Source organism: Pedobacter sp. D749 (genome assembly GCF_019317285.1).
Classification (GTDB): domain Bacteria; phylum Bacteroidota; class Bacteroidia; order Sphingobacteriales; family Sphingobacteriaceae; genus Pedobacter.
In genome coordinates, this window is the sequence record NZ_CP079218.1 from 4,094,663 (window position 1) to 4,152,333 (window position 57,671).

Sequence of the window (57,671 nt, forward strand, 5' to 3'; positions counted from 1 at the left end):
ATACAAATGAAAGGCAGATCCATCAATATACTTTCTGGCTTCCGCGTCATCTAAAATACTGATTGGGTAATCTGGCCGATCGGCATTATGGTCGTAAATAATAATTTTTGTTTTGATATTGGCATTTGCAAAAGCAGGCCCGAGAAACTTTTTTACAAAAAGCGCCTGATCTGGTGCAACCATAAGCATGCTGGGATTATTACCCGGGTGCAAAGGCTCATTTTGAACGGTAATCGCATCAATAGGGATTCCTTCTTTTTGCATTTCCTGTACGTAACTCACAAAATACTTAGCGTAAGCATCATAATATTCGGGTTTTAACATCCCGCCCCGGGCATCGTAAGTGGTTTTCATCCATAAGGGAGGAGACCATGGCGAACCCATAATTTTTAGTTTTGGGTTAATCGCAAGGATTTCCTTCATTACCGGAATTACATCCACTTTATCCGGGCCCAGATCAAATTTGGCTTGCGTTAAATCGGTTTGTCCTTCGGGAAGGTCATTGTAAGAAAATACTTTTTCATTTAAATCAGAAGCACCGATGCTCAGTCTGATGTAACTTACCCCAATATTGTTTCCATCAGTAGCAAACAACTCTTTCAATAAAGCCGCCCTGGCTGGTGCCGACATTTTAATAATATGCTGTGCACTTCCGCCGGTTAGCGCATAACCGAAGCCATCAATTGTTTGATAAGTTTCTTTATCGTTTACGGTAATGCCTGGTAAATTATTTTTAGCTGAAGTAAAACTTAATTTGCTTGCCTGTTTGGCAAATAAAACCGATCGATCTGCTTTGGTAAGCCAAACTTCGGCTTGGTTTTGGGCAATAACAGAAAGCGAAGAACAGGTAAAAATACAAATGATAAAAAAGCGAAGAAATCTGGTAAGAAGCATAGGGAAAAGATCAGCAGATCAAAAAAAACAGGAAGAAAGAACTCGCTTTCTCCCTGTTAACAATTAAACATTAAGGTTATTTAGATGACCACTTATTTTGTGCCGCCCCATTCTTTGCTCTGGAGAATTTTGGTATTATTCAATTCAGCCTGTGGGATAGGTAAGGTCTCGTTTTTATTTGCCTGAAATCCTTTAAAGGCCAGTTTAGTTGGAGCAAGCCCCCATCTAACCAAATCAAACCATCTTTGTCCTTCAGCTACCAGTTCCAGACGTCTTTCTTTCATGATATTATCCATGGTTACCGCAACAGGGTTTAAACCAACGCGGGCTCTTACTGCATTAAGGAAAATATAGGCCCTGGTACCTACGCCAACTGCAGCACCACTTTTCAACAATGCTTCAGCTTCCATTAAGTAGGTATCAGCTAAACGGATTTCGTACATATTCTGACCAAAGTTTAATTCCAACTGGCCAACAGCAGCTTTGGTAGAAACTCTGCCGGCATATTTCTCTACAAAATATCCGGTATTATCATTTGCATGTTTATAGGTTACAATACCTGCTTTTTCCAAACTATCTAAATTGGCAACAGTAGGTTTGTTACGCGGATCGTAGTGAATTAAATCAAACAGTTCTTTGGTTATTGGCATTACACTCCAACCCGAAACATAATCTGGTGCTTGTGCAGCAATTACAGGAACATAGTTACGCGGCCCTACCAGAATGCCCATTACATTACCTTCGCGACTGCCAACGTTATCCCAACCCATATTAGAGGTAGTATTGTAGCTGAGTTCTAAAACAGATTCTGAATTGAACTTATTTTTAACATTCCATAAATCAGCAAATTTTGGAAGCAGCTTATAGCCATAGGTACTTGCACCAGGAGCTGTACCATTTACCAGTGCAAACTCTGCAGCTGCCGGGGCCCATTTTTCTTCCCATAAGTAAACCTTACCTAAAACGGCATGAACTGCACCCTGGCTCAAACGTCCTGCTTCAGCAGTAGGAATAGTTACAGGGAGCGCAGTTAATGCCTCTCCTAAATCTTTTTCTATCTGCTTATATACATCTGCAGGGGCAACCTGCGTAACATCGAACATGCCCGAAGGCTCTATAGGTGCTAAGATTAACGGTATATTTTTAAAGATCCTTACCAAATCAAAATAAAATATAGCACGCAACGCTTTAGCCTCAGCAATATACCTTGCCTTGGTTGAAGCATCCATTGTAATGCCTTCTATTTTTTTCAGCAGAACATTTGCACGGTAAACACCGGTAAAGCCCTTGCTCCATAAATAACTTGGGGCTCCTGATAAGGAGTTTACCGTATAATTATTCATCGCTTGCATATCTCCTAAATCTGATGGAGAATCGGCACCTGCATAATGATCATCTGATGCGGAGCTAAATAAATTAAGTTTGGTGAGGTAGCCACTAGACTGATTACCCAATTGATCATAAACAGCCACTAAACCTGTAAATGCCTGCTGCTGACTTTGATAATAACTTGTCTCCAGTATACGTTCTCGTGGATTTACATCGAGCTGTTTTTGACAAGAAACGATAAGCTGAGAAGCGGTTAAAAGGGCTGCAATAGCTAAAATATTCTTTTTCATTTTAATTTTTTTTTAGAATCCAACATTTAAACCTACCATAAACGAACGTGCCTGCGGATATATTCCACGATCTACACCCAATACAGTTCCACCGATTTCAGGATCGTAACCTGTATATTTAGTAATGGTCCACAGGTTTTCACTCATCAGATATACCCGAACTTTTTGTGCGCCAATTTTTTTAATCACATTAGCTGGAAGGTTATAACCTACCTGAAGGGTTTTTAAACGGAAGTAATCTCCTTTTTCCAGATAGTTTTTGGAGAACTTGGTATAGTTTCCGTTAAGATCCTTGTCTGCAACACGGGGAACATCAGTTGATGTGTTGGTTGGTGTCCACCTGTCAAGAATTGATTGTTGCCAGTTTCCATAAGTTACATCCAAGCGTCGTAATCCCTGGAAGATCATATTTCCACCTACACCGTTTCCGAAAGCCACAAAATCAAAGTTTTTGTAAGCCAGATTAATGGTAATACCGTATGTATATTTTGGAAGCGGACTACCTAAATAAGTACGATCACTACCACTTATAGTTTCATTACCATCTAAGTTGGCAAATTTTAGATCTCCGGGTTTTGCCGAAGGTTGCAATACTGTACCTCCTGGCCCTTTGTATGCATTAACTTCTGCCTGCGACTGAAAAATCCCAGCCACTTCATACCCATAAAACTCATTGAATGAACGTCCAAGTCCGGTACGGGTGAAGTTCCCCATGCCCTGAAAACTCTGTGCATTATCTTCTATAAATTCTCTTCCTGGTAATAGCCTGGTTACCTTATTTTTCAAGGTTGAGATATTAGCATTAATACCTAAATTAAGCTCCCCTATTTTTTTCCTGTAACCCAATTCGAATTCTATACCAGTGTTCTGCATATCGCCAACATTTTCTGCGGCACCACCAGCTGCACCTAAATAAAGTGGAATAGAAGGTGTTTGTAATACACCAATAGTTTTCTTTTTGAAGTAAGAAGCACTAAGTGTAAAATCGTTAAATAAGGTCGCATCTAAACCAATATCTGTTTGGTGAGTTTCCTCCCATTTCAAATCAGGATTTGATAAGGCAGCCGGACTCCATCCAATGGTACTTACATCTGTAGTGCCAAAAGTATAATTACGTCCGCTGTTTACTAACGATACGTAACTGAAATCGCCAATGGCATCATTTCCGGTAATTCCATAACTTCCGCGTAATTTCAAGAAATTAACGACTTTGTTTTCTTTCCAGAAAGCCTCTTTTGTAGGCACCCAGCCTATTGAAGCTGAAGGGAAGTAACCAAACCGGTTGTTGGTACCAAAACGTGAAGAACCATCACGACGGATAATACCCGTGAATAGATATTTTTCATCATAATCATACGTTACACGGGTAAAGAGAGAATTCACAACATGCAAAGTAGCATCACTACCATCGCCCTGAATATCGGCTGTTGCCGGTTTATAGTTTAAATTGGCCTGATAAAAATTCTGAGCAATGATATTGTTAAACCTTACGTTTAAACCGCGGTTATTGTTGTCCATATAATAACCCTGACCAAAGATTGCGTATGCATGGTGTTTACCAAAGCTTTTAGAGTAGCTAATGGTATTTTCCCAGTTATAATTTAAGGTCATATTCATCTCGCGATAGAAATTCGCCTTACTGTTAGTATTTGACGGACTCAACCAAAATAATGGGGTATAAGATTCAGAACCATAAAAGGCAAGTTTAGCGCCCAGCGATGACCTGAATTTTAAATTTTCGATAGGCTCAATTTCTAAGAAAGCATTACCAACAATGTTATGATCCCAACCATAGTTACCTAATCTGGTTTGAACATAAGCCAGCGGATTACTCATTTCCTGACCAACCGGGCCCGAAATACCATAAGGAAATCCGGTTGCCGGATCTTTTATAATATTGGCAATGGTATAAGGAGATTTACCTATAGCAGTTGGGTCGGTTTGAATAACCGGGGTCATCGGGTCTAAATGAATTGCCGAACTTAAAGGACCACCGAACTCGCTATTGGTATTACCTAAAGAACTATTAACCGAATGGCTATAGCCTAAATTCTCACCGAAGCTTATCCACTTTGCAGGCTTAAATGTGGAATTAAGACGGATGTTTGCACGATTAAAATTAGAAATTGGTGTGGCTACAATACCTTCCTGATCGATATAACCAAAAGAAGTATAAAAGGTAGATTTATTGGTTCCGCCTGAAACGCTAAACTCATGCGTTTGTCTGCGGGCATCGTCGTTAAAAACAACCGATTGCCAATCAGTACCTTCTCCATAAGATGATGGATTTGCATATGGCAGTGTAAAAGTTCCATCAGTTGCTGCATTAAAGCTATTTGAATAGGCTTCATTCCTGATCGTAGCATATTCATTGGCATTGAGCAGTTTTAGCTTTTTAGCCGGAGCTTGTGTACCATAAAACCCATTGTAGTTTATAGCTAACCTTCCTTCTTTACCTTTCTTGGTAGAAACAATAATTACACCATTTGCCGCTCTGGCGCCATAAATTGCCTGTGAGGCTGCATCTTTTAAAACCTCAATAGATTCGATATCTGATTGATTTAAATAACCAATGCCACCATTATCTACAATTACACCATCAACAACCCAAAGCGGATCGTTATTACCTGAAGAAGCAAAAGAGGTAAATCCCCTTACCCGCACTGTTGATGCAGAACCCGGCTGTCCGTTGCCACTGGCAATCGTTAAACCAGATGTTCTTCCCTGTAAAGCCTGCTCCACTCTGTTAATCGGCATCGATTCCAGATCTTTTGCCTTTACGCTGGAGATGGATCCGGTTACAAGGGCTTTTTTCTGGGTACCGTAGCCCACTACTACTACCTCGGTTAAATCATTCGAACTGGCTGCCAGCGACACATTGATACGGCCGCCTGCCGGAACAGTTACCGTTTGTGTTGTCATACCAAGTAAACTGATTGTTAATTTGCCGCCAACAGGTGCCTGAATACTAAAAACACCATTGGCATCGGTAGATGCTGCTCTGGTTGTTCCATCAAGCTTAACGGTTACGCCAGGCAATGGACTACCATTTTGTTCTGTTACTTTTCCTGTAACGGGAATGTCTTGTGCCAATAAGGCCAGCGGCAATGCCATGATACAGTAAATGAAGAATACGAATGTAAATCTTCCTCTCATAGAAATTAATTTTAAGGTTAATATTTGGTTATTTAATGACCGGGGCTTTTGGTAGCCCGTTTCATAAATCAAATCTAAAGAGGTGTTATGCATTAGCACAATTTAGCACTACTACACCAACCATACAGCAGCACTCAATTAACCAAAAAAAGGAATTTTTAGGCCTACATAAGCCCTACACTTAAATCAAAAACAACTGATTATCAGAAACTTAAACATTTCAATCCAAAACATCACAATTTGTAACGAAAACATTGTTTTTAAGGTGTTTTTTGACGGGCAATATCAATAAGGAATTCGTATAAATTCGTCTCCGGCTTAAGCTGAAGCTTCTTTCTTAAGCGATATCGGCCCACTTCAATGGCTTTAATGGTTACATTCATCAGCTGAGCCATTTCCTTTGAAGAAAGGTTCATCGATAAGTAAGCACAAAACTTTAAATCGTTCTGGCTTAAATCAGGGTAAAGGTCTTTGAGTTTATTAAAGAATTCGGTGTTTACATGGTTAAAGTGAACGCTCATATGATCCAGTTCCTGGTCCTTTTTTTCTACATCCTTAATCAGCCTGATGAGGTGCCTGAAACTTGGCGAGCTCTCATTTAAATCGTGGTTTTTAATTACCGTCGATATCACATCCTTAATCTTAGCCAATACCTTACCACGTTGTACCAAATGCATGGTCATGGTAGAAAGCTCTTTGTTTTTATAATTTACATCCGCTTCGAGCTTTTCGTTCTGCAGCCGCACAATTTCCTTCTCATTTCTGTCCAGTTCCAGCTGATGCAGGTAACTCATCCGCTCCTGCTCTTTAATGTGTTTCTTTTTCTGCCACCTGATAATCAGCCCTAAAGCCACCACAATTAAGATGAGGTAAAAAATCCGCATCCAAATGGTATTGTACCAGGCTGGCAGCACTATAAAAGTATAACTTACCACCTCAGATTCGTTACTGATGCCAGTACTCGCCTTTACATTAAACGTATATTTTCCGGCTGGTAAATTGGTATAATCTTTTTCGCTTTTCGTTCCCCATGCAGACCATTCGCTATCAAAACCCATAAGCTGATAACTGAATTTGATGTTCTTATCGTGTTCAAAAAGTGTTGAAGCGTATTCGAAATGGATCGAATTTAAGCTGTACACGTATTCGGGAATCTCGTGCAGGTCTTGCCTGGCTGTAATAGCACCCTTATTTACAAAATACCCTCCAAAAACCACACTATCTTTATTTCCCATTAGCTTAACGGTGCCCAGCACCACGTTTGGCCGGGTGATATTCTGAATGTATTTTTGGTAATTAATGTGGTAAGCCCCCTTGTTGGCACCAATAAATATATTTTTGCTATCAGGCGTGTATATCGATTCGAAACCGCCAACCACTTTACCATTTAGCTCGGGCAGGTATAAAATACTGAAGGCATCTTTTCCATTAGGCCTGTGGAAATCGATTACCCCTACTTTTTTATTGGTTACAAACCAGATGTTACCATCGTTATCCTCTTTAAGATATTGAATAGGGATACCATTTAGTGCCGAACCGAACAATTTAAAACGGGTAAACTTTTTGCTCGCGGCATTATATTCAAAAACTCCGCTTGTAGTGGCAATTACTACCCTGTTTTTAATGTGGAACACGTAATTATAGAGCTTAGTTGGTAAACCATCCCGATCAGAGAACAGTGTAGTGCGCAAGATGCTTTTATGATCGGGGTTGAGTTCTATTTTATACACGCCGTGATAGGGGTGCGAAGCCCAGATTAGATCGGGGTTATTGTTATCGGTTACTATAAAACGCAGGGTTTCGTTAATGCCGGCAATTTTACCGCCGTTAACAAAGCGGCCTCCGGCGTAGGTTATTTCCTGCAATCCGGCGTAAGTACCTGCAATTACCTCTTTACTGGGATAAACATTATCCATGGGTTGGTACATCCAGGTGCCGATCAGGCTATATAGTGGGGTGGCTGTATTATCTTTCACCAGGAGGGTTCCATCCTCGTGAGCCATTAACAGCTGGTTGTTAATTTCATCCAGTCCCCATACCTGCCCTTTGGTGTTCTTTACCTCCTCAAAATTGACCTGAGAATAGCTTAGATCGGGCATGGCTGCATTAATTTTTGCCCGGTACAAACCATTAGAGGTACCGATATAGATAGATTGATCGTATTTGCGGAAAGCGTAACTCGTTATTTGCTTATTGCGATCGGGAAAAATGCTTTTAACCGCACTGTTTATGGCCACATAAGCAATTCCATCATCAAGTGCCAGCCACATGTTCTTATCTTTATCAAGCAATATGCCTCTTACGTTATTGTTCTGCAGGCCTTCTTTATAATTGTATTTCTGTACCAGGTCGCCATGCTTGTTCATAATATACACCCCACCCGAAGTGGTGGCCACGCCATATAAATCCGGACTGATTTGCGTGGTAAAATAAATCCTTTCGTTTAAAAAAACCTGATCTAAACTGGTCCTCAAAGGTTTTAGTCGATGGTTAATAATCAAAAAGAATCCTTTTTTTAACATCGAAACCAATAGCGTATCGCCACCATATGGAAGCACCGAGGTAATGCCCGAACGGTTTAAAACACTATCCACGCAAAATGGCTTCCACATAGCGTGGTCGTAAATCATCAGGCCCGAATCAGATGACTGCGAAAAAACCTTATTCTTTACGCCCCCCATAAACAGCCAGTTCGTATTGGTTTTATAACTTTTAATTACCCCGTCTTTATAATGCAGAATAGCATGTATCGACCTAAAAAACACTTCATCCTGAACAACTGAAACACCCCAGATATCGGCTAGTTTCCGCATATTTTCGGGCAGTAGATTTAACAGCGAGGTATATTTTAAAATACCTTGCGCATTAGGGTAGAAATAACCAAACTCATCTTGCCCGCCAACGTAAATACGGTTTTTAGAATCGATCCCTACCGAACGTACCGAGGTAAAGTTGGGTAACTTAAACAGGTTCCAATAGCGGCCGTTAAAAGTAAGCAGCCCCTCATTGTTACCGAAATATAGGATGCCATTTTTATCCTGCTCTACATCCCAATTTTGAATCCCCCCACTATACTGCTCGTTATTGTAGTTTACCACCTGTGGGATTCCCAAAAGCACCTGGGCCTGGGCACAATAAGCAGTCAAAAAGAATAATATAGCGGGTAGAAGTTTCTTCATTTAGTTAGGGAACGGTTAAAACGCAATAATAAATATATAATTTTAATTCCGGTTAGCCGCGCTTACAATTTCAGTGGCTTGCGCGTGTCCAATGTCATTAAGTTAAGCACTGCGGTCGTCAGTCTGAGCCGTTCAATCGGGGCCAGCTAACAAAAGACAGTACAATAAAACCAAGGAATGCCTTAATACCTAGGTGTGCTAAGGTGCCTAAGGTGGTGAGAAAAAAAGGTTATTTTTTTAAAGTCATGTGCAAAAAAAAGTTATTTAACCATATAGGAAATTCAAGGGCACATAAAGCTTATATGTTCTTATATGTCTTACATGGTAAAATTGACAGAAATCTGTTGGCAGCGGTTCAGAAGGTGAAAATTTGACCTTATTTCTTTGTAGCGCAAAGCCTGTAATGCTTAGGGTTATTTCAGTCCCGCTCTTACTTCAAGTCCTCGCTGCGTGGACTGCCCCCAAAAAGTTGGACACTTTAAGAGGAGCATTTTATGAGCAGAAAAATTAAGTATAGCTTGGAATTTAAACTGGCTATCATCGGTCAGGTCTTAAGTAGAGAGAAACCTTTGGATTCAATCTCAAGGGAAAATGGTATCGAACGGCGTATGGTCTATCAGTGGGTACAGTTCTATCAACGTTTTGGCGAGGCCGGACTAATCCCCCAGTCGACAGACTATTCACTGGAAAACAAACTTGAGGTTATCCGTTACTTTATTTCCAATAAGGTATCTTTGAGGGCGGCATGCCTTCATTTTAACATCAGATGTAACAGTGTCCTATCCAATTGGTTAAGGATATACGAATCTGCTGGAGCCGAGGGACTGTCTGAAACAACAAGAGGAAAACATCGACTCATGAAGCCAAAGATTCCGAAAAAAGCACCTTCCCTGTTGACAGATCATGAACAGGTCCTGGAAGAAAACAATCGTTTACGTGCGGAGGTCGCGTTTTTAAAAAAGTTACGGGCCTTAATCCAGAAAGAAGAATCAAAGAAAAACAAAAAGCGCTGATCATTCACGGATTAAGGAATATGTTTGACCTGCCAGTGCTTTTAGAGGTGGCCGGTATGGCACGGAGCTCATTTTATTACCATATGAAATGTAATGGTACGGCCGACAGGTACGGAGTGGTTAGGGGCCGCCTCAATGAACTCTACAAGCAGCATAAAGGTAGATATGGCTATAGGCGGATGCTGCTCCAGCTGAAAAAGGAAGGGCACATCATCAACCATAAGACGGTATTGAGGCTGACTGGAGAGATGGGCCTGAAAAGTGCCGTCAGACTTAAGAAATACAGATCATATAAAGAAGAAGAGAACAAAACAGTCCCAAATATACTCAACAGGGAGTTTAACGTTGACAGGCCGTTTGAAAAATGGGCGACCGATGTCACAGAATTCAATGTAACCGGTAAGAAACTGTATCTCTCTACCATAATTGATCTGTTCAATGGAGAGATTATAAGTTATTCGCAATCCCTAAGGCCGGACTTCGGGCAGGTTACTGATATGCTGGACCAGGCATTGAAAAAAAAGCCAGGTAATGCCAAACCCATGCTGCATTCCGACCAGGGATGGCAATATAAGATGAAGAGTTACCAGGGAATCCTGCTCAAGAATGGAATTATACAGAGTATGTCGAGAAAGGGCAACTGCCTGGATAATGCTGTAATGGAAAACTTTTTTGGTACGCTAAAGTCTGAGATGTTCTACCGCAAAAAATACCTGTCGGTGGAGGAGCTGAAGGGTGATGTTGATGAGTATATTAGTTATTATAACAATAAAAGGATAAGATTGAACTTAAATGGAATGAGCCCGGTTGAATACCGGACACAAGTCTTAAATAATTAATAAGTTTGTCCAACTTTTTGGGGGCAGTCCAGCGCTGTGGGCTTTCCGTGCAATCGGGGCTAGTTTGCTAAGGACTGTGCAATGAAATTAAAAGCATCAAAGGTTTCTAACCATATAAGAAATTTAAGGACATGTAAGCTCATATGTTCTTACATGTCTTATATGGTAAAACAATTAGAGAAAATATCTTGATCAGAATCTTAGTTGGTAAAAAATGACTATTTCATTAAATACGGCTCTGGAATTGCAATAGTCTACTGGAGATTTTTTTTTGTCATATTATTTTTATTGAGAAGCATTACTTTAGATATTTTTCTTTCTTTTAAGCTGCGATTTTAGGATTTATTGAGCTGTTTGCAAACTCTAATGGCGATAAGTACCCTAAGTATGAATGTCTTCTTTTTCTATTATACCAGACCTCTATATATTCAAAAATGGCTAAACTAGCCTTCGCTCTTGTTTTATATATCTGCTGGTATATCATTTCTGTTTTTATAGTTTTAAAGAAACTCTCTGCAACTGCGTTATCCCAACAGTTTCCTTTTCTGCTCATGCTTTGCTTTATCCCTAAGCATTCTAATTTTTTTCTGAACTCGGAACATGCATATTGTATACCTCTGTCTGAGTGAAAAATTAACTGTTGGGTAATAGGTCTATTCTTTATAGCCATTTCTAATGCCTTTATCGTGGTGTTCTCAGCTTCCATATTTTCACTTAATGACCAGCCTACAACTTTTCTATCCGCCAGATCTATAACTGTTGTCAGATATAGCCAACCTTCCCCAGTTTGTATATAAGTGAGGTCTGAAACCCATTTCTCTCTAATATTGGCGGCATAAAAATCTCTATTAAGGAAATTTTCTGCTAAGGAGTAAGTGTGCTGTGAATCTGTTGTCTGTACCCATTTCTTACGGATGGTACTCTTTATACCCAATCTGCGCATCAGCCTGGCAACTCTGGGCCGAGAGATAAAGATCCCTCTGGAACATAATTCGGCAGTAATACGCGGACTCCCGTAACACCCTTTACTCTCTGCGTAAATCTTGCTTATCTCTATCATAAGATAATTATCATCGGTAAGCCGCTTACCCTGGGGGTTTTTTAACCAGTAATAAAAACTACTGTTGTTTATTCCAAATACCCTACACATCCTTTCAACAGAAAATATCTTTCGGTAATCTTTTATAAATCCGAATATCTCCCGTCTCCCTTGGAAAAGATGCCTACCGCCTTTTTTAATATATCACGTTCTAGCTGGGCTTCTTTAAGCTCCTTTTGAAGTTTCCGAATCAATTGCTGCTCCTCGCTAAGGCTTGTAGTATCAGCTTTTGCAATTCCTTCGCGCTCTTTCCATTTACTTAAAAGGTTCGAACTTATACCCAATTCTATTGCAACATCCTTTATCGAACCCCGCGCATGGGCCAGATCCAAAGCCATTCTTTTAAAAGGCTCATCAAATATTCGTCTGCTCATATATTCAAATTTAAAGTTTAATGTTTAAATCTGACAAATAAAACCCTCCAGTCAAATGTAGCAACTCCACTCTACAGCTTTTCGCCAGATGGCATAACCCGCAGCATTCATGTGCAACATATCATCTACAAATAATTCTGGTCTGAGTTTACCATCTTTGGTTAGCATTAAAGAATAAACATTAACGAAGGTGGTATTGGTCTCTCCGGCAAGGAACTTTTTAATGAGTGCGTTAGATGCTACTGCTTTCTCCTTAAATTTATCCCTGCTTGGGCTTGGCTTAATGGAGATGTACACAACAGGCACCGTTGGCAATTTTGTCCTTATGGCCTGGTATAACCTGATGGTGCGGTTTAAAACTGTATCGGGTGTTACCGTTTCATTTGGCAGGTCATTTTCGCCAACGTACAGTACAATCTGTTTTGGCTGATATGGAAAAACCACATCGTTTAAATAATACGTAATATCGTTTATTACAGCACCACCAATACCGCGGTTTAAAGCATTGTATTTGGCAAAAATCTGTGTACAATTATCCCATTTCCTGATGGATGAACTGCCTACGAACAACACCGGATGAACAGGTGGTTTATACATTTGATCGTATTTTTTAATGGTCTGCACATCATCCCAAAAGTTGGGTTTCTTTTGCGCAAAAGCAGTTACAGTTAAAAACGAAATCAAAAGGAAGCTTAAAAATGATCTTTTCATGCGAATGAGGATTTAAGGTTCACAATATACAATATTGTGTTTTTTTAAAATCAATTCAATCAAATTTATTACGCCCGGTTAACCAAAACTTTGGCAAAATGGTAGGCTGCGCGAGATCGTCATTCCCAATTTAATTGGGAATCCTAATGCTATTCCAGTGCGCTTTAAGATTAGCTTCGCTGAGCACTTCGTGGTTCCCGCCTGCGCGGGAATGACGACCGTACTATGGATTCTGTCTATGGTAGGGGTAATTTATTTTATAAAAATCAATATAAATGATAGCAATTAATCTACGTGTAAAAATCCTCCCGAGTTACCGTCATTTCGAGCGGAGTGCAACGCAGTCGAGAAATCTGTTTTGATAGATCTCTCCACTTCGCGTTGCTGCGGTCGAGATGACGACCATTCTATTGGAATCTGTCTATGGTAGCCTAGTCGAAAGATCTTTTACGATAGGTTACAATCCAAAATTGACGTTTGGTAGGGTCTTCGACTCCGCTCAGACTGACAACAAATAAATTTATCCCTTGAAACCAGCACTAAACCACTCTGTCCGTAGTTTAAACATAGCCTCTCTATGGATACAAGAATAAAATTGAGTTTATAAACTTAATTAAAATGAGTCACAGACACGAACAAATTGCATTTCTGCTGCCTGTGCCAAAAATTACGAAGCTTTTTTTGCCCGCTTCACCATAATTTTTTATATTAGGTTAATCAAAAGCGATGATCACCCAAATCAATCCGCCTGATTAAAGATCCCCCCAAAAAAAACATTCCAAGTCCACCTTTACGCCACATTTACCCCACGTTTATGCCACCTTCCGGCCAGGCTTGCCTTACACCTGCCTGCACACTGCTTAACCCTTGCTTTAGTTGAGTGATGCCCTTGCTGGAGATCAGGTAGACCAAAGATTTGACTCGCCTTAGATCGGCAGGCTAACAATAGCTAAATAAAAGGTAAAGGGGAAGTAACCTTAAGGTATTGTTGGTGTATCACTGTGTCGGAGCAGCCCGGTTAAAGAAACAATAAATGGCTGTCCGGTTTTTTTTATCCCGTGCTGTCCGTAGTGTTAAGCATAGCGTTTCTATGGATACAAAAATAAAGAGGCTGTATCAAAAATATTTATGCTGGTCCACTAAGCAAATTATATTTTGAGACATAGTCATTCCCAATTTAATTGGGAATCCTAATGCTATTGCAGCGCGCTTTAAGATTAGCTTCGCTGAGCACTTCGTGGTTCCCGCCTGCGCCCATCGCGTGGACACAATTAATTATAACATTCTTCTATCGCTCTATGCCGCGGGGCATGGTACTTTGGAGCGCCAAAGTACCCAAAGCGCTTTGTCAATCCAGCAATGAGCCTTTTGCACAATCTCATGCACATCAAAAAAACAGCGACACTTCGTTTTGTGTTCAATATTTTTTTTAAAATTAAATTATTGGTTATGAACACAAAACCACTGCGTTTCAGGTTTGTTAGTGCCATTTTTACTGTTGTGCACCTGTTTTTTTGATTTCCCCGGCTCTTGGGATTGACAGCGTCCTTGGTTAAAATCCGTGCTTTATTAAAGTTGGCTAGCAAAAAGCCTAAAAATACTTAAAAAAGATGTGTCCACACGATAGCACCTGCGCGCGAATGACGACCGTGCTAATGGATTCTGTCTATGGTAGCATAGTCGAAGGACCTTTTATGATAGGTTACAATCAAAAATTGACGATTGACAGGGTCTTCGACTCCGCTAAGACTGACAACAAAAAATTTATCCCTTAAAACCAGCACTAAACCTGCTAAAATCGAACGATAAAGCTGCAATATGTGTTAGTTTCTGGTTAGTGGAATGGTCACCATCATCAACCAGATAAACCTCATCAGCATGCCATTCAGTATTGTTTTGTATCACCTCACCATCACTTAAATTGCTTACAATCCGATCAACCAGCAAAGGATCGGCCTGCCCGGGTTTATGGTTAACAGAAAGATAAATGGAAGTTATAATCGCATTGATCTGGTAAATGGTCGACTGGATACCATACAAACCATTAAAATCGATATGTTTCCGCATCGGTTCCTGGCTGGCCGATTCAATCGCTTCGCTTAAGGCCGATAAACTTAAATTGGCATTTTTTCGCGCCATGCGCGATTGATTTTCATCCCGTGCAACCCGGTTTTGAATGGCAACTTCCAGGTAATCCAGACTGGCTTTAGATGCATTGACAATTTTTGCCTTTAACTGCCGGCTATCCCAAATCGGAAACAAATAGGTGGCAAAAATGGCAATCACACAGCCCAGCAGCGTGAAGATAATCCGGTCGTGCACAATATGATCGAAATGGCCCTGGTAACTGCCCAATGTTAAAATAACCGCGGGGGTAATACATAACACACTTATCGTATAGTTTAAACGGTTAAAGGCATAAAAGCCCAATAAAAAAACCACTGAAAAAGACAACAGCACCGCAGGACTTTTAACAAAATAAACGATAATCAGCCCGATTACTACGCCCCCCATACTCCCCTTTAAACGTTGTAAATTCCGTTTCCAGGTGATTGAAAATTTAGGCCTGGCTACAATAACCAGCGTAAGAAAAAGCCAGTAACTGTATTTGCTGGGTTCGAGCTGCCAGATGAGCAAAAAACCAAACAGGAAACAAATGGCCAGTCGCAGTGAAAACCTGAAGATGGGCGATTTTAAGGTCAGGTGCTCCTGAATGGAAAAGCGATCGCCAGTAATAAATAAAGGATATGAAATCGATCCGCTCAATTCTCGCAAGTGTTTCGCTGTCGTGCGCTCATTGCCCCTTATCATTTCGATAATGCGCACAATATCGTTCATGTTCGAAACCACCTTCAGTACAATTGATCGCTGGGTTTCGTTTAAACACTCCATTTCCTGCAATAACATCACGCGTTTCTGGTGATATTCCATATTGGTAGCCACCTCACCTTTATAAGCTTTTGCCGAGCGAACGTGCCTGCCCAACTGCTCCAGCTCTTTGGCCAGCAATTCAATTAAGGTGGCAATCAGTTTCAGACTCGGACCAGTAGCCAAAGTTTTTCGAACCAAAGCATAATCATAATGCACCGCATTCAACTGCTCATACAAATCGATCAGTAACCGCGCCCGCTCCAACAACAACCGGCCTTTGGGGTTATCGGGATTCATGGCGTATTTATCGGTAAGCAACAGGTTCCGGATCAGCTCGTGTTTCTGGTTTACCTTAATGTGCAGTTTTATCGCTTCCTTCTGTTGCAGATCGAGCGGAACATCCACATCATAATTCTTCGCTTTAGCATTTAGAAATACCGCGCTGCTCATCAGGCATTCGAAAATGGCATGGTGAAGCGAGCGGTAAGGCCGCAACAAGGTCTGGATCAAACTAATCACGTAATACCAAACGCCACCAACCAGCATATAACTGCTAAAATAAAGTGGCCGCGCCGGGTGAAGACCCATTACAAAGGTACATACAATCAAGGCCATGGTGCCAATTAGCGAGAGTTTCTGCCCATATACGGCAAGCATCGAAAAGCTAAAAGCAGCGATAATCACCACAACCGCGGTAAGGTAAACATGATCCAAAACCGATGAAACCACCAGCGTGGTAGCGAAAAAGACAATAATGCTCCATAGCGCTGTTTTCAATTTGTTCAGCCGGTTATCAGGCAAATCGGTCAGGCTGATTAATAAAGCACCAACCCCTATTCCTTTTGCTGCTTCGGGATTGCCCAAGTAAAAGAATAAAATAATGGGCAATACCACGGTAATGGTGGTGCGCAGGGCATCAGAAAAGTACTCACCCAAAAAGAAATACGAAATGGTAGAGCCGATGCTGTTTTTGGGCATGAATATGTTAATGAATGCTGATAATTGATAAAAGCTGCAAAGATAAGAGTTTTATAATGCATGCATAGCAAATGGTTACACAAAACCAGATACCGATCTGTTCTTTGGACTTTAGAAGGGTAATTGTGTATTCAGAACTTAATCTTATGTGGTACCCCATCCTAGCGCCCGAGGCCGGTGCAAAGGACTGAATGTGCTTTAAAATAATCTCTAAGGTAAAATCTATCTATCCAAATTCCGGAAAGCACAAATCAACCCAATCCTACTATCCTACCCCGTGAAGACTTACGCTAGAATTGGGAATGACGTAAGTTAAAGTGATACTAATATGATTACTATCCAGACTACACTAAAAACACTTCCAAAGTAGACCATTGGCATATTCTGTTTCAAGTTTTTCTTTACGAATGCAGAATAAATAATCCATCCAATAAAGGCAATAAAATATAATGGGGCTGCAAATAATAACATTTCAGTATGATTAACAATCAAATATAAATAAAACTTATCACATCTACGCAGGTCAATAGAGTGACTATCCTAGCGCAAGTCTTAGCACCCGAGGCCCGTGCAAAGAACTGAATGTGCTTTAAAATAATCTCTAAGGCAAAAATCTACCTATCCAAATTCTGCAAAGCACAAGTCAACCCAATCCTACTATCCTACCCGTGAAGACTTACGCTAGAATTGGGAATGACGTAAGTTAAAGTGATACTAATATGATTACTATCCAGACTACACTAAAAACACTTCCAAAGTAGACCATTGGCATATTCTGTTTCAAGTTTTTCTTTACGAATGCAGAATAAATAATCCATCCAATAAAGGCAATAAAATATAATGGGGCTGCAAATAATAACATTTCAGTATGATTAACAATCAAATATAAATAAAACTTATCACATCTACGCAGGTCAATAGAGTGACTATCCTAGCGCAAGTCTTAGCGCAGGAGGCCCGTGCAAAGAACTGACTTGTGCTTTAAAATAATCTCTAAGGTAAAAATCTATCTATCAAAATTCTGGAAAGCAAAAGTTAACCCAATCCTACTATCCTACCCGCTAAGACTCGCGCTAGAATGGTTATAATTTAAAAAAGTTTTTTATATTGCTTTGGATCATTTCAATAAATGGTTTCGACAAGAAAAAGCTAACTATTTCCCAAATCAATAGTAATCCTCCAACTATAGCAGCCCAAATTGTAGCTCTTCTAACTCTAGTTTCATTATTTTCAACTCGCGTTGCTAGTAATTCTTTTGATTTTTCTTTTGAAACGTAACCACCCGATTCAAGTAATAAAGAACCTTCTAAGGTGATAAAATATTTTTTGCTATCATGTTGTGATATATAACCATCTTTAACCAATTTATCTAAGAACGGATCTAATGGAAAATCAACATTCAAACCTACCCAATAGATTGTTATTTCAGTTATAGATAAGTTACCTCCATTAAAATGAGTTAGTATATCATCTAATATTTTGAAATATTTATACTCACGCATTGCATTTTGGGATTTAAAGTTTGTTGTCTCGGTTAAATTTTTCTTTCTAAGTTAACAAAATTAACCAGGAGACTGCTTAGAATTCCTTATAATCAAAAATAGATTATGTAATAATTTACCACCATTTCCTTTTTTTTAATTAGGCAAAACTTTTTCCCAAGTGGGTATAGCTATCTAATTTAACTTGTTCAAAAAGATTGCTTCACTCCACTTCAAACCCATACCCTTCGGTTCGCAATGACGATTGGCCGACGAAGAACTATAAAACAGACTTATATGTACTGGGCTGTCTCTCAACAGCCCAGTAATATTTTAATCCCTATACCCATCCCTAAAACTATAATGCGTTTGTGCATTACAGATTACATAATCAATAATTTCGATGTTTAGCTTTGCACAGGTATTAAAACAGGTGCTTACAAAAAGTTCATCAAGTGGGTTAACCTTAATGTTTTTAACATCGCAATAGTTTAACACCAGTACACCATAAGCATTGCAGGCAACAGCCAAGCCTGCCAGTTGCTGTATGCAGTTAATCGGTTTTGCCTGCCGCTTTAGTTTGTACCAGCAAAAAACCTCGTGGTTTTGGTTTACAAACAGCACATACCAATCGCAGGCCTTACCGGATGATGGTTTGCCGCGGAGCTGTTTTAAAAATTGAGTTGAATTTTGGGCCAGGTTTACATTTACCGGCCTTTTGAGTGTGTGATAACCGAACTTAAGTTCAGCTAAAGCAATTTCATTTTTTGTTAGTTGCATTTTAAAAAAATTAAATACATGCCTAACTGTGTTCGCGACATAAATATAGCAAAATATTATTAGTTGGAGAAATAAATTGAAGGTGATGATAAAGATTTTGATTTTGAAAAATGAACCCAGACTTCCGACCTCGGTCACCAGCCTCCCGACCAAAAAGATTGCTTCACGCCACCATAACAACCCTTCCCTTCAATTCGCAATGACGAAGCGGGTCAGTTAATTACCAATAACCAAACTTTAATGATCAAACAGCGACCGCATATCACGATAATGCACCAAACCTCGGTCCTTGGTCTTGCCGACTAATTTAACCATTATCAAAACAATTGCCTTTTAAAAAGAATTATATAAGTACACCTATAACAATTTGATATGAAAACGAAAATAATAATCTTAATGGCCGCCTTTGGCCTGGCATTGTCAGCCTGTAGCGGTAAAAAGGCTGATCAGGAAAATGCTGATAGTACGTATAAATACTCGGATACGAGCAAAGTGATTGATAGTACAAAGACCGATTCTACAGCAGATTCGACTACGAATGCCCCGGCAGATGTAAAAAATTAAAGAAAATGAACAAACGACTAGCGCTCATACTGCAAAAGTATGGGCGTTTTTTTTTTATGAATAATGGTGACCCCTCAGGGGTTCGAACCCTGGACCCACAGATTAAGAGTCTTCTAGCCCAATCGTCCTATAATAAGGTAAAATATACTTTTCTGATTTACACCAACTATTTTTGAAATCGCAAAATTGTTCTCCGTTACGTATTTGTTACGGTTTTCCCGAGCAATTGGAATAGCATTTACGTCAGTGTGGGGAGGCTGAAAACCTATAGGAATGAAATTAGCCAGAACCAACTTGTAAAATTCTTGTAATAGGAGTTGTACCTTGTTCAGGAGAGAACTGCAGATTCGGCAAAAGGAGTGTCGCCATAAAGATGGATTCTATCCTTAAAGGAAGGATAGAATCCTAATAATAACTCAATTGATTAACCAATTTAGATGGCCACTATGAATTGAAATGTAGGCGTTACATTCGTAGAAATATACATTATGCACAGAATGGAATGATTTGGAATTTGCCCAACAACGTGCCATTGCCGAGAAGGTAATAGAATTTATCACCTTAGGCCCGTTACTTAGATATCCCCTTTCCAATCCTCGCGGGCCTCTACAAACCAGCCGACGTAACCTCATAAATACCTTGCCTGAGCCTTAAAACACTAGAGATCTCAGATAATATTGTTCATTCGGGGTCATAGGAATTCGACTTAGTGAAGCCGAAATTTCAATGCACAATAAGCACAATGCTAATATAAAATCAATGTATAACCAAGCGCTGTTGAGAATCATTTTAAATTGAGAATTTTTACAACATTATGTTGTAAATTTTATAAATTAGATTATAAAAAATTAAGGCGGTTTCCGAAAAGCCTGAAATGAGTAGGAAATAATTTATTTTCATTAAAATGAAAGAGCAAAATTCTTTAACTGAAATCGGTTCGCAAACTATTTCTGGCGGCTATGTAAGTGTCGTGGCCTATGGACAAGTGGCCTTTACTCCTGAAGAAGATGATGTTGCAAATAAATCGCAATGTAACAGCTTAGGGTGTCAGCAATATCCTTGTATATGGGATTAACCCATTCTAATTGGATAAGTAAACCTTTAAAAAAGGCGGTATTAATAGTAGTCTAAAAGCAGAATTATGAAATATAGTCAATTCAATTCAGTTATTAGTTATCAAAACAACTTTTTGTTATACAACTCTTTTACAAATAGTTATCTCGTTATACAGCCTTTTTTAAAGGATCTTTTAGAAGCGTCCAGGTATCACAATGAAATCGATGATTTAGCCAATGTACATCCGTTGTTTTATAACGATTTGATAAAGAATGGTTTTTTCGTTGAAAATTCCGAAGATGAGGTTCAAAAAGTTAGAAGTAAAGTTGAAGTGATTGATAACACTGATCAAGAATATACTTTGACAATCAATCCAACAATGAACTGTAATTTCAAATGCTGGTATTGCTACGAAACCCATATTAAAAAATCAAACATGGAAGAGGCTAATGTTGCCAAAACTAAAGCCCTTATTTCAAACATTCTTTCCGCAGAAAACCTAAAGCTTTTCAAACTCCAGTTTTTTGGTGGTGAGCCTTTATTAAATTATCAAGATGCGGTTAAACCAATTCTTAGTTATTGTTTAGAAAAGGCTAAGGAAAAAGATATAAACTTACTTGTATCTATAACAACAAATGGTTACTTAATCAATGAGAGTATGTTACCATTATTTCATGCAGTTGGTCCAAACAATATTATTTTTCAAATTACTTTGGATGGTTCAGAGGATGACCATGATAGTGTTCGGTTTGTCTCCAAAACAAAAGGATCTTATAAAGAAATTCTTGATAGAATTAGATTACTTCTCAAGTCTGGATTACTTGTTAGAGCACGTATCAATTATACAATAAAAAATATCCAGAAATGTGTTAATATTATTGAAGATTTTAAAGCACTAACACACGAAGAAAAGAGCCGTCTAATTTTTTCATTTCACCGGGTTTGGCAAGATTCTCAAGCCAAAGATTATGCTAATGTCATAGAACCGACTATCAAATATTTCAAGAATCAAGGTTTTAACGTAAAAACGGAGTACTCATTAGATAGCGTTAATAACTCATGCTATGGGGATAAGTTGAATAGTGCTGTCGTCAACTTTAATGGTGACGTTTATAAATGTACAGCCCGAGATTTTACATCAGATTCAAAAAATGGTGTACTATCAGATAATGGCAGCATTGATTGGAATCAAGAAATGCTTATTAATAGAATGAATGTTAAGTTTAAGAATAAACCTTGCCTAAGCTGCAAGATTTTGCCTATCTGTAATGGCGGTTGTTCTCAGCATGCTTACGAAAATCTAAATGGTCCAGGCTATTGCGTTTATAATTTCGACGAAAATAAAAAAGATAGATTAATAATTTCCCGATTTGAGGAAATATTGCATGACCATAACATTCCATATGACTTGAACGGACTTATAGAAAATTTTGACTAATCACAGAGATGACAATATTATGAAAAAAATTTAAATATAAAATTTATGGTTTAATTCCACTTGAAATTGTTTTTTTAAAAAAATTTGGGCAATGTCATATATGATTTTTACTGCAAGTAAACTAGATAGCTATTCAACCCTATAGCAAAATTGACATTTGTTTGCATTTATTTTTACGCCTTGAAACCGCACGAATCTATAAATCGTTGTAACGCGCCTGGTGAAACCAAAGGATTACCAATCAGGTTTTGCTGGTGTTTCTTTACCCGCCTGGTCCGGTGCAGTAATATGTCCGGCTATAGAGTTGGGATCATTCTTTCTCTTAACTTCCTGATTGTCTTCCCCTTTCTATCACAAGTTTTAGCGGCTCTAGGCTTAGCCATGGTATGACTTGTACTTTCGTTAAATTATTAAATCATTTCTTTATTAAAAAGCTTGATGAGTTAAAAACGGAGCAAGACCTAATCCACCCAAGGATCACAGCCTACGTGCTCCAAAAAACCTTTCAACTCCATGCTAATCCGCTTCTAATTCTCATTTAGAACTCCAGGCTTCTGACTAATTCACAAAATAGATTGCTTCACACTCCCCACAAACCATCTCTTCGGTTCGCAATGGCGATTAATATGTTTATTCATCATAACTATGCACCCATCATCTCAAATCTGCGGAAAAATATTAAGAAAGGATTCTCCCGCTGATCTCTCAGATATTCGCTGATTTTCCCTTATAAAATTGTCAGTCTGAGCGGAGTCGAAGACTAGCCAACGATGTGCCCGCTGAGCCTTTTCTCTTTGTGTAATTGCGGGTAAAAACGCGCCTATTCCGATAATTTCTTTTTAATACTTTCCGTCAGTTTTTTCACTTTCATATAACCTGCCAAAGAACTATTTCTTTTACCGAAATTGATCTCCAGCCAGCCTTTTTTGGCTTTAAGGTTAAACTTATCGCTGCCATTTAAGTTCACGAACATGTCGATATGCTGATCCAACGGAAGTTCATTGTTTAAAGCACTATCAAGATATTTCTCCAGTTTAGCGGTTTTGTTTTCATCATACTTTGCTTCAAATTTAAAGTCGGTATTGTTATCCATCGTACTTAGCGATAAATTCCCCTCACCATTGTGGCAGCCATATATTAAAGTGGCAAGTAAAATTGCGATACTGTAAAAGATATTTTTCATGTTTTTTGGACAATTTTTGTTTTCATCTCCCTGCCCCCTTCAAAGGGAGTCTGGGATTCTCAACCAGATTTTGCGACTCCAAACTTAGACTTCATTCTCTACCCTTCAAAGGGAACTGGGTTTTCGCCCAGACTTCCGACCTCGGACTCCGGACTAAAGACTCATGACTCCAAACGCCCAACTCAAAACTCCCCTACCCTCCTGCTCTATTCTTAACATCATCCGCCGCCGTTTTCCGGTCATGGTTTGATTTTAGATTTTGATTACCAAAACTATAACTGATATTGAAAGATACCCTTCTGCTAATGTAATTGTTCTGCACCCTTAAATTCACATTCTGATAATCGAGCGTTCCTTTCCAGTAGTTGGTTTGAAAAATATCATCAACATTTAACTTAAGTTTTAAAGCTTTGCTTAAGAAACTTTTCTGCACACCTATATTTAAGGCATACTGATAAATAGTGGTCCGTTCCAAGCCTCTAACTTTTGGTGAGTTTAACCAAAAATTAGTTTCTAATGCCCAGCTATCGCCTAAAATAATCGAATTTACAGTATTAAAATTGTAGAATACTTTACTTAAAACAAAAGGGGCGCCTTCTAAATTATCATCATTAAATTTATTATAAGAAACCCTAAAATTGTTTTGCAAATTCCACCATTTGGCAATATTTACCGGAACAGATAAACCAGCTGAATAGTATTGTCCGCTGCCAATATTCCCTTGCCCTACAGTAACTATCCTGGTGCTATCGTTTTGTGCAGTTTTACTATCTAAAATTAAATCTTTTGTTTTAGCATAACTCAAAGAAAAAAATAATCCACTTTTATAATTATAACTCACTTCGAAATTATTGGTAAACTGAGGCTTCAAATATGGATTGCCCTGTTGTATGGTGTAAGGGTCCATATAAAAATTAAATGGATTTAACTGTTGGTAATTTGGCCTATCTATCCGTCGGCCATAGGTGTAATGTAGATTACTACTTTCAGAAATTTTCTGATTAACAAAAATCGTTGGGAATAATGATAAATAATCTTGCTTTACTGAGGTATTATTGGTTACCGATGTACCGGTAGATTGCGTATACTCTGCCCGTAAACCCGCCTGAATTTGCCACTTACCTAAATCCTTAGATAAATTTGCATAAGCAGCATTTACGTTTTCTTTATAAATAAAGTTGTTGCTTTGCCCTACAACATTTTGCCATTCATTATTTAGAAATGCCGACGACAGAAAATCGTTATTGGTTTTAACATAGGCACTTTTTAAACCGGTTTCTATTTTTGTAGTTTTTGACAGCGGCCAGGTAAAATCTGTTTTTGCCGCATAAATATCAATCGCTGTTTTACTATCATTTTTAATGATGGTATTATTGTACACCACCCCTTTTTCGTCGTAAAAATTGGTGTTAAAATTTTCCAGACCTGAGTAATCAAAGCCCGAGTAATCGGCATCAAAATTTAAGCTGGCACCTTCCTTTTTAAAATCATGTCTGATATTAAAATTTGCACTATAATTTTTGTTTGGGGTGTTCGCATCAGAATTTTGGATTAACGAATTATTGCCCGCAACCCCATTCCTGATTTCGTTTATAAAGGTTTGAGCGAAATTATCCAGTTTACGTGTATTCGTACTGCCATCAAACATTATACCGATGGTTGTTTTTTCGCCTGCGTAATAATCAGCCCCCAGTTTTGCCGCCAACCGTGATCCTGTATATATTTTCTGAAAATCCTGGTTAAACATACTCTGTAAACCATTTGCATTGGTGCTCCGCTCTAAAAATAAATTCGAAAAATTATTATTTTTTGAAGCATTTGCATTGGTGAAAAAATTCCACTTTTCTACACGGTGATTTAAATTAAAGTTAAGTTCCGATCCGTAAATATTGGTGGGTAAGTTAGCCCTTATTGCATTGCGATAGGTTGATGAGACACTCCCGTTTGTACCAAATGCTTTATTCTTTTTTAGTTTAATGTTAATGATACCAGCATTGCCGGCAGCATCGTATTTAGCCGATGGGTTCGTAATAATTTCGATGGTAGCAATCTGGCTGCTGCTTAAGCCATTTAGATAAACCGTTAAATCAGCACTCGATAAAAAGTTGTTCTTTCCATCAATCATCACCATTACACCCGATTTATTGTTTAATAAAATCTGATCATTTTGCCTGTCTAACTGTACGCCAGGTGCCTTTTCTAAAATTTCGAGTGCCGTACCGCCTGTCGCAACAATACTGTTCTCTACATTCAGCACCATTTTATCAATCTGATGTTCAATAAAAGGCTTTTTGCCTTGAACGCTCACCTCTTTTAATTGTTTGGTTAAACTTTCAATGCTGATAACAGGTAATTTTAAATCTCCGTTAAGCGAAAAACGATCAGTCTTTTTACTTTTAAAACCAACTATCGAAATCGAAAGGACATAATCGCCACTTTTTAACTGGTCGATATTAAACTCACCATCTATATTGGTTGATACACTTTTCACAACCGTGGTATCCGGATAATTCAACACCCTTACAATCGCAAACGACACCGGAACAGTCTTTTCATCGACGATTTTCCCCGTCAGTGTGTTTAATTTTTGGGCAAAAGAAGCCCCACACACCATCAGGCATGCAATTAGCGTAAATAATGTTTTCATGGTTTCTGCTTTTTAGGTTATGCTTTTTATATCGGTCGCGCCTAATCGTCATTGCGAGGCACGAAGCAATCTTAATGCTGTAGCTAGGATTTTATTTATTGAATTGTTATCCACCCATCGTAGTAGGATTGCTTCGTACCTCGCAATGACGACCTACTTATGTTTTGTTAAGGATTAGCACTATTCTTCAGGCGCTATCCCCAACTCTTCTTTAACTTCCTTAACCCGGTTTGATACAGAATCCTGATACAGGGTATCATTAGGTTTATCTTTTTGCAAGTGGTCTAAATCACGTAACTCCTGCTCTAACTTTTCCTTTTTTAACGCCTCTTCTTTTAATTGCGCAACGCATTTCAATCCATCATCTGTCATGATCCAAACACTATAATCATTGTGGTCATTTTCTCTGTTGTTGCAATCCCATGTCCAGTAATTATTAACGTAACGGTAAGCATCCTGCTTTAAAATCAATCTGGTTCCCACCGGAATTTCAAGATTTAACCTTACTTCCTGGTTTCTCCAGATGGTTCCCTTTCTCAATTGAAACCGCGGACTAAAAATCAGTTCAGAATCTTTCACTATATAATTGTAGCTAATGTTCTGCGCATTCTGCAAGGCACCTTGAAAAGTTTTACCCTGCGATTCGTACTTCTGTGTTAAACGGGTAACACCAGTTTCACTTTTGTTAATATCAATGCGGATATGGTTTGGTGAAACAAATGGTCCATCTTCAAAATCATCAACTACAATCTGGTGGCGGTTGTTCGCATCAATGTGGTAAGCAACACTATCTTCTTTACTGAAATATTTACTTTTATCGATATTGATGGTATATACCGGATAAGCTTTCAGGTCGGTTGTTTGTGTTAACTCTGCATGTTGCTTAAATTCTGATGAAATCTTAGCAGCCTGATAACCTGTTATAGCCACACCAGCCAACCAGATAATTAACAAAGCGAAAGAAAGTGTTTTATTAATGGCCTGTTTGTTAAAAGCTACCCTGATGGAGAATAATACCAGAGCCAAAACCGGTACAAAGCAAACAATAAATGCACCAAATAAAATTGCCCCCCTATTGCCTTCATTTATAATAGAGAAGGGGAAATATTCGTAAATACTCGCATCCCAAAATCCCTGAAAAGCAGCTGTACCGATAATTAAAGTAAGCAAAAAGAGTACGCCAAAAACAATAATGAAGCCTGCAATTACTTTAAAAATAACCTTACCGGTGCCCGAAATAAAACGACCCAGCCATTCAACAAACTCACCAATAAAAATCCCCAGGCGGGCAAATATTGGTTGGGCATGTTTGTTTACCTCTCCTAAACGTTCTTTAACCGCTTGCAATTCTTCATCCAGGTTCTTTTGAAATCCCTGAAGATTTGCAGGCTCACCTTTCATCTCCATGCGTTCAATCCGGGATTTTGCTTTCGGCATGATGATCCAGAGTATGGCATATACCAATATTCCAAATCCACCTGCAAAACTGATCAGTAACGTTGCCAGCCTGATCCATTTAGGGTCTGCATTTACAAAGTGTGCAATACCGGCGCAAACACCTGCAATCACGCGGTCGTCCATATCGCGGTATAATTTTTTCTCTACATACTGGTGTTGGTAAGTACTGTTAATTACAGGTTCTTCCTCACCTTCCTCTACCGTATCAAAATCCTGTACCCTGCCCATTTGCGCAATCACAGCGTTTACATTGGTCGAATCTACCACCTGTTTTTTCTGCTCTTCCAATTGTTCAGTTAGCAGCTCGGCAATCCGGTTTTCAATATCCGTTACAATTTCAAGGTCATCTGCATGGTTGGCAAAATAGTGTTTTACTTCGTTCAGGTAGGCCTTTAAGCGTTCGTAGGCACTTTCTTCAATGTGAATAATTGTGTTTCCTATATTAATGATGATGGTCTTTTCCATTTCCTTTTTTACTAATTATGAATTGGCTCCTTTTTGTGAAATACCTACAGCATAAGCCAGCTCCTGCCAGGTTTGATCTAATTGTGATAAAATGCCCCTACCATCTTCGGTTAAGGTATAATATTTACGCGGTGGGCCTGAGGTAGATTCTACCCAGTTGTAGCTTAACAAACCGTTGTTTTTAAGCCTGGTTAATAATGGGTATAATGTACCCTCAACCACCAATAGCTTTGCCGTCCTCAATTCGGCAATAATATCCGAAGCATATATTTCGCCCCGGGAGATGATTGATAAAACACAGTATTCCAGAATTCCCTTCCGCATTTGCGTTTGCGTATTTTCTGCTATCATATAACAAAGATATATGTTTTATATACTACTATGCAATACATAGTACTAAAATAAACTAAAGTAAATCAGTAAAACATTGATTATCAATAATATAATTTTAAATAAAATTTTGTTTTTCGGAAATAATTCTGTAAAAGCTGAAAATTTTTGATGTTTTTTAGAAAAGCAAGGTTCTGTAATGCTTCGGTTTTTGCCGTCCTGCTATCACCTATAGTCCCGATTTCGACTGTGCTAAATTTACGAAGTTTGCCCTGCCCATGCCTGTAAACTTCGCAAACTGGCCTGCCTTAAAATCGGGAGCTATTTGGCTCTATCAGGTTTATTGGGGAGGGGTTGGTAGTCTGAGCGCTCAGACTTACGAAGTTTGCCCGGCTTGGCGTTAAGGAAACTTCGTAAGTCAGCCTGGCTCGGCCACAGATTTCTCTAAAGCCCTTTAAACTTCCGAAGTCTTCTATCACAAAAGCCCATTGCAGAGTGCGGAAGTTGGCAATAGGAATTAAATACATAAATACGATAGATTTAATATATTTTAATAATTTTGTAGCGTATTAACTTATTTTCATGAAGAAATCTATTGCCAGCATTGTTGCCGAGGCAAACCAAAGCGGCGAAGGAACGCTTAAAAGAACCTTAGGCCCCATCAACCTCATTTTAATTGGGGTTGGCTTAACACTTGGCGCCGGTTTATTTTCGATTACGGGTTTGGCAGCAGCCAATCATTCAGGCCCTGCGGTTACGCTATCATTTGTAATTGCGGCTTTAGGCTGTGGTTTTGCCGCATTATGTTATGCAGAATTTGCCTCTATGATTCCGGTTGCAGGTAGTGCCTACACCTATTCTTATGCCACCATGGGCGAACTTTTCGCCTGGATTATAGGCTGGGATCTGGTATTGGAATATTCAGTGGGTTGTGCAACGGTAGCCATTAGCTGGTCGCAGTATTTAACCCGGTTTTTAGCCAGTTTACACATTTATCTCCCTCCACAGCTAACCTTATCTCCTTTCGAAACCGCTAAACTTGCCGATGGTTCTACTGTTAATGGTATTATTAATATCCCTGCAGCATTGGTTGTGGTATTAATGACGGCCATACTCATCCGTGGCACCAAAGGCTCGGCCATTGTAAATGGAATTATTGTATTTCTTAAAGTTGGCGTAGTTTTGGTATTTATTGCACTGGGCTGGCAATATATTGATCCTGCCAATTATCATCCTTATATCCCCGAAAACACGGGAACATTTGGTCAGTTTGGCTGGAGTGGTGTTTTACGCGGCGCCGGATTGGTGTTTTTTGTATTTATCGGTTTTGATGCCGTTGCTGCTTCCGCACAGGAAACAAAGAATCCGGCGAGAGATTTACCGATCGGCATCATAGGATCACTGGTGGTTTGTACGGTTTTATTCGGTTTGTTTGGTCATGTAATGACAGGGTTGGCCAATTACAAAGAATTTGCCAATAGCGGCGCACCTGTAGCTATAGCCATCGAAAAAACTCCTTATGCATGGTTAAGTCAGGCCATTATTTTAGCCATTCTGATCGGCTACACTTCGGTAATCCTGATCGATTTAATGGCGCAATCACGGATGTTTTATTCTATCAGCAAAGATGGTTTATTGCCAAAAATGTTTTCTGATGTACACGCAAAATTTAAAACACCATACAAATCGAATATTATACTCTGTGTATTTATTGGACTTTTTGCTGCATTTGTACCCATGAATGTAGTAGGCGAAATGACCAGCATTGGAACCTTACTGGCCTTTTTGATGGTTTGTGTAGGTATCCTGATTTTAAGGAAAACAGATCCTGAAGCCAAACGCCCATTTAGGGTTCCTTTGGTGCCATTAATCCCAATTTTGGGCATTTTAACCTGCATTGCCATGATGGTATTTTTACCCTGGGAAACCTGGGTTAGACTAGCTGTATGGTTAATTATTGGATTAGCCATTTACTTCGGCTATGGTAAAAAGAACAGTAAATTAAATGCAGTAGTAAAGCCACAATAAAATATTACTATACATATTGGGCAGTCAGGTTGTATGGAATATCCAACAAGCTGATTGCTCTTTTTTAATTACACTTCATATTTACAACCGTATAAATATCAATTCGTTAAGAAAAAATATTAGTTATCCACAATTTAACATTTTTCTGAATTTTTGGCTTGGGATTTGCCTTAGTAAAATCAACCCTATTAAAACATTATCCCATGATTATTAAATTAGACACATCAGTTTTCAGACTTTCGAGACACAAAGCTGAAACCGTAAAAAAAGTTGCAACACCACTTACAAAAGACCAATGGATTACTGCTGACAGAATTGTAATGGCAGCGATGTTTATTGTCACTATTATTGGTGCCATCTTATTTTAATTTCAGATGATTGATCAAAAATCTTCAGAAATTAACGCTTTATTTATCATCACTGCGGCCACGGTTCCTGCGGCTGTAACAATCGACAACGACCTGAACAAGGTTGTACAATCTCCTGCGGCATAAACGCCCTTTGCAGTAGTTTCCTGCTGCTCATCTACTTTTATCGTTCTTAGATCTGTTAATTCAAAACCGAGTTGCACGCTAAAATTTATATGCTGTTCTATCTCAGGTTTAACATAAATTGCTTTAAAGGTTACCTTTTTTTCATTCTTAAAAACAATATTTTCCAGCTGACCATTTTGGTGTTCCAGTTCAATAATCTCCTCTTCTAAAACGGTAATCGATTTAGATTTCAGTTTTTCTACCTGCCCGGCTGTAAATTCGGACTTCCCATTGGTTAAAATGGTTAAATTTTTATTCCAAAGGTGAAGGTTTTTGGCCATCTCAAACGCGTGATCGCCATTCATTAGCAGTCCTATTTTTTCATTCTTTACTTCGTAGCCATGACAATAAGGACAATGGATAGCAGAAATGGCCCAGCACTCAGCCAAACCTTTAATATCAGGCAGTACATCTTTTAAACCTGTGGACAATAATAATTTGCTGGAAGTAAAATATTGCCCATCTTCCAGGCCAACACTAAAACCACCTTCAATTTGTTTGGCTGAATCGGCTTTTGCATTTAAAAATTTAACCGTTGAATATTTTAACACTTCGGCTTTTGCTGCCTTGGAAATTTCGGCTGGACGATCGCCATCATGCGTTAAAAAATTATGGGAATGTGGCGTTTGCCTGTTACAGGGTTTGCCCGCATCGACTACCAGAACATTCCGGGTTGAACGGCCTAAAGTTAATGCGGCAGATAAACCTGCATAGCTGCCGCCAATTATAATTACATCAAAATCCATATCCTTATCTATTGATACAAAGATCTGAATTGATATTTTAAATGCAACACGGATGCATTAAATGAATGTCATTTTATTTTTTGAAAATTACCGCCTTAATGAAGCTCCCATAATACAAACGCAGTTCTAAGATCTTGTAACCTGCATTCATAAAGTAAGGATTCATGTCGATCAGGTGATTTGCCTCTACAATTCCCAGTAATTTAAAAAAGCTGTACATCAATTTGAGCAACAGCCATTTCCACCAGTTCCCATTATTTTTGTTTAGCGAGAAATCAACCAGAAACCATAATCCATCTTTTTTTAAATATGCATTTAACTGTTCAAATACTTTTGCAGCCCGTTGCTCAGCAAAATTATCGAAAAGAAATGGGGTTAAAATTACATCAAATAGGGTATCCATTCTAAAATCCTCAACGCCAAGATTCACAAATTCGACCTGGTTGTTTTTACAGTTCCGTTTTTGAGAAAGTGCTATCATTTTAGCTGATATTTCCACATAAACCAGCTTTAAGCCACTGGGATGTATCTTTGCAATTTCTTCCAAAATCCACCCTGTTCCACCACCTACAATTAAAACGGAGCTATCTTTTGGAAGATGCTGAAGCTGATTGATCTGCGCATTAACCTGCGATTTAAAAAATACAAGGCGACTTAATGTATCGTAATGATTGGCTATTTTATCGTAGTTGTTGTTCATAGTATTCAGTATCAGGTATTGAGAATCAAGTATCAAGACAGGACTCTCACGTGTAATATAAGCTTTGCTCTTTCAGCTCATCGAACAAACTGCATTCCTATCATCCCGCATATCGCCTTAAACAAAATCAATCCATCAATTACCATCAGATAATAAAGTATATTTTTTCTCCTGTGCATAGAGTAGGCCACGTAAATGGTTAATATAAATGGCAGGACATTAAATAAAACCTGCGGTATTCCAAAGCCTTTGTAACTGGCAAATATGCCTAGTGAGATTAAACCAATAATTAACAGTGGAATCAAAATATTAAAAATTGTTCTCCTCAGGCCGTATCGCACTACAAAAGTCCTTAGATGTTTATTGGCATCGGTTGGGTAATCTTTAATATCGAAAATGATTGCATTTACGGTGCAGAACATCCAGTTTTTAATAAATAGCCATGTCCAAAGCACCGAATCATGATAGCCTACCCCTGTTTCAATTTTAAGCATAATTAAGGGCAGCACATTGGCACAACAGGCCCAAACAAAGCCGATGACGAAAGCTTTTAACCAACCGGTATTGCGCAGATTGAATTTTAAGAAAGATTTAGGCAATAAACCGTAGTATAAACCTCCTGCAACAATGATAATTACAATGGCTATCCAATAACTGAGCGGAAGTGCCAGAATATGCAGAAAGTTTTGATAAAGCAGATTAATGGCCAAAAGCATGCAAGAAATAAAAAGCACTGCCTGACTCCAATTGATAAATTTCTTATGCTCGAAATACCACTGATTACGGGGATTGGTGGTGGATGGTGCAGTAGAAACTTTATTGTAAGCGTAGGTATAATAAATAGTCGGTGCCAAAAACAACAACAGGTAGTAATTTAATGAATTAAACGGCAATCTTAATTGGAGAGTAGCCTCGAGTGTAAGAGCAACAGCCAGAATACCTACAAAGTAGTTTCCAAAGAAAATAAACCTGATTATTTTACCGAGCATTTACCGCTGTTTTTCGTCAGGCAATTTCGGATATATAATTGAATAAGGTAAATAAATTACATTCTATTTTAAGGCCATTTCTGTGGAGAAAAAACATACTGGAGAAAAAGTGATTTTCTGCTACATTGAGCTATTAAGAAAAAATAACGATATTTATCGCAACCTCACTTATAATCAACTAAATAGAAAACAATATGGAAGAACAAAAAGACAACTCAAATTCGGCTGCAGATACCACTCCAAAAGTGACAGGAATTGGCGGCATTTTCTTTTTTTCCGATAATCCTCAGGAAACGAAAGATTGGTATGCTAAAAATTTAGGATTTGAAATGAGTGCCTGGGGTACCTCGAGTTTTGAATCCAGAAACCTAAACAACCCTGACGAGATCGAATCCCTTCAATGGAGTCCGTTCAAAAAAGGCGATGAATATTTTTCTCCATCGAAAAAAGATTTCATGATTAATTACCGCGTACAGAATATTGAGGGCCTTATTGAGAAATTTAAAGAAAATGGCGTAACCATACTTGATGAAATTGCAACTTATGACTATGGGAAATTTATCCATATTATGGATGCAGAAGGTAATAAGATTGAGTTATGGGAGCCTAGTTAATTATTATTATAATTAATTGTCATTCTGAACGCAGTGAAGAATCTTTAAGGGAGTGATCTTGAACTTAAAAGGAATCCATCATGGGTGATATTTTAGGCGTCAAGGATTCTTCACTTCGTTCAGAATGATAGCGCAAAAAAAAAGCCTTCCAATAAATTGAAAGACTTGGTGGGAAATGATCCCGATTGAAATCGGGACGACTCTACTTAGTAAAAGACCGAAGTGCTATGACTCAGCCGATGAAATTATTTTTTCTATCATTACCCTGCTCTTCCACTTCTTAATACTGTTTTCTTTTAGCCTTGCATCTCTTAGATTATCAAAAGTCTCGTACCAGACGATACCCCAATCTCCTGTATGACCAGTAAAACCTGCATGGTTTGTATTGTGCTTTTTCAAGCGTTCTGTTAAGTTAATCGTGGATCCGATATAATACCTATCGCGGTTTTTTGAATATAGAATATAAGCGTAAAACATCGTGATTAAGCTTGTAGTTCTGGATTAAGTAAAACATCAGCCTTAATATTTTTAAGGTAGCTCAGTACCGCCATTTTTGCATGATAATCTTTGGTAAATTCTAAAAAGGTAATTTTAAAGCTAAGAATTATAAAAGAGAATGCAACAAGCACAGTTATTACAAACACATGAATAATAATATTCAATTCCAAAGAGTTGGTCGATGGGATTTTCTCAAAATATAAGTTAAAAAGTGGACCTATTAAAAAAGACAAAATAACCCCAAGGCAAGATAACGTTTAACATGCACTTCAATAGTTTCGGTAAGTTCTATTATTAAGTAATCAATAAGAATGATACTGATCTTACCTTCTGAATTTTTAATTTTTGAAAAAATTTCATTCTTCATCATCAAGTTGAATGCATGCTTATCAATTTTGTTTTTACGATCAATAAGAAACTTTAAATCATCATCTGACTTCACTATTCTTATCCTTTCATGAGTTTGAATCTTTATTGAAATACAGCCAAAAAGAAAAGTTGTTGACAAGAATACAATAGCGGGGAATTGCTTATGCAGTATAAAAAATATATAAGAGAAAATAAAACCGAGGACTAATAGCAACAATGTTATTTTAGATAAGAATTTTATACTCCTCTTATATTTTTTAACAATCCGATAGGTAAAAGTATTCTCCAATAATTCATTTATTAACACCATAGTAAATTAATTTATTCCAGAATCTTGTTTGTGAAATCTAAATTTAGAGTGAATTTATCGAAAAATTCTTTATGTGGATATTGAAAGACTTTGGATGAAATGATCCCGATTGGAAATCGGGACGCCCCACTTGGTGTAAACGAGGTGCTCTGAACCAGCTGAGCTACTTCCATAAATAGCAATAAAAAAGCCTCTCAATAAATTGAAAGGCTTTTTGTTGTGGGAAATGAGGGGTTCGAACCCCCGACCCCCTCGGTGTAAACGAGGTGCTCTGAACCAGCTGAGCTAATTTCCCTATTGGTAATGTTTTAAAATCATCTCGGCTTTTTCGATCCGACCCTCCCGACTGATAACGTCGGGATGCTCTGAACCAGCTGAGCTAATTTCCCTTTTCAGGTGTATTTCAAAGTTTGATAAAAAAGCCTTTCAGTTTTACTGAAAGGCTTAGTGGGAAATGAGGGGTTCGAACCCCCGACCCCCTCGGTGTAAACGAGGTGCTCTGAACCAGCTGAGCTAATTTCCCTTTTATAATTTTGTCAAACTTAATACCCCATCCTCCGTTTGGGAATGCAAATATAGCGCTATAAAACTGTTCTGCAAATCTTTTTTTCTTTTTTTTCAACTTAATAAAGTTTCGAGGATTTTGTGTGATTGCACCACCCCAAAAGAGGCGGTATGTAAGGTATAGAAAACCAATACCTTATCCAACAAAAATCGTCGCTTTGTATTGCTCATTTTTATTTCAGAAATTTTTTCGAGCGGGGTATGAAAAAGTAAAATAAAATCAATCGCATCCTCTAATTGTAAATAATTGGAATGGATTGGCAGCCTGGAGGTAAATGCTCCCTCTTGCAGATCGAAATAAATCTGATCGGTTCTTCTTTTCTCATTAGGCGAAAAACCTAAAAAACGGGTAAGCTTTAATAAAAATGACAAATGAAAATTGGGATTAATCTCTTCAATTTCATCAAACCATGCGATTGAGTTAAAGATATAATCGAATAAACTTTCATCTGCTGATTGCTGCCGGATACTTTTATACAGCACCTCATTTAAAAAAATAACGATACTGGTTTTGATGATATCGTAAGGGATACTTTTAAAAACAGGTGTTTGCCGAACTTCCGATATCCGCTGAATATTGGTATTTGCTTTATGATAAACCACCATATCAAGCAAATGCAGCGATTGCAGCATGTTCATCTTTATCTTCGCTTTTGGTTTTTTAATCCCATTAATGAGGTAAGACTGCATACCAAATTTATCAGTAAGTACCTGCACTACCACACTGCTTTCGCTGTAGTTTGTAGTCTTTAAAACAATACCTCTTACTTTGTGCAACATCCAATCAAAACAATTTTTTCAAAAGTATGTTATTTGTGCAAATTTAATTGTGCAAAAAGTAATCACGTTTTACAAATAAGATTAGTTTTGCCGTTGATATTATTATTAAACCAAGCTGCACATGTGGGTTAAGCTATCGAGATTTATTCTTCAGAACCGTATCGCAATCATCGTATTTTTCGTTTTAGGAACAATTTTCATGGCTTATCAGGCCAAGAATGTAAAACTCTCTTACACCGGGAGTAAAATCCTGCCGGTTACCGATAGTGCTTTTGTGAAGTATAACGCTTTTAAGAAAACGTTTGGAGAAGACGGAAGCGTGATGGTGGTAGGGATACAATCGCCTGATATTTTTAAAAAAGAAGTGTACAACCAATGGGTTCAGCTTTCTAATGATATTCAAAAGCTAAAAGGCATTAAACAGGTTTTATCATCTGGAAGAATCTTTCAACTTGAAAAAGACACTGTAAACCAAAAATTTGTTTTAAAACCATTACCTGGTGGTCTGGTTAAAACCGATGCTGAAATGGATTCGATCAGGAATACCATTTATAGTAATCCGTTTTTTGAAGGATTGGTTTACAACCGTCAGAATGCCACATTAATGGCCATTACTTTCGATACCAAAATATTAAATACTGCCGAACGCAATCCCATTTTAAAGGAAATTGAAGCTAAAGCAAAAGCTTTTCAGGCATCTACCAAAATTCAGGTGCATATTTCAGGCCTGCCTTATATCCGTACAGCAGTAAGTAAACTGGTGAGTAACGAATTTGTATTGTTTCTGGGCCTTTCAATCCTGGTTTCGGCATTAATCCTATTGTTTTTCTTCAAGAAATTTTATGCCGTATTCTTCCCGATTTTGGTAGTAGTAATGGGTGTAATCTGGAGTATTGGTACTTTAGTATTGTTCGGCTTCGAACTGACTATTTTAACAGGATTGATTCCACCATTGATCGTAATTATCGGTATCCCTAACAGTATTTTGTTGTTAAATAAATATCAGAATGAGCTCAGAAAGCATGGCGATAAACAAAAAGCTTTAAGCATAACCATCGAGCGGATCGCCATCACCACATTGATTGCTAACATTACTGCAGCGATCGGATTTGGGGTGTTATACTTTACCGGAAGTGAGTTATTGATGCAATTTGGAAGTGTAGCCTCTATTAACGTAATGGTTACCTGGTTAATGTGTTTGTGTTTAATTCCAATTATTTTCAGCTATTTACCAGCGCCAAAACTCAAAGCGCAAAACCATGTTGAGGAAGGCTTTTTGCATAAACTATTAGTTAAAACCGATACACTTGTTCAAAGTAAAAGCGGATTAATTTATATCGGAACGCTTATCATCTCCATCATTGCCTTTATTGGGGTGATGAAAATAAACGTAAACGGCTATGTGGTTGATGACCTTCCTAAAAACTCTGAAATTTTAACTGATTTAAAGTTCTTTGAGAAAAACTTTGAAGGTATTTTACCTTTAGAAGTAAGTGTAGATACCAAGAAAAAAAACGGCGTTTTCAACCTAACCAATCTGAAAAGAATGGAAAAACTGGAGAAGATGATTTCTGCCTATCCTGAGTTTTCGCGTTCTATTTCGGTGAACATGGGGCTAAAATATGCTACTCAGGCATTCTACAATAATGACTCTACCTTTTTCCGTTTACCAGACAATTTAGAAAAGAACTTTATCCTGGCCTATATTGCCAATGGCGGTAAAGGAAATGCAAGTTTGTTAACCAACTTTATCAGTAAAGGAAATCAAAGTACAAGGATCAGTTTTCAAATGGCTGATGTTGGCTCTAAACGTTTGGACGCCATTATGGCCGAGTTAAAACCGCGTATCGATAGTATTTTGCCTCCATCTAAATTTGATGTAGAGCTGACGGGATCCAGCATTATCTTTTCTAAGGGGACAGACTATATGCTAAGGCACCTGGTAGAAAGTATTGCGCTTGCCATCGTATTGATTTCTCTTTTAAGGCTGGCACAGTTTAAGAGCTTGGGCATAATGTTCATTTCCTTGCTTCCGAACATTGTTCCTTTAATTATTACCGCAGGAATTATGGGTTATTTTGGAATTTCCTTAAAACCTTCGACCATATTAATTTTCACCATTGCCTTTGGTCTGGCATCCGATCAGACCATTTATTTCTTAACGCGTTATCAGCAGGAATTAAACCTGACCAATTTTAGCGTGCCAAAGGTAATTACGGATACCATTACTGAAACAGGTGTAAGTATGACGCATATTGCTTTAATCTTATTCTTTGGTTTTGGAATATTCACCGCCTCTACTTTTGGAGGAACGGTAGTACTGGGCTTGCTCCTATCCATCACCTTATTGGTGGCCTTAATTTTCAATTTAACTTTATTGCCTGCACTGGTATTATGGCTGGATAAAAAGAAGGTAAGAAAACTGGTATCTGATGAAGAATCGGCGAAGAATGCAGGCGAGTTTGACCATTAAACGTCGATTTTAATCCTATTCGGTTTTTAAAACCTTATAGTTCTGTTAGTTATTTCCTGCAGCACTTTGAAAAGGAATATCTTTATTTCTTACACATACCCAGGTTACCTAAACCTGATGGCAGCGATCCCGATTTTTCATCGGGACAAGCGTACAGCAGGACTAATACTAAAATGAAATACAGGCATTGCTTTCCAAAAACCTTTTTTAAAACCATATAAGACATATGAGAACATCTAAGCTCAAAGACACCTAGCTAGAGATGTGAAGAAAGCTCCCCAACTTCTTACATACCCAGGTTACCTAAACCTAATGGAAGCGATCCCGATTTTTCATCGCGACAAGCGTACAGCAGGACGAATACTAAAAATGATTACAGGCATTGCTTTCCAAAACCTCTCCCTATGCAAGTTAGTAGTTAGACGCAGAAACTATGCATCCCTCTCCCCAAGGAGAGGGACCGAACAGACAGATGATAAAGCAAAAAGCGTAGATAGGGTGAGGTTTATTCTGTTGCAGGCTTTTGATCCTCTTCATCTACCGGAACCTCAACTGTTGGGTCAGTAATGATTTCGGCATTGCCATCTTTATCTTTTTTGGCGAATAAAATTGGATATAACAACCACAACGCACCAATGATGATAAATACACCGGCCAGCATTTGGAGATAGATGCTTCCCTTTACTTCGTAAGCATCTAAAATTTTGTAAGCAATAAAAGAAAGTACGCCAGCGATGAGTAGGAAAACGGCTTTCTGCAATTTTAACAGCTTGATCATGGGGTCTTTCTTTTTAGTGTTACAATATGGATTAAAACAAAAATTAGCCCAATTAGTTCGAGCAAGCCACAGAAATAAAAAGCATAAAGTACAAAATCCCGGTCTGAAGGACTTATTACCGCAACAATTGGCAGGGCTATTACGGCAACAATCATCAGTGTAAGCCCGATATTAAATAATTTCACGTTAAAAGTATTTACACCAAAACTACCAAAATTCAGTCAATTCTGTTAACTTTGCAACCTTTAATTTTTTGAGGTACTTGATTGATGTATAGCGAATTTAAACAATTGGAACTTGCCAAAATAGGGCAAGAAATACTGGATTTTTGGAAAAAGGAAAATATCTTTGAAAAAAGTATTTCTTCCCGTCCGAAATCTAATCCGTTTACTTTTTACGAAGGCCCACCGTCTGCCAATGGCATGCCGGGAATCCACCACGTAATGGCACGTGCAATTAAAGATATTTTTTGCCGCTATAAAACAATTAAGGGTTACCAGGTGAAAAGAAAAGCCGGTTGGGATACACATGGCCTGCCTGTTGAACTTGGAACCGAAAAAGAATTAGGAATTACTAAAGAAGATATTGGTAAAACTATTTCTATTGAAGATTATAACGAGGCTTGTAAAAAAACAGTAATGCGTTACACTGATGTGTGGAACGAATTGACTGAAAAAATGGGCTACTGGGTAGATATGGATGATCCATACATTACCTATAAGTCGAAATACATGGAGTCGGTATGGTGGCTTTTAAAGCAGATTTACGATAAGGGACTAATCTATAAAGGTTATACCATCCAACCCTATTCTCCAAAAGCCGGTACAGGATTGAGTTCGCATGAGGTAAATCAGCCTGGTGCTTACCGGGATGTTACTGACACCACAATTGTTGCGCAGTTTAAAGCAATAGCTGATACGTTACCAAGCTTCTTACAGGGATTTGATGATATTTATTTATTGGCATGGACAACCACCCCATGGACTTTACCATCAAACACTGCTTTAACAGTTGGGCCAAAAATTGACTATGTTTTAGTCAAAACGTTTAACCAGTATACATTCTTGCCAACAAACGTAATTCTGGCAAAAAACCTGGTTGGAAAGCAGTTTAGTAAAATTTTCTTCGAAAGCAATGAAGATGAGGATTTTACAAATTTTAAAGCTGGCGATAAAAAAATTCCATTCCAAATACTTGCAGAATGCAAAGGAACTGAATTGATTGGCATTAGATACGAACAACTTTTAACTTACGCATTACCATATCAAAACCCTGAAAATGCTTTTAGGGTAATTTCTGGCGATTTTGTAACTACAGAAGATGGTACCGGTATTGTGCATACCGCCCCTACTTTTGGTGCAGATGATGCTAAAGTAGCTAAAGAAGCTACTCCTGAAGTACCGCCAATGCTGGTATTAGATGAAAATGATACCCCCGTTCCATTAGTAGATTTACAGGGTAAATTTACCAAACATGTTGGCCCTTTTGCAGGCAAATATGTAAAGAACGAATATTACAATGCTGGCGAAGCACCTGAAAAATCGGTTGATGTAGAAATCGCCATTTTATTAAAAGAAGAAAATAAAGCTTTTAAAGTAGAAAAATATGTCCACAGTTACCCACACAGCTGGAGAACTGATGAACCACTTTTATATTACCCCTTAGATTCATGGTTTATTAAAGTTACGGATGTTAAAGACAGAATGTTCGACCTTAATGAAACCATTAACTGGAAACCTAAATCGACAGGCGAAGGTCGTTTTGGAAACTGGCTTAAAAACGCTAATGACTGGAACTTATCACGTTCGAGATACTGGGGAATTCCTTTGCCAATCTGGAGAACTGAAGATAAAAAAGAGGAAATTTTAATTGGCTCTGTCGAGGAACTTTATAACGCCATTGAAAAATCTATAACAGCTGGTTTCCAGAAAGAAAATCCTTTTAAGGGATTCGAAATCGGAAACATGTCTGAAGAGAACTATGATTTGATCGACTTACATAAAAATGTAGTAGATAAGATTGTTTTAGTATCTCCATCAGGTAAACCAATGACCCGCGAAAGTGATTTAATTGATGTTTGGTTCGACTCTGGTGCTATGCCATATGCGCAGTGGCACTACCCTTTTGAAAACAAAGAAACCATTGATGGAAATGAAGATTTCCCAGCAGATTTTATTGCCGAAGGTGTGGATCAAACCCGTGGCTGGTTTTATACCTTGCATGCCATCTCTACATTGGTTTTCGATAAAGTAGCGTACAAGAACGTAGTTTCGAATGGACTGGTACTAGACAAAAACGGGCAAAAAATGTCTAAACGTTTGGGCAATGCAGCCGATCCGTTCCAAACCATTAATGAATACGGTGCTGACGCAACGCGTTGGTACATGATTTCGAATGCAAATCCCTGGGATAACCTGAAATTTGACATTGATGGAATTGCTGAAGTGCGCCGTAAATTCTTCGGAACACTTTACAATACCTATGCTTTCTTCGCCTTGTATGCCAATATCGATAAATTCGAGATCGATAAAAATAATTTAAGCAAAGTGGAAGACAGAACGGAATTAGACCGTTGGATTCTTTCGTTATTGCAAACCTTAATCAACGAAGTTGATGAAAGTTACAACACTTACGAGCCAACGAAAGCTACCCGCTCTATTCAGGCTTTTGTTGATGAACATTTGAGTAACTGGTACATCAGGTTAAGTCGCCGCCGTTTCTGGAAAGGCGAAATGACGGATGATAAACGTGCGGCTTACGAAACATTATATACCTGTTTAGAAACCTTAGCACAGCTGATGAGCCCTGTTGCGCCTTTCTTCGCTGATTGGTTATACAGAAACTTAACTGTTACAGATGCACATGCGGAACAATCTGTCCACTTAACTTTATGGAAAGAGGCTGATCAAAGTTTAATCGATACCGATTTGAACGAGCGTATGGTTTACGCACAGGATATTTCATCAATGGTTTTATCGTTGCGTAAAAAATCGGGCATTAATGTACGTCAACCACTTGAAAAAATCTTAATCCCATCTTTAAGTGGCGATTTCGAACAAAAAATATCAAAGGTTGCAGATTACATCCTTTCCGAAACGAATGTAAAACATATCGAGTTCATTACTGATACACATGGTATCGTGAAGAAAAAGCTTAAACCGAACTTCAAATCGTTAGGTAAAAAAGTTGGAAAAGACATGAGCCTCGTTAAACAGGCTTTAGAAAATTCAAATCAGGATGACATCCAGCGTTTAGAAAGTGATGGTTTCATCATCGTAGTTGGAAGCAACGGAGAAGAATTTACCATCAACATAAATGATGATGTAGAAGTTTTTGCCGAAGATATTCCGGGATGGCAGGTAACCAACCTGGGCAGTTTAACTGTGGCTTTGGATGTGACCATCTCAGAAGAACTGAAACAAGAAGGTATTTCCCGCGAGCTGGTTAATCGTATCCAGAATTTGCGCAAAGAATTAAACTTCGAAGTAACCGATAGGATTAAAGTTTCATTACAAAATGATAACTTGGTGGCCAGCGCAGTTGCAAAAAACAAGGATTACATTTGCGCAGAAATATTGGCCGATGAATTTGAATTAACAGATACTGTAAATAATGCAAACAAAATCGTTATTGATGATGTTGAGTTAAGCATTTCAGTAACTAAAATATAAATCCATATATTAGAAAACTAAATTAAAAACATGGAAAACAGCAACAAAACACGCTACTCAGACAGTGAATTACAGGAATTTAAAGAATTAATTCAAGATAAATTACGCATGGCGAAAGAGGAACTTAACTCTTTAACCACTTCTTTAAGTAATCCAAATGCCAACGGAACCGAAGATACTTCTGGTGCATACAAAACATTGGAAGATGGTTCGGCAACAATGGAAAAAGAGCAGATCAATCAGTTGGCTGCCCGTCAGAAAAAATTTATCGATAACCTGGAGAACGCATTGGTGCGTATCGAGAACAAAACTTATGGTATTTGCCGCGAAACGGGTAAATTAATCCAAAAAGAGCGTTTACGTGCAGTTCCTCATGCTACTTTAAGCATGGAAGCTAAATTAAAGCAGAGTTAATGAAAGGCTATACAAAACCTTTAATTGTTATCTTTTTGGTTTTACTGGCCGACCAACTGGTAAAAACCTGGGTTAAAACACACATGTACCTTGGGCAGGAGTTCCATATTATTGGTAAATGGTTTATTATCCATTTTACCGAAAATAATGGGATGGCCTTTGGAATGGAGTTTGGTGGCGAATTTGGCAAATTAGCCTTATCGCTTTTCCGTATTGCCGCTGTTGCAGGAATTGGTTATGGCTTACATTATCTAATTAAGCATAAATATCATCGTGGTTTAATCCTAAATGTGGCACTGATTTTTTCTGGCGCATTAGGAAACATTATCGATTCTGTATTTTACGGAAAGATTTATGGCTACGAAAGCTGGTTTCATGGCCGTGTGGTAGATATGTTCTATTTCCCGATTGCCGAAGGGCACTTCCCTGGCTGGTTACCGATTTGGGGAGGAGAAGAATTTGTTTTCTTCAGACCTGTTTTTAACCTCGCAGACGCAGCCATTTCAGTTGGCGTGATACTTATCCTAATCTTCCAGAAAAACTACTTTAAAGAAGATGTAAAAGATGAGTTAAGCATCAACAGTGAAATTGTAGAAGATTAAATAAGCGAAACATCATGCCGAACTAGTTTCAGCATCTTAAGAGTTTGAAATATACAAAGCCCATTTCTTAATTGAGATGGGCTTTTTTATCAATAAATTCTATTGGTTGGGTCACACCGACCAAAAAGACAATACTAGATTTTTTTTGGAAAGCAGGTACAGCAGCATCTATTTAAGTTCGTCCCCGCTATCCTTACTGCCAATAAGGCCTGTGCTTTAACAGTGTTTCATCAAAAAAATCAGGATAATACCAGAACGCATTGGCATTCATCCTATCGGGTTTAGTAACTTTACGTAGTGCAAGAAAGAAAAATCAAGGCACCAGATCGTCATCCTGAATTTATTTCAGGATCTTTCACCTGATTCAAATAGGTATTCCCTGTTCTTATATCTACAATGTGAATTAAAAAGAATAATGATCAACTTCCTCAATATATCTTATTTACAGTCCGGTAATGAAAGGCAACAGAAGGCTTATCAGGCATTAACAAGTAATCGGGTTTTAGAAAAGCTTAGCTTTTACCACCCCATCCTGGTGGGTACTATACCAATCAATATTGACATCGAAAACAGCGACCTGGATGTGATCTGCGAAGTTTCGGATAAAGGAGAATTCATTGCTCAGCTAAATCTCTTGTTTGGCAATAAAAAAAACTTCACTATTCATGAAAGCACTAAATTTGAAGCCGTTAAAGCAAATTTCACTATTGATGATTTTGAAATAGAAGTATTCGGGCAAAACATCCCCACTACGCAGCAAAATGCTTACCGCCACATGTTAATTGAACATAAATTACTTTTGGAAAAAGGAGAAGCATTCAGACAGGAAGTTATCTCCTTAAAAAAACAAGGTTATAAAACGGAGCCTGCATTTGCAAAACTGCTAGGGATTGAGGGAGATGCTTACGAAGATTTGCTAAAATTAGAGTCTTAGCGAGACGCTAAGACCAGATCTTGAAGTTGGCCTCACTGTCATTCTGAACGCAGTGAAGAATCTTAATCAAAGAAATGCAGAAGTGTACCCACTCAATAAAGATCCTTCATTTCATTCAGGATGACAACCATTTACACTATTTCCCTATACTTTATTCTGACTACTATTATTTCATCATTTTTTAAAATATATTTGGAATACAAAAACCAGATATCATGAAACTCTACTGCGCCCTTTTATTGCTCATTACATTGAGCACCTCAGCATTTGCTCAAAAAAGCCTGTTTAACGGCAAAAATCTAAATGGCTGGCATGTAGATGTTCCTGCCATGGATAAAAAACCCGATACGATTAATCCGTTTATTGTGCGCAATGGTATGCTGGTAAGTTTAGGAACGCCAGGCGGACATTTAATAACCGATAAAATTTACAAAAATTATCAGTTGACTGTACAATACCGCTTTGCAGGCAAACCCGGCAACTGTGGCGTTTTGGTGCATGCCTCGACTCCAAGAGCATTGTATGGCATGTTTCCAAAATCACTTGAAGTTCAGATGCAACATAAAGATGCAGGCGATTTCTGGTGTATTGAAGAAGATATTACCGTGCCTGATATGGTTGCCAGACGCGGCCCGAAAGAAAGCTGGGGCATAAATGGAAATAAACTCCGCCGCATTAAAAACTTAACCGATGACAGTGAAAAACCACTTGGCGAATGGAATACCATGGTTATTCAGTGTTTAAATAACGAAGTTAAAGTTTGGGTAAACGATACTTTGGTAAATTATGGCACAAACTGTACTGCAAGTAGCGGTCAGATTGCCCTACAGGCAGAAGGTAGTGAAGTAGAATTTAAACAACTGGATTTAAAACCAATTAAAGCACTCTCTAAATAAGAAAAGTGCTTTAATCCTGATTGTTAATCGGGATTTGTAATCACGTTTTTTGAGCTAAGGATTTTAATCCTTAAAAAATGGATTCATTAAAATAACTGTTAAAGTATATTGCAAAACAACAGGTCCGGATTACAAATCCGGACCAACACCTTATCAATCCTTAAAACACAAACAGATCAGATAGCCAACAAAATAAGCAAGCAAATCGTAAACAGAAAAGTAAGTCCCCAAAACAATACTCCAGAACTTATTGTTCTGCAAGCCCAACCAATTTACATAATGAAGTGCCTGTAAAAATTCGATAATAAAAGAGAAAATCAATACCCCTAAAGCAAGTTTCCTATTATTGGTAATTAAGAATATTCTGAAGAATGCATAAATTAATACGACCACTAAAACATCACCACCAAAAGGCCTGATAAATGCATCGTGAAGATATTTAGCGATTAAAATTTCGGTTAAGAATATCGCTAAAAAAATGAAGAGGAATTTTAAGCTGAACGTTAATTTCATTTTTCGGGTATAAAAAAAGAAGTCAAGTTTTTCCAGCACATTGGCCATTAAAACTTGACTTCTTTATAAATATATAAAGTCCCGATTTATCGGGATTTAGGGTTTAGATACCTAACAATAATCTAGCAGGGTCTTCCAATAATTGTTTTACCCGAACCAGGAAACCAACCGACTCACGTCCGTCAATAATTCTGTGATCGTAAGATAAAGCAACGTACATCATCGGACGGATGACCACCTCACCTTTTTCAGCTACCGGACGCTCAACGATGTTGTGCATACCTAAAATAGCCGATTGTGGCGCATTGATAATCGGAGTCGACATCATTGAACCAAATACACCACCATTAGTAATCGTGAATGTTCCACCAGTCATTTCTTCGATGGTTAATTTGCTATCACGCGCTTTTAAAGCCAATTCTAAAACAGATTTTTCAATCTGCGCTAAAGTCATGCTTTCTGCATTACGGATCACAGGAACCACTAAACCTTTCGGCGCAGAAACAGCGATAGAAATATCGGCGAAATCATTATAAACCAATTCTTCACCTTCAATACGACCATTCACCGCAGGAAAATCTTTTAATGCTTCGGTAACGGCTTTAGTGAAAAAGCTCATAAAACCTAAACCAACACCAAATTTCTCTTTAAACTGATCTTTATATTTTCCGCGTAAATCCATAATTGGCTTCATGTTAACCTCGTTGAAAGTGGTTAACATTGCGGTTTCATTTTTAACGGCAACTAAACGTTTTGCAACGGTTCTACGTAGTGGAGACATTTTCTCACGACGCTCGCCACGGCTACCTGCAGGAGCAGCAGCTACAACCGGAGCACTCGCTTTAGGCGCTTCTGGTTTTTTACCCGCCTCAGCTTTAACCGCATCATCTTTAGTAATACGGCCATCTACACCAGTACCTTTCACAGCGCCAGCATCAATGCCTTTTTCTGCAAGAATTTTACCAGCAGCAGGTGATGGAGTTCCCGTTGCGTAAGAGTCTTTAGTCACAAGTCCTGAGTCTTGAGTCCTTGGAGACTCAGCTACTGCAACTGGAGCTTGTGCATCAGACTTAGGACTTTCGACTTCTGACTTAGGACTAGCAGCTGCACCACCATCTTCAATTTTACAAACTACTGCACCAATGGCTAAAGTATCGCCTTCGGCTGCTATGGTTTTTAAAGTTCCAGCTTGTTCTGCAGTTAATTCGAATGTTGCTTTATCCGATTCTAATTCAGCAATAACTTCATCCATTTCAACAACATCGCCATCGTTTTTTATCCAACGTGATAAAACAACTTCGGTTATCGATTCACCAACAGGTGGAACTTTTATCTCTAAACTCATATTTTTAAAATTGTAATTTTTGTTGTTATTATGTTTTAAGATTGAAAGTTTAAAATTGTAGATTACTTTAATCCTCTACCTTAAACCCTCGAACTTTCTACTTCTAATCCGCTTCTGCCATTTTTTTACTGGCCTTTTTGGTCGCTTCCTTTACTTCTTCTTGTTTAACAGGAAGTTCTAAAGCTTTTGCCAAAATATAAGCCTGTTGGTTAGCATGTTGTTTTGCAAAACCTGTAGCCGTACTGCTGCTCTCTCTTCTCGAAATTACATCAATACCTTTTAATGCGGTTTTGTATAACCTGCGGAACAAATATGGCCATGCACCCATGTTCTCTGGCTCTTCCTGTACCCAGAAAACTTCCTTAGCATTTTTATATTTCTTCTGGATGGCTTCCATCTGATCAACCGGAGTTGGATACAACTGCTCTACACGAACCAGGGCTACATGTTTGATTTTATCAGCCTGCTGTTTCTCCAGCAATTCGTAGTAAATTTTACCGCTACAGAAAACAATACGTGTTACATCTGCAACTTTAACATTTACATCGTCAATTACCTCTTTAAAACCACCTTCAGTAAATTCCTCTAATTTAGAAACACAAGCAGGGTGGCGCAATAAACTTTTTGGCGTAAATACAACCAATGGTTTACGGAAGTCGCGTTTAAACTGACGGCGTAATACGTGGAAGAAGTTTGCCGGAGTAGTACAATTGGTTACCTGCATGTTGTAATCGGCGCAAAGCTCCATAAAACGCTCAATACGTGCTGATGAATGCTCTGGTCCCTGGCCTTCATAACCATGAGGCAGTAACATAACCAAACCGTTTTCGCGTTGCCATTTCGTTTCGGCACTTGCAATATACTGATCGACAACAATTTGTGCTCCATTAAAGAAATCACCAAATTGAGCTTCCCAGATAGTTAATGCATTTGGATTCGCCATGGCATAACCATATTCAAAACCTAAAACGCCGTATTCAGATAAGTGTGAATTGTAAATATCGAATGAGGCCTGTTGATCTGAAATATTGGCTAATGGTACATATTCTTCCTCGCTGTCTTCAAGTGTTAATACCGCATGACGGTGAGAGAAAGTACCACGCTCCACATCCTGACCGCTTAAACGCACACGTTTACCTTCTGATAACAAAGTACCATAAGCCAGCTGCTCGCCCATTGCCCAGTCGAAAACATTGGTCTCGTTAACCATTTTACCACGTTCAGCAAATAACTTTTCGATTTTTTTGAAGAACTTTTTATTTGATGGCAAAGCAGTAATGCGTTTACCAATTTCTAACAAAGTAGATTTTTTAACCGCAGTAACTGGTGAGGATTCGAAATCTTTCGGAGTTGCCATACGCAAATCTGCCCATGCACCACCAAATTTAACTTCGGTACTACCTGCAACAAACTCTTTAGCTTCGTTTAAACGTTCCTGCAAAATACTACGGAAGTCTTTTTCCATTTCTTTTGCCAAACCAGCTTCCAACTTACCTTCTTTAGTTAACTGATCGATATAAATTTCCCTTGGATTAGGGTGTTTTTCGATTGTTTTGTATAATAATGGCTGCGTGAATTTAGGTTCATCAGACTCATTGTGACCGAAACGACGGTAACAAAGAATGTCAATAAAAACATCATTTTTATATTTCTGACGGTATTCCATTGCCAGGTTAATTGCATAAACCAAAGCCTCAGGATCATCACCATTTACGTGGAAAACCGGAGATAAAGTTACTTTAGCAATATCGGTACAATAGGTACTGGTACGGGCATCTTTATAATTGGTGGTAAAACCAATCTGGTTATTAATTACCAGGTGAATAGTTCCACCGGTTTTATAACCTTCAAGACCTGCCATCTGAATCACTTCATAAACAATACCCTGTCCGGCAACTGATGCATCACCGTGAATCAAAATTGGTGCTAAGCGACTGTTATCGCCACCATATTTGAAATCGATTTTCGAGCGGCTCATGCCTTCTACCACACCATCAACCGTTTCTAAGTGTGATGGGTTAGGACATAAACTTAAGTGAACGCTTTTACCAGAAACCGTAGTAACATCTGTAGAATAACCTAAGTGGTATTTTACATCACCACCAAATGGGGTATCGGGATTGTAGCTTTTACCTTCAAACTCAGCAAAAATATCTTTGTATGTTTTTTGCATGATATTGGCCAACACGTTCAAGCGACCGCGGTGAGCCATGCCAATCACAAATTCTTCAATTCCCAGTTCAGCACCTTTTTCAATTACTGAATCCAAAGCGGGAATTAAAGCTTCCGCACCTTCCAGTGAAAAACGTTTTTGACCCAAAAATTTTGTACCTAAGAAATTTTCGAAACTTACCGCTTCGTTTAATTTCCGGAGAATACGTTTTTTCTCATCGATTGAGAAATTAGGCGTATTACGTGCACTTTCCATTTTTTGCTGAATCCAGTTCAACACTTCCGGCGTACGTAAAAATTTATATTCTGCACCGATAGAGTGTGCGTATGTTTGTTTTAAAAAGGCTACAATATCTTTCAATTTTGCGGCACCGATACCAATCTCCACACCAGAGTTAAAAACGGTTTCTAAATCAGCATCAGATAATCCAAAATTTGCCAGATCTAATGTTGGCAAATGTTTACGTCTTTCGCGAACCGGATTGGTGTGCGTAAATAAGTGCCCGCGGCTACGATAACCATCAATCAGGTTTAAAACATTAACTTCTTTTAGAAATTGTTCAGGCGTTTCTGCCGTTACTGCAGGAGCCTCAGATCCTCTTCCAAAATCAAAACCTTCGAAAAATTTCTGCCAGCCAAATTCAACAGACCCGGGATCTTGTTGATATGATTGATATAAAGACTCTATATATTCGGCGTTTGCGCCATTAAGATAAGATAATTTATCCATTATTAACTGTTTACTATAAGCATTACAAAATTAGAATTTTACCTTATATAAATGGCAAAAATCTCGATTAAAATGAGAATTACTGAATGTGAAAATTATTGAATGACCGAATGATAAAAATAGCACTTGTATTAACCGATAAAATTTCAATTCTATCATTCAACACTCCATCATTCAATCCTAACAACTATGATGCCCAAGTTAAGGAGTAATTGCCTTTTGGATCGAGGTTTTTGATATTTTTATCAAGATCGAAAACACTTTTTGATTTCTGATCGTTACCTACACCGGCTACATTAGCCCAGTTTCCCCAATTACTTGCAGGATTATAATCAATCAATTTTTCTTCAAAATACGCTGCACCAAAAACCCAGCTTACTTCTAAATTATTGATCAGATATAAGGCAGCGGTTTGTCTGGCAATATTTGAGATGAAACCGGTCTGATTTAGTTCCGTCATCACCGCATCTACTACAGCAAAACCCGTTTGCGCATTCTTCCACTTGCTAAAGTTATCCTGCTCATTCGCAATATCAATCAAGCCCTGGCTGCCAAAACCATCCGGACTAAAAAACGTATTGCCGTATTTTTTGAACATGAAACGGAAATAATCTCTCCAAAGCAAGCCTAATAGGATATGATTGAACATGGCTTTAGTGTTGGGCACACCTTCCATCTTTTTAATTTCCCAATATACTTTTCGTGGCGATAAACTACCCATGGCTAACCAGGCTGATAATTTCGAAGCCAGGATTAAGTTTTTAGTAGTTGCGGCTTGTTGCATGGCCACAATCACCTTTTGAAGATGAGCCAAACCTTCTGCCTCGCCACCCACAAATTCAAAATCGGAACGTTGATCCTTTTGTTGAGGTGTAAGATCAAGGTCTGCTAAAGAGGATAATGTACCCCAATCAATCACTTCGGCTACATTAATCCGATCAGGTGCTGCAAAACAAGGTTTAATAATAGAATCGCGCTCAATTTTTTTCTTAAACTGATTAAAGGCATCAGGAATATCCTTGATCGGAAATGGTAAATCTTCCTTGTTATATAAGGTATGACCAATAAAATGTTTAAGGTTGACGCGCAATTTCCAAAGTGCATTTTCTACCAAAGTTGAAACATGCGTTTCTTCGCGTGCTACTTCACGGTGATGGTAAACTTCGGTAATCTCATATTCCTGAACAAGCTGAGGAATAATATCTTCAGGATTGCCTTCGGCAATTAGCAAGTTACCACCAATCTGTTTTAAAGCATTGCGTAATCCTAAAACACTTTCTAAAATAAACTGTGCTCTAATGTTACCTGTTTTTAAGGTCCCGTATTTTGTTTCGCCAAAAGAACGGCGATCAAGAATGTAAACAGGCAAAATTGAATCAGATTTAGCAATTGCCTCGACCAGCATTTCGTTATCATGCAAGCGAAGATCATTTCTAAACCAGACTAAAATTTTTTTGGACATCTTTTATCGAAAAGGGTGTAAGAACGCTTTACAAATTTATCTTATTTTTCTTCTTCATCAAACCCCTGAATAATTCTTTACAAATAGGAAACAAAAAAACTATTTTATGGAAAATGAGGTGTAAACACATCTTTCAATCAAATATTGATCTCAACACACCTTAATAAAAAACTATGAAACGAATACTCATCAGCCTGTTATTCCCAATAAGCGTATTTGCGCAGCAACAGATAAAAAGTAAAGCTATACTGGAAAGTGTAACGGTTTACAACAACGGCGCACAACTTTTACATAAAGGAAAAGTAAATCTTCCAGCCGGAACATCAGAAATTGTAGTTAACAATATTTCCGGGCGGGTAAATGAAAATTCGATACAGGTTAGTGTTTCGCCGGGAGTTACCATTCTATCCGTTCAATTCAATAAAGATTTCCTGAATACCGATGCTGCCAATCCCGAAATAAAAAAACTTAGCGATAGCGTTAAAATCGTAAGCAACGAATTAACCAAAACAAAAAATGCAAAAGCCATTGAAGAGCAAACTTTGCTTTTACTCGACGAGAACAGAAAATCGGGTGGCACAGCAAATGGAACAAATGTGGCCGAACTGATTAAATTAGCTGAATATTACCGTACAAAAAATGCAGAAGTTAGGAATGCTATCTCAGCACTCACGCTCATAGAGGATAAACAAAACCAAAAACTAAACGCATTGCAACAGCAAATTTCAGAATTAAGGAACAATCCTAACCAGCAACTTGGGCAATTGGTTCTTCAATTAATGGCAAATGAAAATATAGATGCCAGCTATCATGTTTCGTATGTTACGCCAAATGCAAATTGGCTGGCCAGTTATGATATAAAAGCGGTGGATACCTCAAATCCATTAAGCATAGTGTACAAGGCTGCTATTACACAGAGCACGGGTCTCGATTGGAAAAAAGTTAAACTTTCTTTATCTACCGGTAACCCAAATTATAACATTACTGCACCCAATTTAATTCCTTGGTTTGTATCTAGCTATCAACAACAACTACGGATTAGGGGAATGGCGTTACCAATTGCCGAAAAAAGTGAACTAAGTGAAGTTGTAGTTACGGGCTATGGTGCTGAAAAAAAGAAAAATCTTACTGGTTCAGTTTCTACGGTGAACGATTATACTACTGTTAATGAGACTCAGTTGGGCGTAACGTTTGATATTGACATCCCCTATGATGTGAACAGCGACAACAAACCTCATACCGTTGCATTTAAAGAATACGAAGTGCCTGCCAAATACAAATATTATGCTGCTCCAAAACTTAGTAGCGATGCTTATTTACTGGCTGATGTAACCGACTGGGAAAAACTAAATCTCCAGGCCGGGAATGCGAATATTATTTTTGAAGGCACGTATACCGGAAAATCATATATCAACCCAGCGAACATTTTAGATACACTGAGTTTAAGCATGGGAAAAGATAAAAAGATTATAATCACAAAAGAGAAACAACAGGATTTTAGCAGCACAAGATTTATTGGTTCGAATAAAAAACAGATTTTCACTTATCTGATCAAGATTAGAAACACTAAAAAAGAAACGATAGACCTATCACTTAAGGATCAGTATCCGCTCTCAACAGAAAGTGATATTGAAACCGAATTGTTAGAGAATAGCGGCGCAGAAGTAAACAAAGAAAACGGAATGCTCTCCTGGCAGTTAAAAATTGCCCCTAACGAGACCAAAACGATCAAATTAAGCTATTCGGTTAAAGCTCCTAAAAATAAAATCATTGCGGGACTGTAGTCTTTAGTCTTTAGTCTTTAGTCTTTAGTCTTTAAAAAAAACCCTTTTGTATCTTTAGTGTTTTAAAAAGATGGCTAAGAAAATTCTGATTACCGGGGCTACGGGACTTGTGGGTACTGAACTGAAAAAGCACTTGCTTAGCAAGGGTTATGAGGTGAATACACTTTCCCGAAAGAAAGATAACGATGCGAATAATTTTGTGTGGGATGTTTATAAAGGGACTATTGATGCTGATTGTTTAAATGGAGTAGAAGCCATTATCCATTTAGCAGGAGAACCGGTTGCGGATAAAAAATGGACCGATGAACGCAAAAAACAGATCATTGATAGCCGCGTAAAATCGACAGATTTACTCTTTAAAACCATTAAATCAAAACCTGATCATCAGCTAAAATCTTTCATTTCTGCTTCGGCAGTTGGTTTTTATGGCGATTGTGGCGATGAAATTTTAACAGAAGAAAGTCCAAACGGTTATGGATTTTTAGCTGAATGCTGTAAACTTTGGGAAGATGCCGTAGACCAGGGCAAAAAATTAAGCCTCAGGATTGTAAAACTCCGCGCCGGAATTGTTTTAAGTAATCACGGCGGCGCTTTACCACAACTCGACAAACCTGTTAAGTTATTTGCAGGAGCGGCTTTGAGCACTGGCAAACAATGGACGCCATGGCTACACATTAATGATATGGTAGAAATGTACATTGGAGCCATCGAAAACCTAAAAATGGAAGGCTGCTACAATGCCTGCGCTCCTTTTCCGGTCACCAATAAAGCATTAACCAAAGCTATTGCCAAACAGCTTCATCGTCCGGTCTGGCCGATCAAGGTACCCAAAAAAGCATTGGAATTATTACTGGGAGAACGTGTTGAAGCCGTTTTAATGAGTAATAATACTTCAGCACAAAAGATTTTAGACGCAGGATTCAAATTTAAATTCACACATTTGGAGGACGCTTTGAAAGATTTGTACCCCTAGCCCCTAAAGGGGAATAGTACATCTTTCAAGAACAAAAAACTCAGTAACACAAATCTAATTATGCAAAATAATATAAGCGATGGAAAGCCCCCTTTAGGGGGTTTGGGGGTCTTTTGGTTCCGCCGCGATTTACGTTTAGCAGATAATGCCGCTTTATATCATGCCCTAAAAGGTGATTACCCAGTTTTGCCACTTTTCATTTTTGACAAGAATATATTGGATAAACTGCATAAAGATGATGCCCGTGTCACTTTTATTTATCAGACCATTGAGGATTTAAAAAAAGAACTTCAGCAGCAGGGGTCCGATTTACTGGTAAAATATGGTGAGCCTGAAAAGATATGGCCCGAAGTTTTAAAGGAGTACAACATTAAGGAGGTGTACACCAATCAAGATTATGAACCTTATGCCCGCGAACGTGATGATAACATGGCTGAGTTTTTAACCAGCGAAAAAATAGCCTTCAAAACGTTTAAGGATCAGGTAATTTTTGAAAAAAACGAAATCTTAAAAGCAGATAAAACACCTTATACCGTTTTCACCCCTTTCTACAAACAATGGCATGCCAAACTGAATGATTTTTATGTAAAGGCCTATCCCACTAAAAAATACTTCAAAAATTTATTACAAACCAAACATCTGCCTCTTCCAACTTTAACCGAAATGGGATTTGAGAAGAGTAATTTGGATTTTCCTAAAATCAGTCATAAAAGTAAACTTGATAATTACGCAACAGAACGCGATTTCCCCGCGCTTGATGGCACTACACATATCGGCCTGCATTTACGTTTTGGGACATTAAGCATTCGGGAAGCAGTTAAAGATGCATTGGAAGCAAAATCAAATGTCTGGCTTTCTGAATTGGCATGGCGGGAATTTTATATGACCATCCTTTGGCATTTCCCCTACTCGGCTTTCGATTCGTTTAAAAAACAATACGATAAAATTAAATGGCGCAACGACGAAACCGAATTTAGAGCCTGGTGCGAAGGCAACACTGGTTATCCTATTGTAGATGCCGGGATGAGGCAGCTTAACCAAACCGGCTGGATGCACAACCGCGTACGCATGATTGTGGGCAGTTTTTTAACCAAACATTTACTTATCGATTGGCGCTGGGGAGAAACCTATTTTGCTGAAAAACTATTGGATTATGAAATGGCCAGTAATGTTGGCGGCTGGCAATGGGCCGCAGGATCAGGGAATGATGCGGCACCTTATTTCAGGGTTTTTAATCCTGAACTCCAGACTAAAAAATTCGATCCCAAATTTGAATATATTAAAAAGTGGGTACCAGAATTTGGGACAAAAAAGTATGCCCAACCAATAGTTGAGCATACTTTTGCAAGGGAAAGGGTTTTAAAAGTTTTTAAAGAGGCTTTATCTAATTTGTAACACTTACTATTTCTATGTCAAAATCTAAAGGCGCTCCATTAGTCAAATCAGAAGGTAAAATCAAACGAAGCTTTCCACCAGCAGTTACTTTTCCAGGCAATATTAACTGCCAACCTTTAAACAAATTACTTAAAACATCAGTTATTTGACCAGCCTGCGGTACTACAACACCGTCTAAAGTTCTCAATGTATAATTTGCAACTATTGTAGAGTTTAAATTAATAGCATCAGTTCCTGTACCAGGTGTAGTAATAGAGTAACGTGCCCTTGACGGATCCTTAATCATAGTTAAGTTATTATTGGCTATTAATTTATTAATCTCCAATTCGTCAATTTCATGTCTTTTCGATTCGCTATACATTACTAAGTCAACAAGAATATTTTCGTTTGAACCGATATTTAAAGCGCTCAATCCATTTTTACCAAAAGCTAAGTGTGATGGCATAATTAAAGTAGCTTGACCACCTCGGTTTAATTTCGTTAGTACTTCTCTTACTGGAGCAAAAACATAATTTACAGTATTGCTGTTAATAGCGAATTGATCTGTATATCCTAAATAGGTACCCAGAATCATTAAATCTGATATCTGCTTTAATACTTGTCCCGATAAAGTTTTGAAGGTATAAGTATAATAAACAGAATCTTGATTTGCAACGGCACTACCTGTACCCTGTGTTGTAATTTTATAATAGTATCCTTTTGTTGCATCCTTAGTGAAGCTTAGATTATTCTGCTTCAAATATGTTTGAATAGCTGTATCATCTACGCTTTCTATCGTCTCATATTCCTTTTTGCACGAGCTGAAAACTACAGTAGCCAGTAAAAGTGTAAATAGGCCTAGTTTAGTAAATTTGTTCATTTATTATTGTACGTCTGTAAGTGTTATAGTAAAATCAAGTATTGAATTTGCCGGAATCAAAGATGAGGGTGATTGTGTTCCATAAGCGTAATAAGAAGGTATGATCAATCTGATTTTACCCCCTTTTTGTATTTTTTGAATCCCAAACTGCCATCCTAAAATAACATTTCCAAGTTTAAAAGAGATTGGAGTTCCTTTGGAGCTATCGAAAATAGTACCGTTTAATAATCTACCTTCATAATCTGCAGTAATGACCGTTGAATTTAGATAACTTACGTTACCTGTCCCAGGAGCTATTATCTGATAAAAAATACCACTCGCATCTTTTGTTGCCGGGATATTATTAGTCTTTACAAAAGCACTTATTGCAGCAGTATCCGTTTTAAATTGAGGCGTAGGATCGT

At 38.2% G+C, this 57,671-nt stretch carries 44 protein-coding genes, 4 tRNA genes and 1 pseudogene (2 of these 49 running past the window's edge); 16 read left to right on the plus strand and 33 right to left on the minus strand.

Annotated elements, in window-relative coordinates:
• The 4 genes from KYH19_RS16555 to KYH19_RS16570 form a co-directional block, all read right to left on the minus strand.
• A protein-coding gene (locus KYH19_RS16555; RefSeq protein WP_219075897.1) for a glycoside hydrolase family 30 beta sandwich domain-containing protein crosses the window boundary here: on the minus strand, nt 1-894 show its 5' portion. 513 nt of this gene lie to the left of the window's left edge; the window shows 894 of its 1,407 coding nt (coding positions 1-894); it begins with the start codon at nt 892-894; the stop codon falls past the left edge of the window.
• Between the two features lie 92 nt (nt 895-986).
• Nucleotides 987-2,513 carry a RagB/SusD family nutrient uptake outer membrane protein gene (locus tag KYH19_RS16560; protein WP_219075898.1) on the minus strand — a complete coding sequence of 509 codons (1,527 nt, stop codon included), beginning with the start codon at nt 2,511-2,513 and terminating at the stop codon, nt 987-989.
• A 12-nt stretch (nt 2,514-2,525) separates the two neighbouring features.
• Nucleotides 2,526-5,669 carry a TonB-dependent receptor gene (locus tag KYH19_RS16565; RefSeq protein WP_219075899.1) on the minus strand — a complete coding sequence of 1,048 codons (3,144 nt, stop codon included), beginning with the start codon at nt 5,667-5,669 and terminating at the stop codon, nt 2,526-2,528.
• Between the two features lie 260 nt (nt 5,670-5,929).
• Nucleotides 5,930-8,848 (minus strand): triple tyrosine motif-containing protein, encoded by a 2,919-nt coding sequence (locus KYH19_RS16570; protein WP_219075900.1) that lies wholly within the window; start codon nt 8,846-8,848, stop codon nt 5,930-5,932.
• Between the two features lie 494 nt (nt 8,849-9,342).
• On the opposite strand from KYH19_RS16570, the pseudogene KYH19_RS16575 reads away from it, so the two are divergent.
• Nucleotides 9,343-10,700, plus strand: a pseudogene (locus KYH19_RS16575) (IS3 family transposase).
• 322 nt (nt 10,701-11,022) lie between these two features.
• Here the strand turns inward: KYH19_RS16575 and KYH19_RS16580 are convergent.
• From KYH19_RS16580 to KYH19_RS16605, 6 genes are all read right to left on the minus strand, one after another.
• Complete coding sequence (locus KYH19_RS16580) at nt 11,023-11,940, minus strand: IS3 family transposase (RefSeq protein WP_132404431.1); 918 nt, start codon at nt 11,938-11,940, stop codon at nt 11,023-11,025.
• A complete protein-coding gene (locus KYH19_RS16585; RefSeq protein WP_132404428.1) occupies nt 11,883-12,173 on the minus strand; it encodes a transposase in 291 nt (96 codons plus the stop codon). The genes KYH19_RS16580 and KYH19_RS16585 overlap by 58 nt, the downstream gene beginning before the upstream one ends.
• Before the next feature lie 51 nt (nt 12,174-12,224).
• A complete protein-coding gene (locus KYH19_RS16590) occupies nt 12,225-12,884 on the minus strand; it encodes a GDSL-type esterase/lipase family protein (RefSeq protein WP_219075901.1) in 660 nt (219 codons plus the stop codon).
• A 1,764-nt stretch (nt 12,885-14,648) separates the two neighbouring features.
• Nucleotides 14,649-16,733: an FUSC family membrane protein gene (locus KYH19_RS16595; RefSeq protein WP_219075902.1), complete on the minus strand. Its 2,085-nt coding sequence runs from the start codon at nt 16,731-16,733 to the stop codon at nt 14,649-14,651.
• A 1,082-nt stretch (nt 16,734-17,815) separates the two neighbouring features.
• Complete coding sequence (locus KYH19_RS16600) at nt 17,816-18,235, minus strand: winged helix-turn-helix domain-containing protein (protein WP_219075903.1); 420 nt, start codon at nt 18,233-18,235, stop codon at nt 17,816-17,818.
• Between the two features lie 312 nt (nt 18,236-18,547).
• Nucleotides 18,548-18,994: a hypothetical protein gene (locus KYH19_RS16605; RefSeq protein ID WP_219075904.1), complete on the minus strand. Its 447-nt coding sequence runs from the start codon at nt 18,992-18,994 to the stop codon at nt 18,548-18,550.
• A gap of 372 nt (nt 18,995-19,366) precedes the next feature.
• Here KYH19_RS16605 and KYH19_RS16610 point away from each other — a divergent pair, with 372 nt between their 5' ends.
• Entirely contained in the window at nt 19,367-19,558 is a 192-nt protein-coding gene (locus KYH19_RS16610; protein ID WP_219075905.1) for a hypothetical protein, read from the plus strand.
• Nucleotides 19,559-19,622: 64 nt separating this feature from the next.
• Here KYH19_RS16610 and KYH19_RS16615 read toward each other — a convergent pair.
• A tRNA-Ser gene (locus tag KYH19_RS16615) sits at nt 19,623-19,685 on the minus strand.
• 777 nt (nt 19,686-20,462) lie between these two features.
• On the opposite strand from KYH19_RS16615, the gene KYH19_RS16620 reads away from it, so the two are divergent.
• Together KYH19_RS16620 and KYH19_RS16625 are read left to right on the plus strand one after the other, a co-directional pair.
• On the plus strand, nt 20,463-20,633 hold the full coding sequence (locus KYH19_RS16620; protein ID WP_219075906.1) for a hypothetical protein: 171 nt from the start codon (nt 20,463-20,465) through the stop codon (nt 20,631-20,633).
• Between the two features lie 66 nt (nt 20,634-20,699).
• Nucleotides 20,700-22,052: a radical SAM/SPASM domain-containing protein gene (locus KYH19_RS16625; RefSeq protein ID WP_219075907.1), complete on the plus strand. Its 1,353-nt coding sequence runs from the start codon at nt 20,700-20,702 to the stop codon at nt 22,050-22,052.
• An 820-nt stretch (nt 22,053-22,872) separates the two neighbouring features.
• Here KYH19_RS16625 and KYH19_RS16630 read toward each other — a convergent pair.
• The 4 genes from KYH19_RS16630 to KYH19_RS16645 all read right to left on the minus strand — a co-directional run bounded on the left by KYH19_RS16630 (nt 22,873) and on the right by KYH19_RS16645 (nt 28,156).
• Nucleotides 22,873-23,235, minus strand: coding sequence for a hypothetical protein (locus tag KYH19_RS16630; protein WP_219075908.1), 363 nt, complete (start codon nt 23,233-23,235; stop codon nt 22,873-22,875).
• A gap of 193 nt (nt 23,236-23,428) precedes the next feature.
• Entirely contained in the window at nt 23,429-25,882 is a 2,454-nt protein-coding gene (locus KYH19_RS16635) for an outer membrane beta-barrel family protein (protein WP_219075909.1), read from the minus strand.
• A gap of 180 nt (nt 25,883-26,062) precedes the next feature.
• Nucleotides 26,063-27,805: a PspC domain-containing protein gene (locus tag KYH19_RS16640; protein WP_219075910.1), complete on the minus strand. Its 1,743-nt coding sequence runs from the start codon at nt 27,803-27,805 to the stop codon at nt 26,063-26,065.
• Nucleotides 27,806-27,820: 15 nt separating this feature from the next.
• On the minus strand, nt 27,821-28,156 hold the full coding sequence (locus KYH19_RS16645; protein ID WP_029275299.1) for a PadR family transcriptional regulator: 336 nt from the start codon (nt 28,154-28,156) through the stop codon (nt 27,821-27,823).
• 561 nt (nt 28,157-28,717) lie between these two features.
• Here KYH19_RS16645 and KYH19_RS16650 point away from each other — a divergent pair.
• Nucleotides 28,718-30,163, plus strand: a complete 1,446-nt coding sequence (locus KYH19_RS16650) for an amino acid permease (RefSeq protein ID WP_219075911.1) — start codon at nt 28,718-28,720, stop codon at nt 30,161-30,163.
• Nucleotides 30,164-30,366: 203 nt separating this feature from the next.
• A complete protein-coding gene (locus KYH19_RS16655; RefSeq protein WP_193425124.1) occupies nt 30,367-30,531 on the plus strand; it encodes a hypothetical protein in 165 nt (54 codons plus the stop codon).
• A gap of 14 nt (nt 30,532-30,545) precedes the next feature.
• Here the strand turns inward: KYH19_RS16655 and KYH19_RS16660 are convergent, their stop codons facing one another.
• From KYH19_RS16660 to KYH19_RS16670, 3 genes are all read right to left on the minus strand, one after another.
• Nucleotides 30,546-31,442, minus strand: a complete 897-nt coding sequence (locus KYH19_RS16660) for an NAD(P)/FAD-dependent oxidoreductase (protein WP_219075912.1) — start codon at nt 31,440-31,442, stop codon at nt 30,546-30,548.
• A gap of 73 nt (nt 31,443-31,515) precedes the next feature.
• Complete coding sequence (locus tag KYH19_RS16665; protein ID WP_219075913.1) at nt 31,516-32,142, minus strand: class I SAM-dependent methyltransferase; 627 nt, start codon at nt 32,140-32,142, stop codon at nt 31,516-31,518.
• A gap of 77 nt (nt 32,143-32,219) precedes the next feature.
• Entirely contained in the window at nt 32,220-33,131 is a 912-nt protein-coding gene (locus KYH19_RS16670) for a hypothetical protein (RefSeq protein WP_219075914.1), read from the minus strand.
• Nucleotides 33,132-33,325: 194 nt separating this feature from the next.
• On the opposite strand from KYH19_RS16670, the gene KYH19_RS16675 reads away from it, so the two are divergent.
• A complete protein-coding gene (locus tag KYH19_RS16675) occupies nt 33,326-33,745 on the plus strand; it encodes a VOC family protein (RefSeq protein WP_219075915.1) in 420 nt (139 codons plus the stop codon).
• Between the two features lie 225 nt (nt 33,746-33,970).
• Here the strand turns inward: KYH19_RS16675 and KYH19_RS16680 are convergent, their stop codons facing one another.
• The 7 genes from KYH19_RS16680 to recO form a co-directional block, all read right to left on the minus strand.
• On the minus strand, nt 33,971-34,222 hold the full coding sequence (locus KYH19_RS16680; RefSeq protein WP_219075916.1) for a GIY-YIG nuclease family protein: 252 nt from the start codon (nt 34,220-34,222) through the stop codon (nt 33,971-33,973).
• A gap of 5 nt (nt 34,223-34,227) precedes the next feature.
• Nucleotides 34,228-34,407 carry a hypothetical protein gene (locus KYH19_RS16685; protein ID WP_219075917.1) on the minus strand — a complete coding sequence of 60 codons (180 nt, stop codon included), beginning with the start codon at nt 34,405-34,407 and terminating at the stop codon, nt 34,228-34,230.
• Between the two features lie 56 nt (nt 34,408-34,463).
• On the minus strand, nt 34,464-34,922 hold the full coding sequence (locus KYH19_RS16690; RefSeq protein WP_219075918.1) for a hypothetical protein: 459 nt from the start codon (nt 34,920-34,922) through the stop codon (nt 34,464-34,466).
• 91 nt (nt 34,923-35,013) lie between these two features.
• Nucleotides 35,014-35,094, minus strand: a tRNA-Val gene (locus KYH19_RS16695).
• Nucleotides 35,095-35,142: 48 nt separating this feature from the next.
• A tRNA-Val gene (locus KYH19_RS16700) sits at nt 35,143-35,217 on the minus strand.
• Nucleotides 35,218-35,370: 153 nt separating this feature from the next.
• Nucleotides 35,371-35,445, minus strand: a tRNA-Val gene (locus tag KYH19_RS16705).
• 95 nt (nt 35,446-35,540) lie between these two features.
• A complete protein-coding gene (gene recO / locus KYH19_RS16710; protein WP_219075919.1) occupies nt 35,541-36,266 on the minus strand; it encodes a DNA repair protein RecO in 726 nt (241 codons plus the stop codon).
• 121 nt (nt 36,267-36,387) lie between these two features.
• Here recO and KYH19_RS16715 point away from each other — a divergent pair, with 121 nt between their 5' ends.
• Complete coding sequence (locus KYH19_RS16715; RefSeq protein WP_255562452.1) at nt 36,388-38,739, plus strand: RND family transporter; 2,352 nt, start codon at nt 36,388-36,390, stop codon at nt 38,737-38,739.
• 505 nt (nt 38,740-39,244) lie between these two features.
• Here KYH19_RS16715 and KYH19_RS16720 read toward each other — a convergent pair.
• Together KYH19_RS16720 and KYH19_RS16725 are read right to left on the minus strand one after the other, a co-directional pair.
• Complete coding sequence (locus tag KYH19_RS16720; RefSeq protein WP_207908448.1) at nt 39,245-39,517, minus strand: isoleucyl-tRNA synthetase; 273 nt, start codon at nt 39,515-39,517, stop codon at nt 39,245-39,247.
• Nucleotides 39,514-39,702 carry a hypothetical protein gene (locus KYH19_RS16725; RefSeq protein WP_219075920.1) on the minus strand — a complete coding sequence of 63 codons (189 nt, stop codon included), beginning with the start codon at nt 39,700-39,702 and terminating at the stop codon, nt 39,514-39,516. Before KYH19_RS16725 ends, KYH19_RS16720 begins: the two co-directional genes overlap by 4 nt.
• An 84-nt stretch (nt 39,703-39,786) precedes the next feature.
• On the opposite strand from KYH19_RS16725, the gene ileS reads away from it, so the two are divergent.
• The 5 genes from ileS (at nt 39,787) to KYH19_RS16750 (ending at nt 46,034) form a co-directional block, all read left to right on the plus strand.
• The gene (gene ileS / locus KYH19_RS16730) at nt 39,787-43,188 is read left to right on the plus strand and encodes an isoleucine--tRNA ligase (RefSeq protein ID WP_219075921.1); all 3,402 of its coding nucleotides are present in this window, start codon (nt 39,787-39,789) and stop codon (nt 43,186-43,188) included.
• A gap of 30 nt (nt 43,189-43,218) precedes the next feature.
• On the plus strand, nt 43,219-43,602 hold the full coding sequence (locus tag KYH19_RS16735; RefSeq protein WP_025144123.1) for a TraR/DksA C4-type zinc finger protein: 384 nt from the start codon (nt 43,219-43,221) through the stop codon (nt 43,600-43,602).
• Complete coding sequence (locus KYH19_RS16740) at nt 43,602-44,204, plus strand: lipoprotein signal peptidase (RefSeq protein ID WP_219075922.1); 603 nt, start codon at nt 43,602-43,604, stop codon at nt 44,202-44,204. The genes KYH19_RS16735 and KYH19_RS16740 overlap by 1 nt, the downstream gene beginning before the upstream one ends.
• Nucleotides 44,205-44,619: 415 nt before the next feature.
• Entirely contained in the window at nt 44,620-45,138 is a 519-nt protein-coding gene (locus KYH19_RS16745) for a DUF4269 domain-containing protein (RefSeq protein ID WP_219075923.1), read from the plus strand.
• Between the two features lie 215 nt (nt 45,139-45,353).
• Nucleotides 45,354-46,034 carry a DUF1080 domain-containing protein gene (locus KYH19_RS16750; protein ID WP_219075924.1) on the plus strand — a complete coding sequence of 227 codons (681 nt, stop codon included), beginning with the start codon at nt 45,354-45,356 and terminating at the stop codon, nt 46,032-46,034.
• Nucleotides 46,035-46,187: 153 nt separating this feature from the next.
• Here the strand turns inward: KYH19_RS16750 and KYH19_RS16755 are convergent, their stop codons facing one another.
• The 4 genes from KYH19_RS16755 to KYH19_RS16770 all read right to left on the minus strand — a co-directional run bounded on the left by KYH19_RS16755 (nt 46,188) and on the right by KYH19_RS16770 (nt 52,256).
• Entirely contained in the window at nt 46,188-46,547 is a 360-nt protein-coding gene (locus tag KYH19_RS16755) for a DUF2809 domain-containing protein (protein WP_132403135.1), read from the minus strand.
• A gap of 103 nt (nt 46,548-46,650) precedes the next feature.
• Nucleotides 46,651-47,892 (minus strand): 2-oxoglutarate dehydrogenase complex dihydrolipoyllysine-residue succinyltransferase, encoded by a 1,242-nt coding sequence (odhB, locus tag KYH19_RS16760; RefSeq protein WP_219075925.1) that lies wholly within the window; start codon nt 47,890-47,892, stop codon nt 46,651-46,653.
• 103 nt (nt 47,893-47,995) lie between these two features.
• Nucleotides 47,996-50,794 (minus strand): 2-oxoglutarate dehydrogenase E1 component, encoded by a 2,799-nt coding sequence (locus KYH19_RS16765; RefSeq protein WP_219075926.1) that lies wholly within the window; start codon nt 50,792-50,794, stop codon nt 47,996-47,998.
• Between the two features lie 187 nt (nt 50,795-50,981).
• A complete protein-coding gene (locus KYH19_RS16770; RefSeq protein WP_219075927.1) occupies nt 50,982-52,256 on the minus strand; it encodes a DASH family cryptochrome in 1,275 nt (424 codons plus the stop codon).
• A gap of 173 nt (nt 52,257-52,429) precedes the next feature.
• Between KYH19_RS16770 and KYH19_RS16775 the strand changes: the two genes are divergently transcribed.
• From KYH19_RS16775 to KYH19_RS16785, 3 genes are all read left to right on the plus strand, one after another.
• Entirely contained in the window at nt 52,430-54,040 is a 1,611-nt protein-coding gene (locus tag KYH19_RS16775; RefSeq protein WP_219075928.1) for a DUF4139 domain-containing protein, read from the plus strand.
• Nucleotides 54,041-54,110: 70 nt separating this feature from the next.
• On the plus strand, nt 54,111-55,013 hold the full coding sequence (locus KYH19_RS16780) for a TIGR01777 family oxidoreductase (protein WP_219075929.1): 903 nt from the start codon (nt 54,111-54,113) through the stop codon (nt 55,011-55,013).
• 60 nt (nt 55,014-55,073) lie between these two features.
• On the plus strand, nt 55,074-56,408 hold the full coding sequence (locus KYH19_RS16785; RefSeq protein WP_219075930.1) for a deoxyribodipyrimidine photo-lyase: 1,335 nt from the start codon (nt 55,074-55,076) through the stop codon (nt 56,406-56,408).
• On the opposite strand, the gene KYH19_RS16790 is transcribed toward KYH19_RS16785, so the two are convergent.
• The gene (locus KYH19_RS16790; protein ID WP_219075931.1) at nt 56,398-57,267 is read right to left on the minus strand and encodes an FKBP-type peptidyl-prolyl cis-trans isomerase; all 870 of its coding nucleotides are present in this window, start codon (nt 57,265-57,267) and stop codon (nt 56,398-56,400) included. The genes KYH19_RS16785 and KYH19_RS16790 overlap by 11 nt on opposite strands.
• Nucleotides 57,268-57,270: 3 nt before the next feature.
• On the minus strand, nt 57,271-57,671 hold the 3' portion of the coding sequence (locus tag KYH19_RS16795) for an FKBP-type peptidyl-prolyl cis-trans isomerase (RefSeq protein ID WP_255562453.1). It continues 91 nt past the right edge of the window; 401 of the gene's 492 nt are visible here — the last part of the coding sequence; its start codon lies off the right edge, out of view; the stop codon is at nt 57,271-57,273.

What these genes read in the sequence shown, in the direction of transcription:
- KYH19_RS16610 (WP_219075905.1), top strand. Translation starts at nt 19,367, where the DNA reads ATGAAAACGAAAATAATAATCTTAATGGCCGCCTTTGGCCTGGCATTG.
- recO (WP_219075919.1), bottom strand. Translation starts at nt 36,266, where the DNA reads ATGTTGCACAAAGTAAGAGGTATTGTTTTAAAGACTACAAACTACAGC.
- KYH19_RS16645 (WP_029275299.1), bottom strand. Translation starts at nt 28,156, where the DNA reads ATGATAGCAGAAAATACGCAAACGCAAATGCGGAAGGGAATTCTGGAA.
- KYH19_RS16590 (WP_219075901.1), bottom strand. Translation starts at nt 12,884, where the DNA reads ATGAAAAGATCATTTTTAAGCTTCCTTTTGATTTCGTTTTTAACTGTA.
- KYH19_RS16670 (WP_219075914.1), bottom strand. Translation starts at nt 33,131, where the DNA reads ATGCTCGGTAAAATAATCAGGTTTATTTTCTTTGGAAACTACTTTGTA.
- KYH19_RS16755 (WP_132403135.1), bottom strand. Translation starts at nt 46,547, where the DNA reads ATGAAATTAACGTTCAGCTTAAAATTCCTCTTCATTTTTTTAGCGATA.
- KYH19_RS16595 (WP_219075902.1), bottom strand. Translation starts at nt 16,733, where the DNA reads ATGCCCAAAAACAGCATCGGCTCTACCATTTCGTATTTCTTTTTGGGT.
- KYH19_RS16565 (WP_219075899.1), bottom strand. Translation starts at nt 5,669, where the DNA reads ATGAGAGGAAGATTTACATTCGTATTCTTCATTTACTGTATCATGGCA.
- KYH19_RS16620 (WP_219075906.1), top strand. Translation starts at nt 20,463, where the DNA reads ATGAAAGAGCAAAATTCTTTAACTGAAATCGGTTCGCAAACTATTTCT.
- KYH19_RS16680 (WP_219075916.1), bottom strand. Translation starts at nt 34,222, where the DNA reads ATGTTTTACGCTTATATTCTATATTCAAAAAACCGCGATAGGTATTAT.
- KYH19_RS16785 (WP_219075930.1), top strand. Translation starts at nt 55,074, where the DNA reads ATGCAAAATAATATAAGCGATGGAAAGCCCCCTTTAGGGGGTTTGGGG.
- KYH19_RS16750 (WP_219075924.1), top strand. Translation starts at nt 45,354, where the DNA reads ATGAAACTCTACTGCGCCCTTTTATTGCTCATTACATTGAGCACCTCA.
- KYH19_RS16600 (WP_219075903.1), bottom strand. Translation starts at nt 18,235, where the DNA reads ATGCGTGAGTATAAATATTTCAAAATATTAGATGATATACTAACTCAT.
- ileS (WP_219075921.1), top strand. Translation starts at nt 39,787, where the DNA reads ATGTATAGCGAATTTAAACAATTGGAACTTGCCAAAATAGGGCAAGAA.
- KYH19_RS16675 (WP_219075915.1), top strand. Translation starts at nt 33,326, where the DNA reads ATGGAAGAACAAAAAGACAACTCAAATTCGGCTGCAGATACCACTCCA.
- KYH19_RS16770 (WP_219075927.1), bottom strand. Translation starts at nt 52,256, where the DNA reads ATGTCCAAAAAAATTTTAGTCTGGTTTAGAAATGATCTTCGCTTGCAT.
- KYH19_RS16745 (WP_219075923.1), top strand. Translation starts at nt 44,620, where the DNA reads ATGATCAACTTCCTCAATATATCTTATTTACAGTCCGGTAATGAAAGG.
- KYH19_RS16640 (WP_219075910.1), bottom strand. Translation starts at nt 27,805, where the DNA reads ATGGAAAAGACCATCATCATTAATATAGGAAACACAATTATTCACATT.
- KYH19_RS16635 (WP_219075909.1), bottom strand. Translation starts at nt 25,882, where the DNA reads ATGAAAACATTATTTACGCTAATTGCATGCCTGATGGTGTGTGGGGCT.
- KYH19_RS16720 (WP_207908448.1), bottom strand. Translation starts at nt 39,517, where the DNA reads ATGATCAAGCTGTTAAAATTGCAGAAAGCCGTTTTCCTACTCATCGCT.
- KYH19_RS16735 (WP_025144123.1), top strand. Translation starts at nt 43,219, where the DNA reads ATGGAAAACAGCAACAAAACACGCTACTCAGACAGTGAATTACAGGAA.
- KYH19_RS16780 (WP_219075929.1), top strand. Translation starts at nt 54,111, where the DNA reads ATGGCTAAGAAAATTCTGATTACCGGGGCTACGGGACTTGTGGGTACT.
- KYH19_RS16665 (WP_219075913.1), bottom strand. Translation starts at nt 32,142, where the DNA reads ATGAACAACAACTACGATAAAATAGCCAATCATTACGATACATTAAGT.
- odhB (WP_219075925.1), bottom strand. Translation starts at nt 47,892, where the DNA reads ATGAGTTTAGAGATAAAAGTTCCACCTGTTGGTGAATCGATAACCGAA.
- KYH19_RS16650 (WP_219075911.1), top strand. Translation starts at nt 28,718, where the DNA reads ATGAAGAAATCTATTGCCAGCATTGTTGCCGAGGCAAACCAAAGCGGC.
- KYH19_RS16775 (WP_219075928.1), top strand. Translation starts at nt 52,430, where the DNA reads ATGAAACGAATACTCATCAGCCTGTTATTCCCAATAAGCGTATTTGCG.
- KYH19_RS16715 (WP_255562452.1), top strand. Translation starts at nt 36,388, where the DNA reads ATGTGGGTTAAGCTATCGAGATTTATTCTTCAGAACCGTATCGCAATC.
- KYH19_RS16765 (WP_219075926.1), bottom strand. Translation starts at nt 50,794, where the DNA reads ATGGATAAATTATCTTATCTTAATGGCGCAAACGCCGAATATATAGAG.
- KYH19_RS16630 (WP_219075908.1), bottom strand. Translation starts at nt 23,235, where the DNA reads ATGAAAAATATCTTTTACAGTATCGCAATTTTACTTGCCACTTTAATA.
- KYH19_RS16560 (WP_219075898.1), bottom strand. Translation starts at nt 2,513, where the DNA reads ATGAAAAAGAATATTTTAGCTATTGCAGCCCTTTTAACCGCTTCTCAG.
- KYH19_RS16690 (WP_219075918.1), bottom strand. Translation starts at nt 34,922, where the DNA reads ATGGTGTTAATAAATGAATTATTGGAGAATACTTTTACCTATCGGATT.
- KYH19_RS16660 (WP_219075912.1), bottom strand. Translation starts at nt 31,442, where the DNA reads ATGGATTTTGATGTAATTATAATTGGCGGCAGCTATGCAGGTTTATCT.
- KYH19_RS16585 (WP_132404428.1), bottom strand. Translation starts at nt 12,173, where the DNA reads ATGAGCAGACGAATATTTGATGAGCCTTTTAAAAGAATGGCTTTGGAT.
- KYH19_RS16625 (WP_219075907.1), top strand. Translation starts at nt 20,700, where the DNA reads ATGAAATATAGTCAATTCAATTCAGTTATTAGTTATCAAAACAACTTT.
- KYH19_RS16570 (WP_219075900.1), bottom strand. Translation starts at nt 8,848, where the DNA reads ATGAAGAAACTTCTACCCGCTATATTATTCTTTTTGACTGCTTATTGT.
- KYH19_RS16790 (WP_219075931.1), bottom strand. Translation starts at nt 57,267, where the DNA reads ATGAACAAATTTACTAAACTAGGCCTATTTACACTTTTACTGGCTACT.
- KYH19_RS16655 (WP_193425124.1), top strand. Translation starts at nt 30,367, where the DNA reads ATGATTATTAAATTAGACACATCAGTTTTCAGACTTTCGAGACACAAA.
- KYH19_RS16605 (WP_219075904.1), bottom strand. Translation starts at nt 18,994, where the DNA reads ATGCAACTAACAAAAAATGAAATTGCTTTAGCTGAACTTAAGTTCGGT.
- KYH19_RS16740 (WP_219075922.1), top strand. Translation starts at nt 43,602, where the DNA reads ATGAAAGGCTATACAAAACCTTTAATTGTTATCTTTTTGGTTTTACTG.